Raw genomic sequence first — 57671 nt, 5'->3', positions numbered from 1 at the left:
GATGCGCCCCGTCAACCTTGCCGCCAACGAGGCGAAGGCCTCCCTGCCGGAGCTGAATACCTTGATGCTGCAGATGGACTGCCTGCGAAAGAGCAAATGCTCGAGCCTGTACGAGCTGGCTACAGCCTCAGCATCAAGGCCTTAGCAGACACTGATTTTTCAGCGTCGGCGGCTTCCAGCCTCCTAGGCTCTCTTGCAAGAGACGGCTTCAGCGTATTTCCCTACTGATTGATTGTTGAGTGCTGATGGTGCCTGGTGCCTGGTGCCGGAGACAGGGGCAGAGGGGCAGAGGGGCAGGGGGGCAGAGGATTATGCTAGGAATTGGCAGTTAATTTAGTTGCAGCGGTTGGCCGGCACTGGCTTTCTGCGCGTCGAGCTTATGGATAGGGGGCGCTTCGATCCTTTTTAGTCCATAACTACAGGCTTGGAGCGGTTTTTAGGGCACAGATTTGTGTGGGCCTAGATCAAACGGATTGGTGAGGTTGCCAGCCGTTCATAGATGAATTGTTTCTCCTACTTTTCTGTCGTGAAATTTTTTAGGCGTTCTTGCATGTGCTTTTCTTCGGGCTATTGAGTGGCTTATAGAGGACTGTTCATCAAGGGTGGCTTGCTGGAGGTTGGCTTTTTAGTTATCGTGTCTGCACTGTCCGCTTGGGTCAAGGAAACTAAAATGTCTAAACTCGCTGAGTTTCGTGCTGCAGAAAAGGCACTTCAAGAACAGCTTGCCTATCTCGAATCCTTCAAGAACGATGCCGGTCTTAAGCGGGAGATCAAGTTCGAGGAGGAGTTAAAGTCCTTGATGAAGGAGTACGGCAAGGGTCTGCGCGATATTGTTTCCATCTTGGATCCAAGCGCTAATGCTGGTGCTGAAAAGCTACTGGTCCGAGGAGCTAGGTCTCCACGCAAAGCTCGTGCTGTCAAAATCTACAAAAATCCACAAAGTGGCGAAATTGTAGAAACTAAAGGCGGAAACCACAAAGTTCTAAAGGCGTGGAAGGCCGAATTCGGCAATGACCTTGTTGAGTCTTGGTTGCAGAGTTAAGAAAAAGGCCGCTATAGCGGCCTTTTTATTTTCCGGATTACGGGGCGGCGCCTTCTAGTAGCGTAGCCATACCCACTGAGTGTCGAGAGAAATACTCTGTAAAATCCAGAAATCGTATTTTTCTTGACTTGAATCTCGGCTGGCGCTATTAGCTTCAAGTACTCCAAGATGCTCAAGGGATTCGAATGAAGACGAGGATTTCGGCATTTTTTTTTGCGCTCAATAATCCCTCCCTCAGAGAGAAAGAGCTGCTAGTTTATCTAGCAGTCACGCTGTTCGTTGCCACGGCTCTTTCCACCCCGCAGATTGTGAAGTTATCAGAAATAACTGGAGCTCCCCTGATTTCCATAATTGGCTTTGGTACAGCAATGCTCGCCTTTTCTTTTAAGCGTGTGGACTCCATTCAAAAGCTAATTGTGGGGCGGGTTCTATATGGGGCGGAGGAGTGCGCTGTCCTGAAGAGAGCTGGTCAGAATGTATTGTCAGTAAAGAGGTGGATGTCGCTCCTTATCAAGCTTCCGACCCTCATCCTCATGGCATTGCTAACCGGAGCCCTCGCGCTTCTACTTTTCAAGAGAGGATGAGGTTTTTAAACACAGACCTTGTGTGTGCAAGCTGCTTCTTCGCGCGGTATGGAGTCCGCCAAGCCTTAAAGGGGCGGCGTTGTCGATTCCGAATTGGGGCGGTTCGGCATCCATCCCCCGAAAATAGAGCCGCACCACGGGGGGAGGGCGGGCCTTGGTCCAGCCCCCCTCACGGCCTCGATAAATTTCATGGCGGGCGAGGTCGAATGACCATTACATTAGATGGAGCTATGCCTGATACTGCAGGCAGTAGCGTGGCCATTTTCAAGGACTCCCTTCATGGAAGATTTTTTGCAAACAGTAGCCTTGCTTCGCGCAAGGTACTACCGCCCAGCGGGTTTTAATCTCTTCTCTGTGCTCCGCAGTTCAAGCGATGAAGTTCGACTTCACTCACGTTTCATTGCCTTCCTGCTCGATCCTAAGGCTAGCCATAATCAGGGGGCAGCACTGCTAAATGCCCTATTGGAGAGGCTGGACATCCAGGGCTTCGATACCGATAGCGCGACGGTTGATGTCGAGTACCAGAATATCGACATCCTGATTCGCAACCAATCCAAGCAGGCTGTGATCATCGAGAACAAGATCTACGCCAGCGATCAAGACGAGCAGCTTTGGCGCTACCACCAACGAATGCACGCTGCGGGATACAATGAAATTTGGACCACGTACCTTACTTTGGATGGGGCAGATCCCAGTGAGCAGAGCCGAAAGTCTCTGCCTGTAACTCCTCTCAGCTACGAGGCCGACATCATCCCTTGGCTGAAGGATTGCATCGCACTCGTTGCCCGAGAGCCTGGCGTGCGGGAAAGCGTATTCCAGTACATCGAGCTACTCCAAAAGCTAACTTCCAGTGATCAAAGCGATACCTACATGAGCAAGCTAAAAGAGCAGATTCTGCAGGGCGAAAACTTGTTCGTGATTGCAGATATCAACCATGCATTCAAGTCCATTCTGGCCGACTTGCAGACCGACATTTGGGAGCGCATGGCGGCATACCAAGCGAGCAATTTCCCCAACCTCGGGAAGCCGGAAGTAACGGCTACGAAAGAAGCTGTTCGCGCCTACTACCAGAAGGCCAAAAACAGCAAGTTCATTGGTATGTACTTCCCCTTCAACTTCATGGAGGGTGGTGTGTACATTGAGCTCAACCACCGTCTTTACTGTGGTTTCTACTGTGACGAAGAGGCGTTTCCCGAGGACCGAGAGCGCCTAATGGCCCTGAGCCGAGAAATCTCACCAGGTAATCGTAATTCGAGTTATCTGTTCTGGAACTACCCGACAGTCAATCTGAACTTCCATGCACCATCCAATGAAGATCTTGCTCTCCTCAGGGACCCTGAGACCCGAGAGTCAATCGCGACAAGCATGATCCACGATGTTCAGGAACTGTGGCAGCGCGCTAGCCAGCGGTTCGCCTGAGCGTACGTTATCGGACGGGATCGTTCTTGGCGTTCACCGCGGAGTTTCCGGTGCGCGCCAGGTCGGTTGGTAGCACTCCTATGCCATGTGCCGCGCCATCGCCATGCTATGGCCTTAGCCGGCGTCGGATCGATCTAGTCAGCACTTGTGCTGATCTCGCCGAAGGCCGCCAAACGTGCTGGGCCAACTCGCTTGTATGGGCGATGCAAGCACGAAGCAAAAAATGGGTTCTCCCGTCGGGCTTTGCGTTTATCCCCGCGCCAGCTCGGCAGACGCGGCCTCGAATTTGGTTGTGAGAAAGTCCACAAACGTACGTACGCGAGCGGGCACGAAGCGACCGCTAGGTAGTAAAGCGTGCAGTGGATAGCTTTCGGTCTCCCACTCCGTTAGGAGGCGCACCAGCCGCCCGTCCGCCAACTCCTCGCGCTGCTCGATAGGTGTCTTAAGGAGAATGCCAGCACCCGCAATTGCCCATTGCCTGGCGAGTGATGCGTCGTCCACGATACGGTCGCCGTTAACGCGCACCTCCGTCCATTGACCATCGCGGGCAAAGCGCCAGGTACGGTAGGGTTTGCCACCGCGGTCATAGACTAGGCAGTTGTGCTCGGTCAGCTCCTGCGGCGTCCGCGGCGTGGCGTGCTTTGCCAAGTAGCTAGGCGCTGCCACGAGTACAGGCAAGGCATGCATCAAACGACGGGCCACCACTCGTGAATCGAGCAACTTGCCATAACGAAGGGCCAGATCCACCTCGTCTCGAACCACATCTAGGGTGCGATCGCCGACCGACAAGGCTAGCTCCACCCCTGGATGCAGCTGCATGAACTCATCCATCCAAGGTAACAAGGTCGTGCGCGCGAGATCCGATGGAGCTGCCAACCGAACTAGGCCCACTAGGCCCATACGGTCGGCCGTAGCCTGAGCCTCGCCTTCCGCGACCAGGTCGAACGCCCGGCTCGCATACTCCAGAAGAGTCTGCCCTGGGCCGGTAAGCCTCATTGCTCGAGTGGAGCGTTCAAAGAGTCGCACACCGAGCTGTGTCTCCAGACGTTTCAGCGTTGCACTGGCTGCCGCGGGTGTAATGCCCAGCACTGCGGCTGCCCCTGTGAGGCTGCCTGTGCGTGCTGTCTGTACGAGTACCCGTAAATCACCAATATTTTCAATCATGATTTGAAAATGAATCAATTTGTCTGATCTTATCAATTATAGATTGAATCTCTAAAATTGAGCCATCACCTATTCGCTGCGATCGATAAGGTGCAAAGGAAGCCACGCCGACGGCTTCAAGTCAGTACGGAAGGTCTCCTGATTTTCATTGAGCTTCGAAGTGCTGGCGACACGGTATCACCCATTCAACTAACAAACTTTCTTTAAGGAATTCATGATGACAGTCCCTGTCAGCGAGATTACTCGTGCATTCAATTCGCGTTTTGCAACAAAACAATATGACCCGCAGCGTAAGATTTCCGAGGAAGACTTCGATCTAATTATTGAGTCCGCTCGGCTGTCGCCGTCGTCTTTCGGCTTTGAGCCCTGGAATATTATCGTAGTGCAAGAAAAAGCGCTTCGTGATGAGCTTTTACCCAATACATGGGGAGCTCAGGGGACGCTTCCGACGGCTAGTCATTACGTTATTATAACTGTGAAAACTGGCGATAACTTGGGGGCGGATAGCGAACATATCAAGCATATTCTGACTGATGTGAAGAACATGCCGGAAGAACGCCAGAAAGGCATGCTGAAGGTTTTCCAGAATTTCCTTGAGAACGAATTCGAGCTTCAGACTCCGGAGCTTCGTCATCAGTGGGGAGCCCGCCAGGCATACATTGCACTGGGTAACATGATGACTGTGGCTGCGCTGCGCGGTATCGATTCACAGCCGATCGAAGGTTTTCATGTTGGCAAAGTCGCTGAGACACTGGCAAAGCGCAAGCTGTTGGATCCCAATATTGACCTGCCTGTCGTTATGGCCAGCTTTGGTTATCGTGATATGGATATCACTCCAAAGACGCGTCGCCCGACTCGAGAGATTGTTTCCTGGGCTTAAGTGATGAGTCTCACCACTGCGGCCGCCGACTAGGTCGATTGAACTCTCGGTATGGGGACAATACATCGCTATGAATTTAGACGTAAGCCGTATTGGCCCTAGAAGGCATGGATCACCGCGAGTGACCCATGGCGAACCATGGCTCGACTTGGGTACCAGTTGCATAATCGTTGTTCACAATCTGCTCGTGGCCTTAAGCAACTCAGTACATAGGCATCGACACCTAGGTAGGCAATGCGCAAAGCCTGGGTAGCTGCGTCTGGCCTATGAGGCAATAGATTGAGGATTTGAATTCCCATTCGCCTTAGGACCTGTTGGGCTAGCGAAGGATTCAAGGAGCGTTTCCTCTATCACCCCAGGCTGGAGTGGAAATCCCTTCTGACGACTGAAGTGCGAAAACAACTGCATCAAGTACTGCAAGATTCTCAATATCGTTACGATATTTCTGAGTCTCTATGAGGGCGTTGCGAATCAAATCTTCTATCGCAAGGTACCAGCGTGGGAGATTGATTTTATTTGGAACGATATCTGCAAGGTAGTTTAGCCAGCGAGAGTCGAGAGGGATTACATTATGGGCGAGTCCGCTATTTACCAATATGTTTCTTAGCTGCTTAAGACCGATCCCTGGGAGTTCTGAGTGCTTAAGTGTGGCGCTAAACTCCCTGGATTTTTTTATGTCTTTATCATTCGCGGAGCCGCGAGCTAGGTCGCAGAAAATTTTAAGTGGTCCATTTTTAATGCATGCTTCAGATAACGGAGTGTCCGCATCTCCGGCTAGCGAAAAGTGCGCATAGTTACCGCTCACCAGACTGATTTTTTTTTGAGGAAAACGGAGCCCTTTTTCATTTATATGGGAGGTGACCCAGTCGCTATTGCAGTTGTTTTCTTGCAGTGCGCGAAGGGAGAGTATGGGGCTGTTCCCCTTTATGAAGAGGGAAAGCTTTGCGCCATCATTAGAGTTCTCCTGGCTAGAGAAGCCGCACATAATGAACTGAGTCCAAAGATCGCCAAGTGTTTTGATTGGCGATCTTTGCATTTCGCGGCGCTTAACTCCATTCTGTACTCCTGCCACGTCTGGCAAGTTTCTGAATAGAGTGGCCACTCTGTCGACAGCATCTTCAGGCAGACGAAAAGGCTCATCGGTGCGATTATTTATTCTCTTGCGGGAATTGTTTTGAAATGCAGCCAGTACCTCATCGCATCGAGCGGCTACAGAAAGATCGCGGTCTAAGGCGTTCTGCCTGAGTATGCGTATTTTTTCGACCGGCAGGGCCCTGATCCGATCCAGGTCCCACGTCACTTTCATTTTGCTCTCGCTCATATCCTTCCCTAGCCTTTAGTGAGTTACCGGCTTCGCATCGTCACCTATTTTCACCGACAACGGAATACGTGACACCTTCTCGCCTGTGATATTAGCCCGGAGAGCCGTGGTTCGGTGCTAGGTGCTTAGAGACCTGCCGAAAAGCATCCTGCTACGAGAAGACCAATGGCATCAAGCTTTAGATAGGGGCTAATAGATCAATGCCCATCTGGTATCTTCGATCGAAGCTCGAAACTATCTCGATGCATCTCTTGTCTAGGAGCGCATGTAGGCTGCAGTTATTAGGGCGGGCGCCTGTGGGACCTAAGTCAGCTCAGACGTCCCCATAGACAGAAAAATCAATATCCGCTGCTTGATGCAGCCGCTTAAATACTTGCTCGAAAAATCTGTATCCTGGTACTGGAGGGTATGGTTTAAGTCTTTTCTCGAAATTCTGTTGTGCGCGTTGGGTGGATGAATTGCAGATCGAGGCCTTCGTAGGTGAGTATTTAGCCCACCTCCATAGGAGGCGGGCTACGTAGCCGGCCGTAAAGATAATTAGAATGCGAAAGCAGGTTGATCAGGTTTACTCGTCCAAGAAGTCTAGCATTACTTTATTGAAGGCGTACGGTGCCTGAATGAATGCGAAGTGACTAGTATTAGGAATGAAGTAAAGAGTGGATTTTTTAATGGAAGAAGCAATGAGCTTGGTGTGCTCGGGGCGAATTACCTCATCGTGATCTCCATCTATGACCAGAACTGGAGCCTCAATTGTACTTAGCTGTTTAGGTGTCCAGTCCGGCTGAGTTGCATACATTTTGGCCAATTTGTCGTTGAGTTTTTCGAAGCCATCAGGAGTAGGGGATAGCCGCTGGTACTCATTGGCTGCCCTGGTCAGGAATTTCGAAAATGCTGGTTTTTTGTCAGCGTCTGAGAAAACTCCATTGGTATCAACGTTGGCTCCAAATGCAACTACCTTTTTGACCTTTTCTGGATATCTCATCGCAACGTCGAGGCTGGTAATTCCACCGTCACTCCAACCTACGAAATCCGCCTTGTCGATGCCAAGTTTTGACATTAATGAGACTACATCATCGGCAAAGAGGTCATAACTTAGTGGCTTCTCGTCTAAGGTGCTTCTCCCGTGCCCTCTCGTATCGATCGATATAACGCGATGCTTCACCTCCAAAGCCCGAACCTGATTTTGTAGATAGCTTGAATTTGCTGGGCCGCCGTGAAGCATTATGACAGGAGCTCCTTTGCCCACATCGCTGAACGAAATTTTTACACCGTTAATGTCTGCTGATTGATAGGTCGCAGTATCTCGATTCAGTTCGGGGAGATTCTCCCAGGGCGCGGAAGCTGCGTTCGCGTAAATTGTACTAGTAAGAGCTAGGCCGAAGGTGATTGTGATGAGGTGCGGGGTTTTAAAAAAGAATTTCATTGCAGACCTCTGAACTGTGATGAGAGCTACAAGATACTCGTAGCGTATAGAGAGAAGAATAACATCGCGTATTGTTCCATCGTGCAGATCTATTAGTGTCACGTAAATCTTCGGGATAAACTATTTTCAGCGTTTCTCGGTTCAGGTAAGTTGGAGATGTGAGGAATTTTCTTGAATTTTACTGGTGGTAGAGTTGGCTCTCAAAAGAATCCGGAAAATCAGCGTTAACCTTAGCGGAATGAGTAGTTGGAAGCCTGTGCGAAGCGCTTTTTAATGTGATTAGCTTTCCGTTCTTGACGAGCTTGGCTGACAGCACTCCGGAGTCTGTATAAGCAACAGCTCGGTAATCATTGCCATGAATGACCGGCACGGGAATCATAATTCCCTCCAGCTATTGGAAGTGTAAAAAATCGGGTTTGCTTTGTAAAAAAATATAAGATTTTGATGTTTATTCTGAAATAGAGGTTAAGCCAGTTGCTAAGTTATCTAGGGGATGGATTATTAAGTTTGACTGATTGGTTTTTGTGGTTATTAAAGAAGAGTCCTTTCACGGGAGATTCAGTACTTGTAGTTTGGGGGGGGGCTAGCGCCGGCATTCTAATGGTGATGAAGGCGTAGTGACTTCATTCGGCTGTGGTTCTTGTAAAGGGGCGGCGCCATTGGGGATGCGCGGAACTGGCACACAAGACCATGCTTGAGGAGACGGCCCAAGGGAGCTCAAGAAAGTCGGGGGATTTCTTCCTAAAGAATCGTGCCTGTCACCTGCGCGGAGCTCTTCTATAAGGGGAAGGGGGAGAAAGCTACGGCGATCGAAAAACCAAGACAACTGTAATTGCAAGCCGTGCGGTTCTTGACTATTGCGCGGGTGAGCTGAGCATTTCGACCTCGCCCAGGTCATGAGGGGGCTGCAGGCCTTTGGTCGAGCGCCTTTAAGTTACCGCAATAGAAAAGCCGATGATCCTGCCTTGTGCTGTGGCAAGCCGGCCATGGCTCCGTGTCCGTATTGAAACGCTCCAGATGATGGCGATAGGCTATTGCGCGGCAGTAGCCCTTCGAGTATTCGAGTCGCACTGCTATTCATTTGCGCATGATGCGCATGTCGTTGGAGAACGGAATTGAACAGTCAAGACGCTTCCCCTGAAGTGGAGAAGCGAATTCAATCGCAGCTCTGGGATCTTCTGGGGAAGACTCACCAGCCAAAAATCGCAGTGTCTGGCCTCGACTCTCAGACCATGTCTATTCACGGGCTGGTCTACCCTGCGTTTTCAATAGAATCGCAAAGTCAGTTGCTGCCGCCCGGCACAAGGGCGACGGCTCCTGTTGCACTGTCCGATGTTGCGTCGACACTTTCGCGTCAGGCTGGTCGGATGCTCGAAGGTGCGTTCGAGAAGTATCGCGGCGCAGTCTCCAATCTGCTGCTCGCCAATAACGGCGCCCACTTGCTGCGGCCCTTGCACAACGCGGTGGTCGGGAGTGGCGACGGCGGTGCTGTCTACACCCAGAGTACCTGCGTTTCCTGTTCTGGCGCTGGCGATCGTAAGTGCAGTGTCTGTAATGGTACGGCGGCCATGGGCTGTACGAATTGCCAAGGTTCGGGCTGGTTCGGTTGTGTGTATTGCAGTGGGCAAGGTTATCAGATGGTCCAGGGCTCCAGGCCCAACCCTGAAATGGTGCGCTGCACACACTGCAGCAGCGGCCGAGTGAATTGCCCACGCTGCAGCGGCGGAAAGGTGCGATGCACCTTTTGCGTGTCAGGCAGAACAACCTGCGGATCGTGTTCGGGGACTCGCTACCAATGCACCAAGCACTGGGTTGATGTTGTCGTCAGCACCAGGGTCGAAAACGAGATCACCGGCCCCTGTGAATGGGCAGTTGCCCCGATCAATCGCTGCATCGAGAAAATGAAGGCTGGCGATTTCTCAAGCTCCGGAGGGATCGCAAAACACCAGCCGACCGATGTAAATGCCTATGCGACGGTAGCGTTCGTTCCCGCAATAAAAGCAAGGCTCTCCTATCGAGGTGACAGTTTCGACTGCAGTGTTTTGGGCAATCAGTATCAGGTTGTCGACTACAACGGACTACTCCACGGAGATGTTGAGTCCCTCATCGGCAAGCTGAGGTCGACCCGCAAGCTCGGCGACCTGAAAACAACTCTGAAGACTCCTCTGGTTCAGGACTTCGAGAAGGAATCGGCGGCGGCCGGGCGCGCCGTTTCTGACAGTTTCGCGGTCAGAACTGGCGCGATGAAGACCGCTCAGGCAGAACAGCTTCGCGAGGCGCTGGATCGGATAAAGGATGATCTGGCGAATCCGAGCAACGTATCTGGCATGGTCGCCGTGCTGGTCAAGTCACTGGCGAGTTTCCCGTTGCTGCTGGTGGCCTTCTCTTTGGCCTGGGCTGGCAGCAACCCGTCCCGTTTCAATGCTATCTCGGATGCTCTTGGCTGGGTCACCCCGCTTTACAGTTTCGGTGCCTATGCCGATTCCATCACCGGGTACTTCGCCGTCATGCAGTTCAACGAATCCCTGATCGGTGGGCTGATTTATTGGGTGCTTGCCTATGTCATTGGCACTCGCCTGCTGCTGCCGGTATTCCGCCGGAAGGGGCGGCTCAAGGACCAGGTCCAGGCGCGCGTGCTCCTCACACCTCTGACTGCGCTCCTGCTGCCGCTGGCTCTCTCTTTGTTCCCCGGCTGGGAGTTCGACTTTGCAACCGCTGGTATCAGGCCGCTAGCCGACAAGTTGTTGCATGGCAGAGGCGTCGGCGAGCAGATAGCGACGATGATAATCACCCCCCTCACACTTTGGCCGATTGGGCTGGGTTATGCGGTCATCAACCTTAAAAGCACGAAGACGTGGTGGGGGCTTCGTAAGCTCAAGCGATTCGGTCTTTCTCCTGCCCAGTTCTCCTGAGCTGGCCCGGCCAGCTCACTGACGGGATGGACGCCAACAAGACCAGCTAGCCACGAGGCCAGCAAGAGGAATAAACCAAATACTTCCAACTCAGCATCAATCGCTCGAGCTCACGGGAAAATGAGCTGGCTCGGCTTCTGCCTGGCCTGGCGAAGAGCCCGGGATTCACATTGGCGCGGGTCGGCTATTCAATAACAGTTGGGCAGCAACGAAGGCATGCTCAATCCGATCGTAAGGGAAAGAATGAAACGAGTATTCGCGGTATTGCTAGGTACCGCACTGCTTCAAGGCTGCGCCACCGAGCACACCGGCATTCAATGCAGGGACAACTTCACCAGTGAAGGAAACGTACTGGTTGGGCAGCGCTTCTCCACCATCTCGGACCTGCCGATGCAGCCGGCCAGCTTGAGCTTCAAGAAGGCTCAGCAGGTCCTCGTCAAGAACGGATACCACCTGGAAGCCATGGATGAGAAAAACGGCGTCATTTCGGCCTACCAGAATGTCCACTACAGCACTAAGACGGCGCCGGTGAGCGTCATCATCGAGCCGCTCGGGCAGGGCTCGCGAATGACCATAACCTGCGTAACCACCGCCGGTCTCTACACGCCGAGCTCTGGTGCTGAAACTGAGTTCTGCCACCTGGTGGATGAAACCCTCAAGTGATTTGACGTCGGCGGCTGGTGTTTATGGTCGCCGTCCCTGCTGCCTCATCCTCGCAAAATGCCGCTCATCGTTCTCCCATCGGTAGTGCTTTGAGAACTGCAATAGGGAGCGCGAGCGGCAAGCTGCGTTCAGGGAGAAGTGTCCTGCCGTTACCGCCGTAGCGGCAGGCGAAACCTTGCTTCATCTCTGCTAGATGCAATTCTGATCTGCCGGCGACTCTGTCGGTGCAGTCACCCGCCTGCTTCGCGCCAAGCCGACACTGAAGCATGGGGCTACATCTTGAGCCCGTGCCAATTCATTTCGGTAGTCCGGCTTTTCCCATCAGGATGTGATCGCTTTATAGCTCCAAAATCTGCAGGTCGACGCTGAGCAACGCTCTCGAAGTGCTCCTGCAAGCCTCATGCAATTGGCTAGGTTCAGCCTCTCTCGTATAATTCCAAATCGCCATCATGCGTGAGCCACGCATAGTGAGTTTGGGTACGGGGATCGTATCCAACGTGCAAACAGCCATTTCGAGCTTAAAGGATTGTGATGCCCGCTTGTCTTGCCAAATCGATGTGTCTGCCAGTGCTTGTGCTGGCAATGCTTTCCCCGGCATACGCCACCTCAATGCTCCCTGCCGATGCAAACACCAGCCGCGAACCTGAGCAGCTTGAGCTAATGAAACGGGGTTACTACATCGAGCAGGGGGGCGCGCTCAAACGCCTGGGCGCCCCGCAGCAGATCGGTTGCCGTGGCTTTGAAATCCAGGCTCATAGGGGCGACCCTCGCTTTGGAGAGAACGGCGCTAGGGCCGTTCTGAGCGCTATCGCCAGCAAGTACAACGGCGCTGAAGTCGATGCTCGCCAGCTGCGCGATGGCACCTGGGTGTTCAACCACGATGCGTCTACCGGGCGGACACTGAACCTCCCTCAAGGTGACGTGGCACTCACGAACCTTGATCTGGAGACCTGGCTTACGGCTAAGGGGCGTGATCGGTTCGGTGCCCCCACCAACGATAACGTCTATTCGGCCTCCCAGATTTTGTTCGCTACCAGCAAGACCGTGGTGCCGGGGCAGACCATCAATATCGAGATCAAGGGAAATAGAGGCCTGACCTGCGGCACCCTCGGCACGCTAAACGCCATGGCTATTAAGGAGATGGGGCAGTCCTACATTTCCTACTCCAGCTTGGATGGGCTGCCGCCGCTGCAGTGCATGCGCAGCCACAACCCCACCGCCTACTTGGGCCTGATTCAAGGGCCAAGCCAGGCAGCACTGGAAAAATGGGCGGCGGCGAACCATGCGGAGGAGCTGGGCAACCTCAGGGGACGCGCGCGGCTGATGGCCGGGGCGCGCCTCGCGAACAAGGCCTTCGGAACGTACAAGTTCCCTCGTTGGACCAGCAACAGCAAACTTTCCGAGTTGCGATCCTCCATCGGCGGGGATGTTGGGCTGCATGTCGAGATCACCGATCTGTTGGCTGACCCAGGCATCACTGCCCGGGCCCACCGCGCCGGCATCAGGAAAGTCCTGACCTACACACTGACGGACAACCGATCTCACATCGATGGGCTCAAGGCGCTCAAGAAAATGGGCCAGCTGCCAGATGGCGCGATTGTCGATTCAACCCCCATCAAGACCTGCAAGATGCTTGGGCTGGAATAGTGATGATGAAGACGTACGCAATACCAGGCCTGCTCGCAGCGACTTTGCTGGCCGGCTGCGCTCCCCAGCGCCCCATTGCAGACGCGGGAACGAATGAGGCGGCGCTCGCTGAGCAGGACGCCAGGATGGCCTACATGAGCGCGAAGCTTGCCGAGACGATCAAGGTACTGCCGCCTGACGCTGACCTGGAGAGCATCACCGAGCAGGTTTCGCTGGTCAGTCAGGGAATGTACCTCACCTGGGACGGGGAGCGCCGTTATCTCAACCCGGCAGACGAGCCGAAAACTGTCTCCACTGCGAAGGTAGCGACGCCCAAGGCTGTTCGGATCAAGCCAGCCCCAATCAAGAGAGAGTCGATCAGGCTGGAGGATGTTCCGGCCCCCATCAACATCGATTAACCAGACAAGGAATCTGAGTCGTGGAAGTCAAAGGGCGTACATTCTGGCCACTTCTGTTCGGGGCCATCAGCCTGATTTACGTGTTGCTCGAGTTCGGTTTCAACGCGAACCTGGTGGATCTTGCCTCCTCCGCCACGCTGAGCAGCGAAGAGCTCGAGCACATGGCTCGCAAGGGTGAAACGCTGTCCGGCATTGGACTGGCCATCGCACTGATGACTCTGCTCAAGCGCTTCACTCCGCTGAAAGATCGTGGGACGTTTCTTTCGCTGGCGCTGCTGATCGCAATGATCGCCTTTGTCACCGTTCCCTTTATGAAATGGGCTCAGCCGGCCTTTGTGGACTACCTGGTGGACAGGACCAGTGCTGAGGACCGGAGTAAGGCGCTCGGCCTAAATTTGTTCAAGTTCGGGGTTGCAAACGGGGCTGTGCAGATCAAGGGGCAAGCGCTGCAGGACTCTCCCCAGGACAAGACTCTTCTAGCTCTGATTGGCCCTATGGCCAGTGGCAACACGCGAATCGAGAGCATCATTTCATCGAATCGTAAGCAGATATTCGAACGCGTGCTGCTTAGTGCCGGAAACGATACGACCCTGCGCCGCTGGAACGATTACCAGAATGTCCGGGAGGACGTGGCCGCCAAATACAGTAGCTACGTCGATAGCGCGAACAAGTATCAGTCTTCGCTGCTGAAGGCATCGGGCAAGACCGGCGAAACACTGGACGCTATCCGCAAGGGGGTCGAGGCCGACTATAGGAAGCACCTGGAGGACGTTCGGCGTTTTGACGCGGCGCTGTTGGCCGAGGAGCAGGAAATTAACAATCAGGTGCGATGGAGTTTGAACAACCCCACCATCCCCGCCTACAGGGCCAACTACGAAAAGGCCACGAAGCGCATTTACGGTTTCGTTCCTAACGTAGAGGAGTACATCGTGACTCGCACCGCGACCGCCAGCGACGCAACCACACGCAATGGCAACACGCTGAGCATCAACCCGGTCGCGCTTCTGATGAACTCGGTCACGGATCGCAAGATCAGGGTGATCAGCGACGAATCGATCCACCAGGGCCATCTGCGTATGATCGATCGGGCGTATGCCCAGCAGTCGAGCGGGATACCCCGGAATCTCACGCTGAGCCAGTACATGCGCCAACCCCAGGTTTGCTCACGGGCGCGGGCCAAGGTCGTATCCAACGGGATCAATCTGCCCGGCAACTGGTGTCCGGACAACGAACGTGCGGTCATGGATTCGGTACAGAACGAAGCGCAGCAGCGCGTGCAGCGCGAGTGGGACAAGGGCACTCAGTCTCGCTTCGGACAGGTCGTTGGGGCAGATCTTTCGGAAAACCAGTTCCGCAATCTGCCTGCGATTCGCAACGGTATCGCCAAGGCGCTTGCCGGTGCCCCGTGCACCCGGGGCAATGCTTATCTGAGCGCCGCCCAGTTCAAGAGCCAGTGTATCGCCCCCGAATTGAACAAGCGCCGGGACGAGCTCAGCGCAGCCTTCTCCGCGCCGGTAGATCAGTTGGCTGATGGCGGCACTCAAGCTCAAAAGGGACGCCAGGCAGTAAAAGCCCTGATCATCCCGCCAGTGGCAATGGCCCTGAGCCTGTTCTTCTCCCTGCTGGCTGCCATCAACTTGCTATTGAAACTGCTGCCGGGCAATCCGCTTTTCCGCGGCAAAGTGGTCCGCTACGGTGGCGTTGCTGTACTGCTGCTACTGCCGGCGTTTGGCTCGGCGGGCAAGCACGATGCGATGGCTCAGTTGATTTTGGGTGAGAGCAAGAGCTTCGGCATTCTGTACAGCTGGGTACTCAATGCCGAGCCCGCTGTGTACCGGTTCGGCCAAGCCTTAATCAAGCCCAGCAAAAGCTGATTACTTGATGCATTAGAGCTCCTTAGGGGGCTCTTTTCATTTCGAGAATCGTAAAAAAAGCTGCGGTTAATCGTGCAGCCCAAATGGGGCCGCTCCTCCCGGCCGACAAGCCTGAGCCGAGAATGAGTCAGCGACGAAAGCAGTGGCAGGAGTTTTAAGAGCGCCTGGCTGAGCAGACCTCGTTGACCGAAACCCCTGCATCCTTCTATGCGCGAGGTGTTTAAGCCACCACACCAAGTCCGGAAGGCAAGGCAAAGCACCTGGCCGCGGCGTCAACCATACCTAAGGTAGTATGCACGTGGTGCAGAGTTTCGAGCGGAACCCTGACGTAGTGACCGAGGTACTGTACCGCGCCCAGAGCAGCTGAGGACTGCGGAAGCACTGCACAGACGGTAAGCCCTACCCCGAGGTCCGCCACGTGGTGCGCCTGGCTGATGGGGGCGAGGACACCGTCGAAAACGCGATAGCGATCTGTCCGAATTGCCACCGGTTGCGACACTTCGGGTTGGTAAGGGATGTACATCCCTCGGCGGAAAAGTAGGCTGATCCCTTCGGGTTTTCCCCAAGCTTTGACGTCAAGGATGGATACACGATGAACGATAAAACGCCGTGGAAGATCAGGGCTCGTGTGAGGTGGGAGGGAGATACGTCGACGTTGAACCATCTACGCATGTCAACAGACCTAGGGGATTTTTTCTACACTGAATCGACGCGGATCTACTTTGACCTGAGCGGCACGTCGGTAACTACTGATTACTCAGCAGCTACCCAGCAGGCAATGGATGTAGTGACAGGAGTGAACGGTCGGATCCAGGGGAGGAGCATTCCAGGGCGTTTCCAGTTCGTGGTGATTGAGCGTTACGAAACCGGCCGCGCACCAACTCAGGTGCTCACAATCAAAGGCATTGAGGGAACTGCCTTTGGGGTTGCAACTATCAGCACCCTCGATGCCCATGGAAACTCCGTTCCTCCGCATCGTAAACCAGAGTTTTCTATCATCTTGTCGAGCCCGGATCTGGCCTATGCAAATCGTTTGCTTGCCGATATCTGCGATAACGATTGGGGAGCGGTATACAAGATTGGAGAACTGCTCACCAAGAACATGCATGCCCAACTGAATAATTGGGGATTGAAGGGCGGATTAAAGAAGCTCAATGCGGCTGCTAATAACCCCGGGATCACTGGAGATCACTGCCGACATGCTGTGGCTGATGGTAACCAGGCCAAAGCAGGGATCACGTTTGCGGAGGCCAAAGATCTGGTCACCAGCGGAGTGGAACACTGGATCAATCATCTGCTGGAGCTGCAGAGCTCTTGAGTCCACCTGGGACCAAGGCGTGGCATGTAACGAGCTGGCTGTGAACTCTGATGATCATTCGCTGGCCGACATCTACTCCGCTGAGACCATCGACGCATGGCGTCTGACCGCAACTCTCGACATGGAAAGCCTTACGGCTGATGAGCCTTAATCCAGATAGGTACTAATCGCAAAGGACCTTTGAGCGCTGCCTGGCCTTGGATGGATTGGTTGTGTCGTGGAATGAGGGCGAATGTGGGGCAGGTTCGTCACCATGGCTATGAGGGAGGCGGGGCTTGTAGATCTACCCGCTGGCGATGATCAGGTTCATCGGGGTGGTTTTGCGAGAAGCCAAGGCCATTTGGATCAGGCCATCGATGCGCCTATCAGACGTGGCTGGGCTGCGGCCAACGCCTAGATCAGAACGCTCATGGAGAGTCTCTTTCTCGAAATTGCGGGGAACGTCGTGCCTGACGATCTCGCGGCCAGCCAAGGCATTAGCGAAACGCGAGCTCCTGTCCGAATCCTGTTCTGAGTGGAGTCCGGACGGTAAAGGCATGCTCAACGGGCTGCTCAAGTTGCTGCATTCGGACAGATCACAAATTGAAGCGCACTCAATTTTCCGACTCCACGTGGCGCTGGTGACTGCCAGGATGATGTTGAACCGACTTGCAGAAGGCCAGTTGTGAGGCGCCCCGGTGTACTGAGGCGCCTGCCTTACCGCACATGCGTAGCTGAGCAGATCTGCTGCAGGGGCAACCTACGCTAACGCAATCAGCCGTGCGACCGTGAAAGCCAAGCACAGGGCCAGCATCAGCGTAGCGGGGCTGCTGAACCCACGCCGGCGCCAGCACCAAATGAACAGCGCCGAGCAGACGATCAGCAAGATGACGTGAAGTTGAATATCCATGAAAAGCTCCTTAATGTTGGGAGCTTCTGATTCTTCACATAACGCAGGACGGCTGGTGGTCAATTGCGTACCGTTTTAGGGTCACAACTCAGCGTAGTGACTCCCGCTAGAGGAAACGGCGCTTGTCGCGTCGGTAGCACTTGAACGCGACAAACCAGAAAGAAATCAGCGCAATGAGCGCGACTTTGTCGTAGCGTTTCATCAGCTTCGGAATGACGGCTTGCTCCAGTCCTGCGAGCGAACCCGAGAAGTGGAGCCGCGACACGTAGAACTCCCCTAGCAAACTGATACCCACAAAAAAAACGACACCCAGAATGAGGGCTGTCTGGGTTCGCTTCGACAGTGCGAGTACATACAAAACGTCAGTGAAGTAGTCCCTCACAGCACCCTCCTTGGTGAGCCAGTTATTGCTGCTGACGTGCACGTGCCTGGTGTGATAACCCTTCCAGAAGCCCATAAATCTGGTTATCTGTGAGGGCGAATTTGGGAGCAAATTCCATCCCAGGTGGCAGCTGATTTGGATAGCACATGAAAGCACCTTTTCCGGCGCCGAAGTACTTCAGGATGTAGTCGCTGAGCCGATTCGGCTGCGCGAGCTCGTAGGCAGTGCGGAAGATCGACAGATCGCAGATGCTTTCTCCGATCATCACCCAGGCGTGCCCATCCCAGGTTGCGTCGACAATCTCATCATCATGCGTTGGTCGGGGCAGATTATCGAAGCAACGGAAAACGTGCTTTCCGTTGATCAGGAGGTCACCCAGGACGACGACTGCAGGAACATCACTGGCCCGCAGAGCTGCAACAAAGCCGGCACTGATCATCACGCAGTGGCCCGCCGCACGGGGTATCGAGGCGAGGGTTCGCGTTGCCGTTTCAGCAATCAGCTTCAGGTCATTCGCCTGGTAGCTGGCGTAGTCCGCGTAGGCCTCTTGGCCTCGGTCGCGAATGATGATGTCGCGAAGCAGCGTAGTGGTCATGGCACTTCCTTGGTGAGTTGGCGCACCGGCTTGGGGAGCGTCTAGAGGACGTCTGCTGACGCTCGCCCATTCCAGAGCCATTTCAACCCACCTCCATCATAAAGGCAATGCTTCGCGCATAAAGTCGTTGATTTGTGCGAAAACTTGAAGAATCATGATTGAGACCAACTAAGAGCAATGGGGTGAGCAATGGCATTCCGAGCGGACGAATCAGCAGAACGCAATTACGAAGAGGCTGAGCGCTACCTAGTGCCTCCGTCCATGTATGCGGATGACGTAGAGAGAAGACACGCCAAGGAGACGCTTTGGGATCTCGCCCATGAGCTTGGGCCGGTGGTGGATGCCTACCCCACTTGGCACCCCCTGGTCAGTAACAACCGTAACCGCTTCCCAGTCACGAGGCCAAGCCGTGAATGCGGCTATGAAGGCCTAGACCATACGAAGTTCTTCGCCCACGGGTTTATCACGTGCCCCTATAACGACGGCCAGGCAGTGATCGACTCCGTCAAGAAACTCCCTCGAACCGGTGTCGCCCATATCTCAGCCGAACGGCTCGATGTGAAGTTTTACCACCCTGGCACCACAGCCATTCTTGTGAGATGTGACTGGCGGCGAGATCTGCCCAACAACATGATTCCGATATCGCTGGCGATGCCGCTGTTGCTGGAGCGGGAGCTTCAGTTCTGGAAGGGGGCGGAAGTTGGCGAGACGTGGGAAACCATGCGCGGATATTTCCTCGGTCAACCGAATGGCAGTCGCTCATCGCTGTTCGTGAATCAAGACACCGGCCAGAAGATGAAGAAGATCTGGGAGGCCCTGATCAACACCGGAATGTTCGGCCCAATCATGGTGGACGGCTGAGGGAGCCAGTGTCGGAGATGCGGCGAAAGCCGCAGCCTCCCGCACTACGGTTTGTCATCCTGATGGAGCGATGGCCATGAGTCGAATAACACCCTTCAGCTCCCAGCACTTGGAGGCTATTTGCCGAGTGCTGGGACACACTGACCACGGCTTGAGTAGCACCCAAATTGGGCGGCTCCTCCAAGAGATCAGCATCCCCGATTTAGACCCTGGCATTACCAAGTGGAAGCGTCTGTTCAACGCGCTGGCCGCTGCTCAGAACCAGCACGGGGTGGGTAACCACCTCATCCGATTCATCAATGCCGCGATGAATCCGGTGAGCTATGTCCGAGATCACTCCGCATTCAAGAAGCGTCGAGAAGAACTGAACATTGTTCTGGCCTTCGCAGGCTTCTATGTCCGAGAGGATGGAAGGGTCGGTCACACCGATCGAGCGGCTACCCTCGACGCTGCGAGAGCTCGAGCGGGTCGACTCAAGAAGGCTCTCGAGGATCGCGCCGTACACGAGGATGTTCTGAAGTACTGCCGCTCCGAGCTGATGGACGACAATTGTTTTCATGCGGTCTTCGAGGCAACGAAGGGGGTCGCACAGAGAATCCGTGAGCTAACCGGCCTTGGGGGCGATGGAGGTGAGTTGGTGACCAAGGCCTTCTTGGGAGAACGTCCTTTGCTGGCGTTGGGGCCCTTGAATACCGATTCGGAGAAGAGCGAGCAGAAAGGCTTTGCCAACTTACTAATCGGCCTGTTCGGCGCCGTCCGCAACCCTCTTGCACACGCGACCAAGACGAACTGGCCGATGTCTGAACAGGATGCCTTGGACATTTTCTCCATGGTGTCGCTCATGCACCGCAAACTTGATGGTGTGCGCAGGACGACACCCTGAAGGGAGGGTCTTTCTGAGGTGTGAGCCTGGGCTCAAACTCCGAATCGGCTTGTACGTTAAACCTCAGTATCGGGCGTGGGGCGAGGTCTGCGGGGCGGTCGGGTAGGATGGAAAGTGTCAGCCCGCCGTGAGGGAACCGCAGCACGCGGAAATGCTGTTGGAGCAGTGACCTTAGCTCACCGAGTAGCCCCGGCCGTTGTAGATGCTTCCAGCCCTCAAAAGGAGTCTTCGGAAACGTCCCCTAATGGGCGATTGCAGCCCAAGTTTGGGGCAACTACCGACCCATAGGGGGCATTTTAACGAGACGGGACAATCCAACTTGCATGAGACGCTTTTTCCGGTTCACTCAGGCTTTTAGCTAACCTCTCACAACCCCGGTTGGGGGATTGAGTTAATGGCTAAGTGCATCTATATCGTAGCTATGGCATGAAGCCAGACGTCAAGTTGCTGCTCTACGTAGTCTTGAGACAACCGCTCCTGTTCTAGTCGACCAACTCCGTGTCGACCAGAGCGCAGCTCCTCAAAAAGGGACCGCTCAGTAAGAGTCAGGCCATAGTCCGGTAGCTCGGCTGGTCGCTCTTCGCACACCCCGCGCTCAGCATGGGCGATCAGCGTGTCGCGATCCATCATCACGGCCTCAACATGGGGCTGCCTCAACCGTGCATCGGCGAGGAATTTCAGCCCCCATGTATCGAGATCCCCCCAGTAACCTACCCTTCGGTCCTTCAGCCACTCGGCTTGTAGCCAGGCGGTATTTGCGCCTCCTCCGAACACTGCAATGGTGCCTGGTAGCTCAGGAAGTCCGTAGCCAGCCTGGAGGTTCTCGATCACCAGCACACTCCGAGCGGGCAACGGATAGGTCATCAGTTGCTCAAAGGACAGCCGAACGAGATCAAGCCCAGCGAGGCGACTTTTCACGTCAGGGCAAAGTGGTTTCACGTGAAGCCAGTTGGATGGTGTGGCGCGGCAGCCTAACCAAGCCTCTAACCCGCCATGAGCGGAAACCTCTTGGTCGTGCATCGAATCCAATAGAGCGGAAATTAGGCTCTGGTTCAGCTCCACGAACTTCGTATCCACCCTCTGTAGTGGCAGGGCCCGCAAGTATCTCCGCTGGCCCATTCCACACTGGAGTTGCGGCAGCAGGCACGCCAGCAAATGGATGTCAGTCATGGAGAGCTTCTCCAGCTCTCCAAGCTGATTGATGAGGGTAGTGAACAGAGCCTTATCCAACGAGAGCAACGGCTCCATTCGCTCCGCCCAGCCTCTGCTTCGTTCAACAGCCTCAGCCCCCAGCGCAGCGATGAGGGCTTGCGTTGATTCGATCTCCAACCTTATCGGGACTTCGCATTCACCCAGTTGCCGAAATCGCTTCGTCACCCATGCCACTTGATGTGGCCACGGCCATTTCCGCCAGGCCGCGATATAGCCATGGAAATGGTCAAGATCCTCAAGCGCCTGGCTACCGGTTGGCGGCTTCAGCAAGCAAGGAATGGGGAAAGGTCGCGCACCCAAGAGTCGCTCCCGCAGCCGGCCTGTATGGTCCCACTCCAGTCGACGCAGCTCCTCAACAACGTCATCTGGAAGCCGTCCCCAATCCCTCACAGAGCTGGCTCCACTTCGATCCCCAGTGAACTGGCTGCCTTTTGCAGCCCCTGCTGTTCATGACGCGCCAGCTGATCGTCAATTTCCTCCCAGGTGACCTCACAGAGCCGACTCTCATGCTTGTCCTGGTCACGCTCTGCGATCAACAGCGAGCGCGCCGATTCACGTGCAAGGTTGAGGTTCTTGTATGGAGTGATCAGATTCACGTGGATCTTCAATTCCCGGAAGACTTTGAGCACCCTGCGACTCACCGCCTCGGCGGTATTGGAGAACGCCTCATCCAGGAACACGGTACAGTAGAGCGGACGGTCGCTGCCGTCAGGCGTCAGCACGTAAGCCAAGCTGGCGGCTACTATCGTGCCGGCAAACGACTCCTTTTCCCCGCCTGACTTACCGCTGGAAGACTCCAGCACATCGCGTACCTTTTTGCTGCCTTTCTCTACTTCCTCGGCGAAGAAGGACAGCTGGTAGCGCGAGTCCAACAGTCGCAGACTTTCCAGATTGCCCGAGGTCGCGGGATTGGTGGCCTTCTCCAGTTTCTCAATAAGGTCCTTCAGCTCGACAAAGCGAGCCTCATGATCGTCACTTCCAGCACGCGCGAGCACGCGCATCAACTGTGCATTGAATGCTTTCACGTGTTCGAAGATTTCTGGCCGACTTCCCAGACGAAGGTAGGTTCCCTGCCGAAACTCCGTGCGCTCCAGAACATCGTTGATCGTTTCGATTCGGTCCTGGATGTCCTCACGTTCGGCCTGGATGGTTTGGCTGATTCGAGCAAGCGACTGTGTTGCGTTGCGGTTCAAGCGCTCTCTGAAACGCTCAACCAGGTCTGGCAATCCTTCCTGCTCCAAATGGGCCAGGTGATCGACGTACTCTTCTAGGGCATCCACGCCGGCGAGCCAATCATTGGCGATGAGCGGCCATTTTGTTTTGAACTCGGAGACAATCCCGCTAGCCTTGTTCGATGCTCGAAACTCTCGGTTGTGGGCGCCCTTACGGGCCTCTTCCAGCGCTGATCGATGGCGATTTTCGAGTTCTGAAACCATCTCCAAATCGTCAAGGTCTAGCTGTCCCACACGCTTAGAAAGCAACTCCCTGACCTCATCCACCAAAGCGGTCCGGGCGGCATCTAACGCCAGCTCCAGTTGTTGGTTCGCCTTGAGCTTGTCGCTCTCCAGCCCACCGACTTTTTTGCTGACCAGTTCTTTCTTGCCTTGTACTTCCTTCAGCTCAGCACCTGCCTGCTCCCACCGAGCCTTCGCCACTCCCAATTCACTATCAGGCCGTTCAAGCGCCTCTAGATCCGCCCTCAGCGACTGCATCCGATCTTGCGCTGACTGGACATCAATTGCCGCCCAGGTGAGCTGGGCGATGCGCTCCCACACCCGAGTGTGCTTCTCGAGGTCGTCCATGGCCGTGCGCGCATCTGCTGTAAGCTGGGCCAACTTCTTGACCTCTGCCTCCAGCTCGACACGATCCTTCCTTAACGCCGCGAGACGCCCCCTTGTTACTGAATCCCAAACACCAGAAACGTGGGTTATCAATGCGCTGCTGGTCCTTCTTCTCAAATCGCCCTTTATCCAGGTGCACCAGGCCCTGGATGGTCATCGAAAAGTCGGTCTGGTCCAGTATTTCAGTCGATGCCACACAGTGCAGGTCGAAGCGTGAGAGATGCTTTTTCAGCCAATCACGATAGGGGTGCGGCTTCCAATCCAGCATTTTTAGAAAGCCATCCGGTAGGAACTCAGCAACCTGCGGATGCTGGTTCAGCCGAACAACCTGCACCCTGACATGGAGACCCGTGTGGCGAGTGTTCAGCCACTTGGTCACCAGGCGATATCGCTCATCAGGCACCAGCAGTGTGGTGCGATGCCCTCCCAGCGCCCGCTCAATGGCGCCTTGCCAAGGTCGATGCGCCTCCAGGACATCAATCAGCTCGCCAACGAAAACAACCTCCGCAGGATCTAGCGACAAGCTCTCTACCAGTTGGTCGCGGAGCTTCTGATAGGAAGGTTCAATGTTGGAGTCCGGTCGCGACTCCATGTCTTCGATTTCACTTACCAGCTCCTTGAGCTGTGTTTGCTCACGGGAGAGGTTCGCTGCCGACGAAGCGAACTGATCCTGGCGCGCTTGACGTAACGCTGGCACATCCGCCAGTTCCGTTTGCGCTCTCACCTGGTTTTGCTTGAATACGTCGAGCGACAGCGTGTCGGGCAGACTAAGGTCGCGTACATCCATCTGATACAGGCGCGCATCGCGCACGCTGTCGTGATGCACCTGCGTTGCCGCTTTCAAGTCCTTCCGCAGCCCCTCCAGTCGCTCACCACCTTGCGACTGGTAGGCATGGAATAATGCCTGTACCCGGTCCGTTGCTTGCTCCTCCAAAGCTCCAAGGCGGGTCATTTCCTGTGCCAACTGAAGCAGTTCCGCCTCGTATTGCTTCAGGCGCATCTGCCACAGTCGAGAGCACTGTTCGCCAAAGTAGACCGGCAGGCCGGCTAGCTCAGATGAGATCCGCCGCATCTCCTCCCTGGCCTGATTCAGCGCTTGGCTGGTCTCTGGCAACTCAATCAGGGCATCCCGCTGTCGCCGAGCATCATCGAGTTCGCTATGGACGCTCACCAAGTCATCGAATTCACTGACCGCAAGCCGGGCATGCTCCTTGACCTGACTGGGCTCCAGGACCAGATCTCGAATCAAGCTGGTGAGGTCATCAATCTTCTTCAAACCCAGCGCCCGGGAGAGCAGGGCAGGAGCGTTACGGTTCTCCATGCGCAGGAGCCGCACATAGGTCTCTTGATACTCGGTAAACGAATCGAATGCCTCGACCAGCGGGTCCTCTTTGAGGTGCTGTTTCAGCACACGGGCATTGCCCTCACCGAAGAGATGCAACAGTTCATCCAAGCCCACATCGCGCTTACCCACTACAAAAAGGCGTTTGAGGTCGTTGAGCGAGTTGCTGGCCTGGGTAATCCAGAACAGGGCCGCCAAGGTGATCTTCGAACCATCGTCCGCTTGGTACAGCGCCCGAAGCCCCGTTGCGGTCGCCCCTGAGCGTTTCAGCAGGGTAGCCGTCTCGCTGCCATCATGGGCCTTGCCATAGTTTCCTCGCACATAGGACATTAAGGTGCGATCCGTACGGTCCCCTTGAGCAGCCGCGATGTTGAACGACGCCTTGCTTGAGGGCAGCAGCAGCGCCATTAACCCATCAATGAGTGTCGACTTACCTGCACCGTTGTCACCGGTAATGAGGGTGCCCTCGGGGTCAATCTTCGCGGAGTGCAGGCCATGGAAGGAGCCCCAGTTGTATACCGACAGCTCGGCTAGACGGATCTGACCGGTGCTGAACAACTCACTCAGACTTACCTCGCTTGCCTCAAGCATCTTGCACCTCTTCGCCCGTTTTGACGTCCGCATCACCGGCTAGGCGTTCGTACTCTTTCAACAGACGTTCAAGAAAATCGGCATTGACGACATAGCGGATCACCGAGGTGATCTCAAACCGCTCGTCATCCCCTCGGACTGCACTGATGAGACGCTTATCTTTCAACAAGGCAAGCGATCCGTTGAGCGTCCTCCGCTCGGAGCGGGAGCTGTAGGTCAGCGGCAAAAAGGGTGTCATCAATGCCTCGATCCGCTCGATATCAATGATGATTTTCTGTTCGCCCGCTGTTTCTCGCTCCTGGTAGTACTTGCGCAGCACCAGCAACAGCAGCGTGTCATAGAGGCTGAGCGTGCGCTTGTTGATCAGGCGTGACGCTTCTTCGTCGGCCTCCTCGTCCTGCTCTGCCACCTCCTGCTGGAGCAGGATGGCAATACCGGCCTTCATGTCCAGCAACATGCGCATGAACATGTTGCCCAAGTGCTCTGCGATCAGGCCCTCGTGCCGGCACAGCGCTTCGAACGCCAGACGTTTGCTATCGGCCATCACCACCCCTTGGCGGAGTAACAGCACCAGGGCGCGCCTGGCCTCCAGTGGCATGCCGACCTCAGAATCCCCAACGACGGGCGGCTCAACGGGAGCATCCCCAAACGTCTCCACCTCACCGCTGACTGACGACGTGTCAGACCGATTCGTTCGATACTGGTCGAACAGGGCAGGGGCCTCCTGGGAATGCTGCTCTTCCTCGTTCATAAGGCGAGTTCCTCCAAATCCGTTGGAAACTGCTCGGCGGACATCAGCAAAGAGGGAATGTTGGCCCGAATCCAATTGCCGGTCCTATCCACTACCACCAGACTTTCAGGGTGTTCCAACACCACAGCACTGACTGCTTTGGCGATCCGCACGTGCGCCACCAGCTCTTCCAATCCTCCGGTGATGGGGCGGTGACTAACGATGCTCGCCACCGTCATCGGGCCGTGCTCAGTGAGCAACAGCTTCACATCCTGGGCCACTTCTAGCACCTTGACCGTGTTGAGGTGATCCAGCATGCCGAGGCTGGCGACGTGACTATTGGTATTTGCGGCCACCTGCCGGGTATCCAGGCGTTCTTCAGGTAGTCGTAGGTGAATACTGGAGGGAGAACGCACGCGCAGACTGCCCGTGGGGAGGTCCACAACCACCGGCTCGCGCAGGCTCACGTCCTGGTCTTTGAAATTCACCGCCAGCCGCTCTAGTTGGCGAAGCAGTCGCTCGACTGCACGGCGCTCTTGCTGAACGCCGCTTTCCACAAAAGCCCGCAGGCTCTCCTCGGTCCGGCGACGGACCTGGAATACCCGCTCACTTTCTTTGCCCAATTCGCGGACCAGATGGGATAGGTAACGCAATTCGTCTGATTTCAGATACTGGGACGCCGGACGTGCCAGGATCGAGCGGATTTGCTCACGGAATTCAGTGATTCGATTCTGATCACAGAGCAACTGATAGAAGCCGTCGAAAGCCTGTCCGGCATCGGTCTGGAGCAGTTCACCTTCATGCTCTATTAGCGCCTTCACCACCTCACCGCGCCCAGACTCCGACTCGATCATGCGGATCCGCATACGCTGATCGAGTTGGCGAATTTCGTCCTCAAGCCGGCGAAAGTCGCCCGTGAGCACTGACGTCAACTGATACAGTCCCCGGATGCGTTCACGCTGCTCCGGCGCGCTCAGCTCTGGCACCTCGCCCAACCGCAAGCGCTCAATCTCCAGATCGAGTTCCTGCCGGCGGGCCGTCAGCAGAGTGATTCGCTCTTCCGGATTTGGGCTCAGGGCGACAGCCAAATCTCGAACGGCGTCTTGCACAATGCGCAGGTGAGAGGCCGTGGCATTACTGTCTCGCTGATCCAAGCTCTGGGCAAAGCGCAGTGCCAATTCGAAGGCATCGGTTCGGGTGAGCTTGTCATCAAGCTCACGCAACCAGCCCGCCTGGATCCATTGGCGTAGATAGGTGCCCGCGTTGTCGTGCAGGCCATAGACCTCCTGCCAGATCGGCAGCTCGGCCTCCAGCGCGACACGTGCTTTCCCAAACGGCACTTCGCTGTCTTGAGCGAATAGGTCATTGATGAAGGCAAGAACGATGGACGCATTCTCAGCGCGTAGCAGACGCCAAGCTGCATGCTCGGAGAGCAATCGCCTAAAACGCGCCTGCTGCTCGTGCAAGCTCATCGACACCTCCTTGTGTATCGAATTACGTCAGGTGCTGGTCTTTGAGACGTCCCGGCTCTTTTACACCATATCTCGAAACATGCTGGGTTTCAGCAGATCAGATAGCCACACCATGGCCTATCCTACCGACCAGATCCAGCACCATCCGTACCATAAGTTCGGCCAGCAGCTAGTCGACCAGGGACCTCCGCCCGAACGGTGAGAGGCGCACCGCGACAATTCGGGAACCTGTGCCATCTTCATGACGCTCCTGTTCATTGACTCGTCGATGGTACCGACAGCGAAGCTGTAGTTTCGTAGCTGTTCAGTAGAGATGTCCGCTTGGCCGGTAGCTGCTTGTCACCAGCGTCTACTTCTGGCTATGGATTCAACCTGGGTCAGTAGTGACCTCTCGCAAGAGGCAGCTACCGGCCAAGCGGACATCTGTGATTGGCAGCTATTGGCCTCATGGACAGCCGCGTCCGTCGTGCAGGCCTCGGCTTTGAATAACGATGATCTGCTCCCTCCTAGTCATGCTTGGTCACTGTTGACGCCGCCAAAAGTGGTCTTGCCTAGTATCATCTGAGAAAAGCATATGCTCATGTATTGAGATGCAGCCATGGAACATCGTCATGCGGCCTGACATTGATTTTGCGTTAATTCGTCTCCACCGAAATAGCAAGGCAAGTGCCTTTGAGGAGCTTTGCTGCCAGCTTGCCGGCGAAGAGCAATTGCAGCCTGTATGCACAAGTTTTAATCGTAAAGGGCTAGGGGCGGATGGAGGCCTTGAGTGTTTCGCCGTCCTGTCCGACGGGACTGAGACGGGGTGGCAGGTCAAATATTATTGGGAGATGGGCAGTGCGCTCAGTTCACTCAATGAGTCCTTGAGCACAGCACTCGCCAAGCACCCTAAGATGACGCGATTCATAGCGTGCCTCCCGTTTGATCTCTCCGATTCTCGTAAACCTGACGTCACAACTGCCCTGGAGCGATGGGATACATGGAGGGGCAATCGCATCACTCAGGCAGAAGCTTCTGGTCGTAAGCTTGAGATTGAACGCTGGGATGCCTATGAGCTTAGAAGGCGCCTAACTGCATCAGTGATGGCTGCCGGGCGAATAGCTTATTGGTTCGACCAGACCCTGCTCACCAAGGAATGGTTTCGAAATAACTTTGAGAGAACTCGCCTAGCGTTGGGGAAGCGCTACAGCCCGGAGAGCCACATCGACCTACCTATTCGGCGGGTGATAGAGGCCACCGTCCTGGAGCCCCGTCTTTTCTCAGAGCTGGCTGCATTTAGTGAGACCATTGAAAAAAAGCTGGCATATACCGATCTGGGCGATCCGGTTGCGGTCTCAGCCTGCAATGATGCAATTGCGGAATTGGCTCAGGCGGCTCAGCGAGGAAACCAACCATTCTCGGCAGTCGCACTACGTCAGGTTGTTGAGTCGGCTCGGGATAAAGTCGTCAGCTGGTATTCCACCCAGAGAGACTCGGTTGTTCCAGGGAGCACCAATAGCCCCGCGAACGCCATTTCAAATCTGCTATCCGTCATTACTACTGTCGTGCGCTCACTCAGGGCACAGCATTGGGACTATGTGAGTGCTCGCGCGTTACTGGTGACTGGAGAAGCTGGATCCGGGAAGTCACACCTGCTAGCGGACATTTGCGATTACGCAATAAATGAAGACCGGCCGGCTGTGATGGTGCTCGGCGGCAAGCTGCCGGATGCTGAGCCTTGGGGCGAGATTTTGAGGGATCTGGGACTGCCTCGAGACCTTCAGGTGGACGACTTCCTGGGAGCGCTCAATACTGCCGCTCAAGCAGCTGGGGTTCGTGCCCTGCTCGTGATCGATGCGCTCAATGAAAAGAATGGCAAGGCAATCTGGCCTGAGCGCCTGGCGGGAGTCCTGCACGATGTTGATCGATTCGAATGGATTAGTTTGGTTCTATCTTGTCGCTCGACTTATGAGCCTTTGATCATCCCATCGAGCCTCGATGAGCAGTGTCTGCCACGCATTGAGCATGGAGGGTTCTCGGACCGTGAGGCTCGCCAGTATTTAAAGAAGCGCGAGATTCACCTGACGGAGGAGCCCAACTCGATTGATGAGTTCAGAACGCCTCTGTTTCTACGGATTTGCTGCGATGCACTTCAGCTCGAAGACCAAGCATTACTGGCGAGTAACCTCGGCGGGGTCACTGCAATTTTCGAGCTGTATACCGGTGCTGTCATTAAGGCGGTGAACAGTCGGATTGAGGCTAACCCTCAGCGTCGACTTGTAGAGAAGACCATTGGTGCTCTTGCTCAGGAAATGGCGGATACGGGACACGAGGTGATTGCCGCAGGCCGTGCTTACGACATTACTTCACCTATCTCCCTCGATACCTCGATTGAAAAGGACATCCTCTTTCAATTGCAGAGCGAGGGTTTGCTGACCGCGGAGATATCTGGCGACGATGACGAGGAGGAGTATCGCTTCACTTTTCAGCGCATGAGTGACCATGCGATCACAAGCAGCCTGCTCGAACGCAGTGTTGGGGATGTAGCTAATGCGTTCACCAGCGATACGCCGCTTCGTAGGGCTCTCCTCGATTCGCACTCATCTACTGTGCCCGGTGTACTCGAAGCTCTTGCCGTCCAACTGCCCGAAAAGTTTGGAGTTGAGCTGATTGATATGCAGCTCCAGGCAGTGTCTTGGGACGTGCGTAGGGCTTTTGAAGGAAGTCTACTGACCCGAAGCAAAGAGAGTTTTAGTCAGCGTACTTGGGCATGGATTGAGGAGCACGGTGGGGCTGCGATGCGATTCGGAGTTCTCATTGCTCTGTCGACCGATCCTACAGGGGATCACAATGCAGAGTTTCTGGATGTAGAACTGCGCGCTCTATCCATGCCTGAACGCGACGCGCGCTGGTCGAAGTACTTGGCTGAGAGCAGCGATTCAGCTGTGCGTCTTATCGATTGGGTGCTCTTCGCTGATCAGGGCGCGATCCGTCCTGAGCGAGCTGTGCTGACTGGTGTCCTGCTCTGTTGGTTCCTGACCACTTCAAATCGACTTGTGCGTGATACGGCTACCAAGGCCTTGGTTGTTCTTCTTGCTTCTCGGCCAGGCTTGGCCCGAACGCTTTGGTCTCGGTTCAAAAGTCTTGACGATGCATATGTCACCGAGCGTCTGGTCTGTTCCATCTATGGCGCTGCCATGCAGGGGCGCTGGGATCCTGAAAATCTCCATGCGGTAGTGCTGGATCTGCATGCGGATCTTTTCGTGAGCGCCGACTTCCCCCCCAATATCCTGACGCGCGACCACGCACTCGGGCTCGTCCAATATGCTGAGAGCCAGCATGCCTTACCCACCGACTTCGAGGTACATCTAGCCAGGCCGCCGTACGGAGGAGCCTGGCCAATCGAGTATGTAACTGAGGCACAGATTGAGTCCTATACGCGGGTAAATCGCCAAGGTGGGGTGTACCGCGATGAGATAACAGGCTCGACCGTCCTTGATGGCGATTTTGCCCGCTATCAGGTCGATTATGTGGTGGGAGACTGGAGCGCGGCGACTAAGGGTTCCGGGCCGATTCCTACTGCAGAGCAACTCAGCCAGCGCTGGTTGGAGAGCTTCAACAGTACAGCATCGCCGAAAATGTTAGAGGCTTACGCGGCATTTATAGGTGCGATGGAGATAGCTGTCGCTGCCGGCGCCGGCAAAAAGCATACAGCGATTCAGCAGGCGAAACGGACCTTGCGATCCGACATTGGTGAAGAGGCATATGCCCAATGGAGTGCTGAAGCGTCCGCCTGGCATCAAGAGGGTATGTACCAGAGGCTGGCCAATCGAAGAGGTGGGCCGGCGCAGTTCAATCTTGCGTGGGGACGCCGGTGGGTATGCAAGCGTGCCCATGATCTTGGATGGTCAGAAGCTCTGCATGGTGAATTCGATGCGACCATCAGTAATGATCGTCACACTCATGAGTGCGAGCGCATCGGTAAGAAGTATCAATGGATAGCGCTCTATGAACTCTGCGCGAGGATGGCAGACAACCTGCAGCCCATGCCCGGCACCCAGTCTGGAGATTTTTCGCGTCTTCGAAACATTGACCCGTCTTTACTGATCACGAGAACCCACGATGACGGATGGCGACATTTTGAAGAGCCGGTTTTTTGGATTCAGCCCCGTCCAGATTTGGGTATGGCGACAGTCGACCAAGCTTTGGATTGGCTAAACGCCAATGAGGATGTGTTCGATGAGGTGGAAAATATCGAGGTGACGGACCCCGCCGATGAGAAGCGGTGGCTAATACTCAACGGGTTTGAGACTTGGCGCGGTGGTGGGAGAGCTCTAGAGCGAGAAACCTGGCGTCGAATCTCGTCCTTCGTTGTTCGAAAGGTCGATCTCGATAGAGCCTTGGCGTTGTTGGAGCTAAATCACTTCCAAGGCGATGACGATATACCACTCGCCCGCAGCGGAGGTTTTCGTTCATATTTAGGTTCTCATCCATGGGAATTGCAGATTGATGAAGAGCAGGCAAGCGATGAATGGATAAGAGCTTGGAGGCCTTATGGTGTCGCAAAAAGGGCAGTCAGTATCCGCCCGACTACTGCCCGATACAGAGCCGAGGCTTCAGGCTACGACGCCTCAATTGACCAGAATATTGAGATCAGTCTCCCCGCCGGCTGGCTGATGAATTGCCTCAATCTGCGTCTGACCGATGGCGATACGATCAAGTTTGTCGATGGGGCAGGAGTCGTCCGCTTTCTGGATCCATCGGTGAGTATGGAGGGACGGAGCGCAGCACTAATTGATCGCGAGACTTTCTTTTCTTTCCTAGAAAAAGAGAAATGTGTGGTGGTTTGGGCTTTGTCTGGTGAGAAAAACGTATACAGCAGGGGGTTTGGAAACGGCTTTGGGGGGCGATGGACGTTTACTCGAGTATTTCACTCTCAAGGTAAAGAGATTGTGGCTTTAGAACGTTACCAGACCTTCGAGGCTCCAAGCACGGATCAACTTGACGAGCTGAGAGCTGCAGAGGCAGAAGTCGCAGTGGAGCTTAATGATTAACATTGTTGGGTCTAGCAATTCCGCCGGGTCTGTCCCTGTTCTGGCGGACGGTTGGTAAGAGCTACTGCTCTCGGAGCTCCGCTCACACTCCATAGGGGGAGTGGCAGATCAGCGTCGAGTCAATAGGATTACCTTGGATGTCCGTATATGGACTCCCCCTCATTGCAAGCTCCCGTCACTTTGGCGCCCGTGCCGACTGCACACGTATATCCGGCCTCTGATTTCGGCATCGTCTTCTGATGCTGGGCCATGATGGGCTATTCGCGCGCGGGCTCCCAATCGCTTCTACGTGCTCTGCGCACATGGACATTTGAGGGGTTTGCTCGCGCCGGTTCGACCGGTTTGCCATCGTTCAGGTTGCTTCGCAATCGTGGGTGACGGTCACTCTGTTATGCAGTGGTTGGTTCGTGGGTCAGGCCGCAGCCAGTTCCGGCTGGTAGGCAGTGCCATTGCGCAGCATCGCCCAGGCCATACGCGCGGTCTTGTTGGCCAGCGCGATGGCGGCCACGTTGGTGTGCGATCGTTCAGCCAGGCGGACGGCCCATTGGCTCAGCCGGTCATCCTTGGATGGAGCTGTGCGCAGCACGGATCGAGCGCCATGAATCATCAGTGTTCTCAGGTAGGCATCGCCGCGTTTGCTGATGCCCAGCAGTCGATCTTTGCCACCGGAGCTGTGCTGCCTCGGCGTCAATCCCAGCGAGGCAGCAAACTGTCGACCATTGGCAAACTGGCGGGCGTCACCGATGGCCGCGACGAGGGCGGTGGCGATCATCGGGCCGACGCCGCGCAGTTGCTGCAAGCTCTGAGCGCTCGGCTCATTGGCCGCAATCCCGGATATCTCGCGATCCAGCTCCTTGACCCGTTCATCCAGCATGCGCAAGTCGCGCCATAACCCATCCAGCAAATGCCGAAAGCGCAGCGTTAAACCGTTGTCTGCATCCTCCAGCCAGCAGGGAATGGCGCGTCGCAGTGCACACAGTTCTTTCGGTGCAATCAGGCCGTACTCTGCGACCAGGCCACGAACCTGGTTGGCCTTGGCGGTGCGTTGCTCAATCAACCCTGCTCGAATGCGATGTGCCGCCTGAATGTCCTGCTGTTCAACCGTCTTGATCGCCACGAAACGCATGCTGGGCCGGCTCATTGCCTCACAGATTGCTTCCGCGTCATTGGCGTCGTTCTTGTTGCTCTTTACGTAGGGCTTCACGAACTGGGGCGCGATCAACTTGACCCGAAATCCACGCGCCTCAAGTTGCCGAGCCCAATGATGGGCTCCACCGCAACTCTCCAAGCCAATCTCACAATCGGGCTCGGCCTTCTCCAGGATCGCTTGAAGCCAGCGTTCGCGAGATAACCGCTGCCGCCAGACAGGCCTCTCCTGGCAGTCGACGCCATGGATCTGGAACACGCTCTTGGCCAGGTCGACCCCAATGCGCATAAGCTTCATGTCTGGACTCCTTCTCATCAGTGACTGCGGTTCGCAACTTCAGTCTGGCACTCGAAGTGCCGAGGTGAGGGGGAGTCCATCCCATTGCTTCTGGCCGGTTGCTGCCGCTGGGGAGAGGCCGCTACCGACCCATAACGGACGTTCCGGAGTGGATGATTACTTCCTGAGGATCACGCCGGGAGACGGGGACTGCAATCTCCGACTTTCGGTGGCCACTTAAGGAGCGGTCACGCTGCTCGGAGAGCTCCAGGCAAATTAGCAGTCAATTGCGCTGCGTACAGCGAGCTCTGAGACATTTACATAGCGGACAATCGTGGCTCAGCCGTGCCTTGATGTTGTACGATGACTGCTTCCCCTCATCTTTCCAGCGACTCCCATGCCGACCAGCCCGCTTCCCCGAAAACGTTCCCGCAGTCTTGCTCACGACGTGGTCGCGGAGCTTTCCGCGCGAATCCGTGACGGCCGCATCAAGCCCGGTGACAAGCTGCCCACCGAGTCGGCGATCATGACCGAGCAGGGCGTCAGCCGCACCGTGGTCCGCGAGGCGATCTCCCGGCTGCAGGCCGCGGGGCTGGTGGAGACCCGCCACGGCATCGGCACCTTCGTGCTAGACACGCCCAAGGACGGCCCGTTCCGTATCGATCCGGCGACCATCGTTACCCTGCGCGACGTGCTGGCCGTGCTGGAGCTGCGCATCAGCCTGGAGGTGGAGTCCGCCGGGCTCGCCGCCCAGCGCCGCAGCCCCGAGCAACTGCAGGGCCTGCGCGACGCCCTGGATGCCTTGGAGGAGAGCCAGGCCAACGGCCGCGACGCGGTGGCCTCGGACTTCCAGTTCCACCTGCGCATCGCCGAAGCCACGGGCAACCGCTACTTCACCGACATCATGAGTCACCTGGGGGCGAGCATCATCCCGCGCACCCGGCTCAACTCTGCGCGCCTGGCCCATGACGACCAGAGCCACTACCTGGCGCGGGTCAACCGCGAGCACGAAGACATCTTCGATGCCATCGCCCGCGGCGACACCGACGCCGCCCGCGCGGCCATGCGCCTGCACCTCACCAACTCCCGCGAACGCCTGCGCCGCGCCCACGAATTGGCCGAAGAAAAACTCGGCTGACGAGCGGACGACAGAAAAGGTTGTCTGACGACTTGTCGGCTTTTGTTTGTAGTTGTACGATGACAGACAACATGACGCCATAAGCCGATTGTCGTTGCACCTCTTCCTATAAAAATTCGCTTTGCAGGGTGATCGCCAATGAATCCACAAGAACTGAAGTCCACCCTTTCGTCCGGTCTGCTGTCGTTCCCCGTGACGGACTTCGATATCCAGGGCAACTTCCGCGCGGACACCTACGCTCGCCGCCTGGAGTGGCTGGCCCCCTATGGCGCCAGTGCACTCTTCGCGGCCGGCGGCACCGGCGAGTTCTTCTCGCTGGAACCCAACGAGTTCTCCTCGATCATCAAGACCGCGGTGGATACCTGCCGTGGCCAGGTACCGATCCTCGCCGGCGCCGGCGGCCCGACCCGCCAGGCCATCGCCTACGCCCAGGAAGCCGAGAAGCAGGGCGCCGCCGGCATCCTGCTGCTGCCGCACTACCTGACCGAAGCCAGCCAGGAAGGCCTGGTGGCCCACGTCGAGCAGGTCTGCCGCTCGGTGGACTTCGGTGTGGTGGTCTATAACCGCAACGTCTGCCGCCTCAACGCCGACAGCCTGGAAAAACTCGCCGACCGCTGTCCGAACCTGATCGGCTTCAAGGACGGCATCGGCGAGATCGAGCCGATGGTCGCCATTCGCCGCCGCCTGGGCGAGCGCCTGACCTACCTCGGCGGCCTGCCGACCGCGGAAGTTTACGCAGCGGCCTACAAGGCACTGGGCGTACCGGTGTATTCCTCGGCTGTCTTCAACTTCATCCCGAAGACCGCCATCGACTTCTACAACGCCATCGCCAGCGACGACCACGCCACGGTCAACCGCCTAATCGACGACTTCTTCCTTCCGTACCTGGCCATCCGCAACCGCTGCGAAGGCTACGGCGTGAGCATCATCAAGGCCGGCGCCAAGCTGGTTGGCCATGACGCGGGCCCGGTGCGCGCACCGCTGACCGACCTCACCGGCGAAGAAGTCGAGATGCTCGACGCGCTGATCAAGAAACTCGGCCCGCAGTAAGCCGGAGGTCCCTGTGGCACATCAGTATTCGCACTACGTCGACGGCCAGTGGCTGGCCGTCACCGACGCAACCCCGAACCGCAACCCGTCGGACCTCTCCGATGTGGTCGGCGACTACGCACTGGGCGACGCCGCGCTGGTCAACCTGGCAGTGGAGGCGGCCCGCGCCGCTTTCCCGGCCTGGTCCAACAGCAACGTGCAGGCCCGCGCCGACGCGCTGGACAAGGTCGGCAGCGAGATCATCGCCCGCCGCGCCGAGCTGGGCGCGCTGCTGGCGCGGGAGGAGGGCAAGACCCTTCCCGAAGCCATCGGCGAAGTCGGCCGCGCGGGGAACATCTTCAAGTTCTTCGCCGGTGAATGCCTGCGCCTGGCCGGCGACCTGCTGCCCTCGGTGCGCCCCGGCGTCAGCGTCGAGGTGACCCGCGAAGCCGTGGGCGTGGTCGGTCTGATCACCCCGTGGAACTTCCCCATCGCCATCCCTGCGTGGAAGATCGCCCCGGCCCTGGCCTACGGCAACTGCGTGGTGCTCAAGCCCGCCGACCTGGTGCCCGGCAGTGCCTGGGCGCTGGCGGAAATCATCTCCCGCGCCGGTTTCCCCAACGGCGTGTTCAACCTGGTGATGGGGCGCGGCAGCGTGATCGGCGAAGCCCTGGTCAACCACCCGCAGGTGGACGCCGTGAGCTTCACCGGCTCGGTCGGCGTCGGCCGCCGCATCGCCGCGCAGTGCGTGGCCCGTGGCGCCAAGGTGCAGCTGGAAATGGGTGGCAAGAACCCGCAGATCGTCCTCGACGACGCGGACCTCGCCACCGCCGTGGAGCTGTCGGTGCAGAGCGCCTATTACTCCACCGGCCAGCGCTGCACCGCGTCCAGCCGGCTGATTGTCACCGAAGGCATCTACCCGCGCTTCGTCGAAGCCATGGTCGAGCGCATGCGCAAGATCAAGGTGGGCAACGCGCTGCAGGACGGCATCGACATCGGCCCGGTGGTTTCCGAAGCGCAGCTGCGCCAGGACCTGGACTACGTCGAGATCGGCCGCAACGAAGGCGCGCGCCTGCTGTTCGGCGGCGAGCGCCTGTCGCTGGCCACCGAGGGCTATTACATGGCCCCGGCACTGTTCGACGAGACCACCCCGGAGATGCGCATCAACCGAGACGAAATCTTCGGCCCCGTTGCCAGCATCCTCAAGGTGAAGGACTACGACGAGGCGCTGGCCCAGGCCAATGCCACCGAGTTCGGCCTGTCCGCCGGCATCGCCACCACCTCGCTCAAGCATGCCGCGCACTTCAAGCGGCACGCCCAGGCCGGGATGGTGATGGTCAACCTGCCCACCGCCGGCGTGGATTACCACGTGCCGTTCGGCGGTCGCAAAGGCTCGTCGTACGGGCCGCGCGAGCAGGGCCGCTACGCCCAGGAGTTCTACACCTTGGTGAAGACCGCCTACATCGGCGCCTGACCGACAGCAGTACCAGCGGGTGGCGCCTGCCATCGCCATCCGCTGCACAAGACATGACCAGAACCCCGACACAAGAACAAAGCAGGGGAAACACCATGACCATCGTCTGCCCGCAGCCGACACGTACCCGCGAACCCAGGCACTGAACGCGCCCCGAGCACTCCCACTCCGCTCAACTTCGCAGGTAGGTCGTAATGCTGAACCGCCCGATCTCACATCGCCGCGCCGCCGTGCGCCGGCTTTCCCCGCGCCAGTTCCCTGGCCGCGCGGTGTCGTCTCGCCTGCTCGCCAGGCGTCCGGCGGGGCCCTTTTCTTCGCTCCACGCTCTCTCGCTGTACGCCATCCGGCTGCCTGCCGGCCGTGGCGCGCTATCTGCTGTGTCGCTCGCCGCTGTGCCCAGCGCGCGAGTCGGAACGGACGTACCGGCCGCGCCCGCCGTACGTCGGCAAGGAGGCGGTAACGGCTCGCTGCGACGGGCCGGCTGATAATCTGGCCGGCCTGCGCCGGTCGCTTCCATAACAACAAGACACGAGACGCAATCGATGAGCCAAGCAACCGCCAAACCGACGCATGTGCGTTACCTGATCCTGCTGATGCTGTTCCTGGTAACCACCATCAACTACGCCGACCGCGCCACCATCTCCATCGCCGGCTCCAGCCTGCAAAAGGACCTGGGCATCGACGCGGTCACCCTGGGCTACATCTTCTCCGCCTTCGGCTGGGCCTACGTGGCCGGGCAGATTCCCGGCGGCTGGCTGCTCGACCGCTTCGGCTCGAAGAAGGTCTACGCCGCGGGCATCTTCATCTGGTCGCTGTTCACCTTCCTGCAGGGCTTCGTCGGTTACCTCCCCGTGGCCAGCGCGGTGATCGCATTGTTCCTGCTGCGCTTCATGGTGGGCTTCGCCGAGGCGCCGTCCTTCCCGGGCAATGCGCGCATCGTCGCCGCCTGGTTCCCCACCGCCGAACGCGGCACGGCCTCGGCCATCTTCAACTCCGCGCAGTACTTCGCCACTGCGCTGTTCGCGCCGATCATGGGCTGGATCGTCTTCCACTTCGGCTGGGAGCACGTGTTCGTGGTGATGGGCGTGCTGGGCATGGTCTTCGCCGGTATCTGGATGAAGACCATCTACAACCCCAAGGAGCACCCGCGCACCAACGCCGCTGAAGTCGCCGCGATCGAAGCCGGCGGCGGCATGGTCGACATGGACCAGAAACGCGCCAGCGACGGCCCGAAATGGCACTATGTAAGCCAACTGCTGCGCAGCCGCATGCTGCTGGGCGTGTACCTGGGCCAGTACTGCATCAACGCCATCACCTACTTCTTCCTCACCTGGTTCCCGGTGTACCTGGTGCAGGAGCGCGGCATGTCGATCCTCAAGGCCGGCTTCATCGCCTCGCTGCCGGCGCTGATGGGCTTCCTCGGTGGCGTGCTGGGCGGGATCATCTCCGACTACCTGCTGCGTCGCGGCCATTCGCTGACCTTCGCCCGCAAGCTGCCGATCGTCTGTGGCCTGCTGCTGTCCACCACCATGGTGTTCTGCAACTACGTCGAAGCCGAGTGGATGGTGGTCGGGTTCATGACCCTGGCGTTCTTCGGCAAGGGCCTGGGTGCGCTGGGCTGGGCGGTGGTGGCGGACACCTCGCCCAAGCAGATCGCCGGACTTTCCGGTGGCCTGTTCAACACCTTCGGCAACCTCGCCTCGATCACCACGCCGATCGTCATCGGCTACCTGATCAGCGCCACCGGCTCGTTCAAGTGGGCCCTGGTATTCGTCGGCGCCAACGCGCTGGTGGCCGTGCTGAGCTACCTGTTCATCGTCGGCCGCATCGAGCGTGTGGAGCTGCGCGAAGAAGACCCAAAGGGTCGCCAGGTGCCTGAAAAACGTCTGGCCCCGGCCAATTCCTGAGCAGTTCCCGGGGTATTTCGGAGATGAGTGTCATGCAGTTGATCCCGCACCAGGACTCGCCGCGCTACGTGAAATTGCACGCGGACGATAACGTCGCCATCGTCGTCAACGACCAGGGCGTCGCCGCTGGCGGTCGCTTCCCGGATGAGCTGGTGGCCGCCGAGTCGATCCCGCAGAGCCACAAGGTGGCGCTGGTGGATATCGCCGAAGGCGCGCCGGTGCTGCGCTATGGCACGGTGATCGGCTATGCCCTGGCGCCCATCGCCAGGGGGCGCTGGGTCACCGAGCAACTGCTCAGTCTGCCGGAGCCGCCGGAGCTGGATGCGCTGCCGCTGGCCACCGAAGTGCCGCCCACTGCCGAGCCACTCACCGGCTACAGCTTCGAGGGTTACCGCAATGCCGACGGCAGCGTCGGCACGCGCAACCTGCTGGGCGTCAGCACCACGGTGCAGTGCGTGACCGGTGTGCTGGACCACTGCGTGGAGCGCGCCCGTCGCGAACTGCTGCCCAAGTACCCGCACGTCGATGACGTGGTGGCGCTGACCCACAGCTACGGCTGCGGCGTGGCGATCAACGCGCCGGACGCGATCATCCCGATCCGCACGCTGTACAACCTGGCGCGCAACCCCAACCTCGGCGGCCAGGCGCTGGTCATCGGCCTGGGCTGCGAGAAGTTGCAGCCGGTGCAGCTGATGGACGGCGACGCACTCACCGCCGGGCAGGACGAGGCGCAGTGGCTGTACCGCCTGCAGGAATCCGGCAACGGCTTCCAGGGCATGGTCACGCAGATACTGGAGCTGATCGAGGAGCGTCTGGTGGTCCTCGACCAACGCCGCCGCGAGACGGTGCCGGCCTCGGAACTGGTGGTGGGCATGCAGTGCGGGGGCAGTGACGCCTTCTCCGGCGTCACCGCCAACCCCGCGCTGGGCGTGGCTGCCGACCTGCTGGTGCGGGCCGGCGCCACGGTGATGTTCTCCGAGAACACCGAGGTGCGCGACGGTATCCACCTGCTCACCGCCCGCGCCGCCAACCGCGAGGTGGCCGAGCAACTGGTCGCCGAGATGGATTGGTACGACCGCTACCTCGCCCGCGGCATGGCCGACCGCAGCGCCAACACCACGCCCGGCAACAAGAAGGGCGGGCTGAACAACATCGTCGAGAAGGCCATGGGTTCCATCGCCAAGTCTGGCAGCAGCGCCATCGTCGGCGTGATCCCGCCGGGCGCGCGGGTGAAGGGCAGGGGGCTGCAGTACTGCGCCACCCCGGCCAGCGACTTCATCTGCGGCACCCTGCAACTGGCCGCCGGGATGAACCTGCACATCTTCACCACCGGACGCGGCACGCCCTACGGGCTGGCCATGGCGCCGGTGATCAAGGTGGCGACCCGCACCGAGCTGGCCGAGCGCTGGCCCGACCTGATCGACGTCGATGCCGGGCGCGTCACGTCCGGGCGCATGACCCTGGACGAGCTGGGCTGGGAAATCTTCCAGCTCTACCTCGACGTGGCCAGCGGCAAGGTCCACACCTGGGCCGAGCGGCACCACCTGCACAACGACCTGGTGCTGTTCAACCCGGCCCCCGTGACCTGATGGAACCATTGATCTGATCCACCCCTGATCGGCGGCGCCTCCCGGCGTCGTCGGCCTCCCTTTGCCTGAAATCCAGCGCCTGCCCGCACGACTGGGACGGGTGGCGCTCACCCTGACATCCACGACCCCGGAGACAACAATGAAAAACTCCACCCTGGGCGCTGCCATCGCCTGCGCCGCCCTCGGCTTTCTCGTGCCCGCCGCCCAGGCTGCCGGCTTCCTCGAGGACAGCAAGGCCAGCCTGACGCTGCGCAATTTCTACATCAACAGCGACAACCGCAACGGCACCGCCGAACCGAGCCGCCAGGAAGAGTGGGGCCAGGGCTTCATCCTCAACTACGCCTCGGGCTACACCCAGGGCACGGTTGGGCTGGGCGTCGACGCCATCGGCCTGCTCGGCATTCGTCTCGACAGCGGCGGTGGCACCCATTACGAATCGGCCAGCCAGCAGGCCGGTACGGTGTTTCCGTCGAAGAGCAACGGCGAGGCGGTGAACGACTTCAGCAGCTTCGGCCCGACGCTGAAGGCGAAGATTTCCGGCACCGAACTGCGCTACGGCACGCTGATGCCCAAGCTACCGGTGGTGACCTACAACGACGGTCGACTGCTGCCCGGCACCTTCGAGGGCGGGCAGGTGAGCAGCGCCGATATCGACAACCTCAGCCTGGTGGCCGGCAAGCTGGAGCACACCCGTGGCCGCAACTCCAGCGACTGGCGCGGCATGTCGATCCAGGGCGCCAACAGCGGCGCCACGGCCCGCGACAGCAACGAGTTCTACTACGCCGGCGGCGACTACAAGCTGAGCAAGGACCTGACGCTGCAGTACTACTACGGCCAGCTCAGCGAGTTCTACCAGCAGCACTTCCTCGGCCTGCAGCACAGCCTGAACCTCGGCCCCGGCGTGCTGAAGACCGACCTGCGCGCCTTCGACAGCGACTCCGACGGCAAGAACGGCAGCGCCTCCGGCCGCGCCGATGGCTACCTCTCCAGCGGCTACTACGGCAATCGCGTGAGCAAGGGCGAAGTGGACAACCGCGCCTACAGCGGGATGTTCACCTACAGCCTGTCCGGGCACAGCCTTGGCGCCGGCTACCAGGTCATGAACGGCGACAGCGACTTCCCCTACCTGAACCGTGGAGATGGTGCCAGCGGCAGCGCCTACCTGATCACCGACGTGCAGATCGGCAAGTTCCTGCACGCAGGCGAACGCACCTGGGTGGCGCGCTACGGCTACGACTTCGCCCAGGACGGCTTGCCGGGCCTGACCTTTGCGGCGATCTACCTCAAGGGCGACGACATCAGGAGCGCCAGTGGCGACCAGGGTGAATGGGAGCGCGACCTGACGTTGTCCTACGTTATCCCCGAAGGCACCCTCAAGGGCCTGGGCTTCTCCTGGCGCAACGCCATGCTGCGCAGCGGCCTGCCCGCCAGCGGCTCCGGCACCCCGACCCAGCGCGACCAGGACGAGAACCGACTGATCGTCAGTTATACCTTGCCGCTGCTTTAAGCCCCTAAGGATCGACTTTGCACGTCCGGGGTGGCCCGCTCGAACGCAGTAAATCAGTAGCAGGAGCGCGACCAATGTCGGGAACTACGAGCACCCACTGATGACCATGTCAATGGCGTCAGGGGGGCTTTCCGTCTGTGACGACAGGCAGGGAACGACCAATTTGCTGCAGTCGGAGAGAGGCCGCTACCGACCCTAAGCTGCCCTTCACGGAGGGTGGCTAACGGCAAGGAGCAGCTCTTGTGGGCTCTCATAAGTTCTCTGCTCTGAGGCATTTGAATGTGCCTCAGACTTGGGCTTGTCAGAGCGGAGCCATAGAAACTGAGATTACCCCTTAAGCAGCTTGGCCTCTTGGATCATCACGTAGGCGGGTACCTTGTCCTTCAGAGCTATCCACCAATCCCCGTCGTTGTCGAGTTGGCGCAGTTCCCCGCCGACGAAAACGAACTCCGGTGGCTTGGTCCACAAGATCTCACGGATTGACGCATCTGGATCCTTGACCCGGCACATGACCAAGTAGCATGCCGCACCTTCCCGAATCCGCTCTACATGCGCTAAGCGCTCGTTGTACCCCAAGTCGCTCGGATCTCCGCCATATTTCTGCATGTGGGTGAGCATGACGTAGCGTATTCCCTCATGCATCCGACAACGGTCCTGCCAGACGCGCAGGACAACTGAATTCTCCCCCTTAGGGCCTCGTATACGCTCGGGGCCCCACGACCACCGGGTGTTAAGAAGGTCGGCGCCAAGAGCACTGAAGAACTGGCTGATTGATAGTGCGCTCATTGTTGCTCTCCTACCTCGTAACGCACCCGCGCTACGCGGCTTCTGGTCATTGCTGAGGATGGTAAACCCGTAGAAAACATCCTCTGCAGAGACGGCTGGCGATGTCGGTGAAGCGGGTTCATTGCATAGAGTTGGGGCAAGGCTAGCGGCTGCGGTAGAGCCATAATTATAGAACTCTCCGCGCCTATCATCAGAGCGCAAGCCTGCTCCTCCAGCTCTGATCTAGTCAGAGGCATCATCGCCCCAACGGAGACATCTGCTGAGTTCAGAAAGTGGAAGAAGGGACAGCACTCATCCGGGCTTTTTTGACGGTTAGCTTGATGGCCATTTTGGCAATAGACTACGCAAAATGCCCTAGGAATTGCATTCAATGGACATTGGACTCTCAATTGCTGAAGGCCTCACTGCCGTGATCGCCCTGCTTAGCTTGTGGCTCTCTGTCATCGCGCTGCACCGGACCAAAGGCAATGACCTTTTTCAGCTTCGACAGCGTGTGCGGATGGAGGCCGAGAAGGCCCGTTCGGCATGGTACGAACTCGGTCACGAATGCAATACACTGATCCATAGAGTTCGGATCGACCCGACGCTCGTTCCTAGCCACAGAACAAGACTGTTCGAATTCCTGACGGATCATCGGGAGCACCTAGATCAATGCATCCTAGACGCAATCGCGCTAGCCGAAGACGTTCATGCAAAAGCGGACGAACTCAGTGAAGAGAAGTGCCGACACTACCTCCGAATGATCGAGCCTAGTATTGAAAAACTGAGTAGGAATCACGGAGTAGCTGAGCGAAAGCTTGCCGAGTTGATGGCACAGTTGGCTGCCAGCTCTCAATCAAAAGCCTAGCCAGACGCAGGCCGAACCCGTTCTTCCCAGAAGTCCTGATAGTTACGCCGTGTTCGTTGGACGAAGGGGCGTCGCTGCTCAATCAACTGATCCGGTGTTAGTCCGGAGAGCCGTAGGCCACGCTTCTCGGCCTGACAGAAGTAACGATTGTCGGCTGTGTTGCAGAACATGCAAGCGGTGACGATGAAGTCTGGATTGTCCCTATTCGCATCACCTTTCGGTAGCAAATGGTCCCAAGACAGGGCCAGCCAGTTCGCGAATGACTGAGTACCGTCGAGGCCGCAGTACCGGCAGACGAACCGATCACGCTCATGGATGACAAAGGCGTATCCCCGTAGAGAGTCGGTAAATCTCGCCATCCCTTCACCTCCCTTAAAGGCCGGCTCCTGGGCCGCTCGGCTCGATACCGGATTAATCGTTATAAAGATACTCCCCGTCTTGCATTCCAACCAACGGAATAACCGCTCCCCTCCAGCTGCCGCTGTCCTGCGTTTGACGGCTAAGCTTAGGTCACTGTCCGCATCTGGCCGGTAGCTGCCTCTGGTGAGAGGCAGCTACCGACCCATAGCGGACTCTCGTTTACAGGTCTCCTGCAGACTTGCTTATGGGGTTGTGGCGGCAACAACTTGTCTCTGTTCGAGACGCAATCTGGCGCCGCACCAAGGCTCCACGGAAAATTGTGATCTGCGCGGGCGCATCAATGCTTACTCGAAGAGGGTTGGAGTTCGAGGTGGTATTGGTTTGGACGGTGACGCCAATGCGTAGGAGCTCCTGCAACAGGATCCCGATATTGATGCCAGGCTCAATGAGCAATCGGACTTGCTCGCCATCACGCGATTGACGCACAGGTACCCCTTGCGGAAATCCTTCTTGATTGAAGGGAAGCCCATATTGCTGCTGTCAGCTTCGCACATGAAAGCGCTGAAATGGGCTTTGCACCGCAGGGCCGACGCGGGATGCCTGCCACGAGCAACGGCTCAGGATACCGATTGACAGGGGCTGTTTTCTTCCCAAACGGACTATCGGCAGCATTGACTTGTGGAGTACCTGACGCGATCTAGACTCCGTATTCCATGGAGCCCGGAATGTTGAGCGTGTGCGTCATCCGAACGCCACCGCAGTTCACAGGTTCGCCTCCTTAGCGCATTCACAAAGCAAGGAAGTCGACGATGCCACACCCGCTGAAACTGCTGTCCATAGCCGTCCTGAGCCTTTCCATCGGCGTACCGGTGCTTCATGCCGCCGAGCAATCACCCGTCGCAGAGATTACCCAGCCCGCCACGGGTGTGATGATGCATCCCGAGTACGCCAAGACCATTGCACGCATGGCGTACCTCTGGGGCTGGCCGATGGTGAACATGCTCAATCGTAATGACACGATCACCAAGGCTCCGCACCCGGGTCTGCTGGGCGGCATTCTGCCGGTAGCTCCCCGTGGTCAACTGGGCATGCTGCACGACTACATCACCCCGGCGGAAACGTTCGTCACCTGCCCGAACCAGGATGTGGTCTACGGGCTGGGATTCTTCTCCCTCGACGATGAGCCGGTCATCATCCAGGTGCCGGATTTCGGCGACCGGTTCTGGGTCTACTCGATCTATGACCAGCGCACCGACCAGGTGGGCGAACTGGGCAAGCCCTATGGCAGCAAGCCGGGCTTCTACCTGCTGGTGGGGCCGAACTGGAAGGGCGACAAGCCCGATGGCGTCGAGGCAATCATCCGCAGCCCCACGGCGCTGACCAATGCCATCCCGCGCATCTTCATGGACGACACCGCCGAGGACCGCGCGGCGATCCAGGAAAAACTCAACCAGATCGCCTTCTACCCGTTGAAAGACTTCGACGGGAAGATGAAGAGCATCGACTGGAAGAACACCCCGGATATCCCCAACCCCAACGCGGCCAAGGCGAGTGGCGGGGAAACCAAGTGGGTAATCCCGGAGAAGTTCTTCGATCAGTTCCCCAGGGTGCTGGAAATGGTGCCACCGCTGCCGGGCGAAGAGGCGCTCTATGGCCAGTTCCGCTTGCTGATGGACGCCGCCGCCAAGGACCCGGAGCTGAAGAAGGTACTGGTGCAGACGGCGGTAGAGAGCGAGAAGGAAATCATCAAGCCGTTCTTCGAGTGGAAACACAACGGACGCCCGGCGGGGAACGGATGGAACCGCTCGACCAACAACGCGAAATTCGGCATCGATTACTTCAACCGCACCGGCACGGCGAAGTCGAACATGTTCGACAACCGCCCGACCGAGACCCAGTACTTCTATACCGACTTCGACAAGACCGGCGCTCAGCTTAACGGTGCACACAGCTACGAAGTGACCTTCGCCGCCGGCCAGGAACCCCCGGTGAACGGCTTCTGGTCGCTGACCCTGTACAACGAGAAGCACTTGTTCAGCACCAACAAGCTCAACCGCTACTCCCTGGGCACCAAGAACAAGGACCTCAAGCGCAATGCGGATGGTTCACTGACGATTCATATCGGCCCGACATCGCCCGGCAAGGATCAGGAGAGCAATTGGCTGCCTTCGCCCAAGGAGCCGATCTCGCTGTACATCCGCTCGTACTGGGGCAAGGAACCGATCCTCGATGGCAGCTGGAAACCGCCGGTGATCAAGAAGATCAAGTAAGCGTTGAGCTGCATTTCTCTCGGCGGTGCGATATGCGCCGCCCTTTACTTTCAGGAGATTGAGCATGGGTTCCATGCATCGAGTATTCGCGCTGTCGGCATTGGCCGCTTCACTGATGTGTTTGCCAGCGGTACAGGCGGCGGATCAGGCACCCGCTTCACCGCTGATCAAACAGATCAATAACGGCAACTGGCTCGACCCCAAGGAAGCAGAAAGCCTGCGCGATGAGCTGTACTACCAGCGTGCGGTGTACGCCTACATGACCATGCTCCCGGCACTCAACACCATCGGCATGAAGGACGGCTCGGAGAAGGCCTTCGGCGCCGGCTACAACGTGCTGCCGATCTGGAAGCAGCGAATGGACGCGCGAACCATGGTGCCCACGCCCAATGCCGACGTGATCTATTCAATGAGCTATCTGGACCTGAAGCAGACCGGACCGTTGGTGGTGAAGGCGCCGGCGAACGTCATCGGCATGTTCACCGACTTCTTCCAGCGCACGCTCACCGACGTGGGCGCCGTAGGGCCGGACCGCGCCCGTGGCGGCCTTTACCTGCTGTTGCCGCCGGACTACAACGGGCCCGTGCCGGGCGGGTACTTCGCGGTCAAGTCGCGTACCTACAACGTCTTCCTGTTCTTCCGCACCGTGATGGCCAAGGGCGAGGGCAAGCCCGATCCGGCGCCAGCGGTGAAGAATGCCGAGCTGACCCGCGTCTATCCGTTGTTCACGGTGGAGAAGGACGTCAAACCCATGGAGTTCCCGGATGCCAGCGGCAAGGCGCTGAACATGATGTACCCGGTGGACAACACCTACTGGAGCAAGCTCAAGGCCTTCGTTGACTACGAGCCGGTCGAGGCCATCGACCCCGAGCTGCGCGGCGTGCTGGCCTCCATCGGCATCATCAAGGGCGAGCCGTTCAAGCCCTCGGCGAAGCAGGAGGAATTGCTGAAGAAGGCCGTGGAGACTGCGCCGAAAATGATCCTCGCCAACCGTCAGCTGGGCCGCGAGGATAAGCGCAACCTCTACTACAAGGACCGCCAGTACGAGAACACCTGGGCCGGCGGCACCAACGACTGGATGCAGGACAGCTACCTGGATGTGAGCCAGCGCGCCAACTTCTTCCAGTTCGCCTACTCCTCAGCGCCGGCCATGGTGATGCACACCACGGGTGCCGGTTCGAAGTATCCCTTCACCGGCCGCGACAAGGACGGCAAGTTCCTCGAAGGCGGCAGCACCTACAAGCTGCGCCTGCCGCCCAACCCGCCTGCCGCGCTGTTCTGGGCCGTGACGGCCTACAACATCACCGACGGCACGATGCCCGAAACCAAGCAACTGCTGCCGTCCACCAATGGCTACTACGACATTCCGAAACAGCAGGATGGCTCCATAGAAATCTGGTTCGGCCCGGAGAAACCCGCCGATGTGGCCGACGCTGCATTCATCGAGACTATCCCTGGGCGCAACTTCCTCGTCGCGCTGCGCCTGTACGGCAGTGAGGACGCCTTCTACGACCAGACGTGGAAGCCGGATGATGTGGTGAAGGTAAAGTAAGAGAGGCCGGCCACGCTGGCGGGCTTATCCGTCAGCGTGCGCTATTGGCAGGCTGGCCCCATTGGCTTGGCACTGCCTGCAGTCGAAGGTTGGGCGCACTTGTCGTGTTTACCTATGCTGATCGCACGGAGATTGTCAGATAAGGAAAGAGAACAATGGCCACGGCACTTCTCGTGGATCCGACACCGATCGTGCGCAGCGCCTTGCGGGATTTGCTGGAAAGCATGGGGCACGGCAGCATCGACGAGGCGATCGACGTTCCGACGGCATTGACGCTGGCCCGTGAGAAGCGACCGGAGCTGGTCATTCTCGAGATGGCGCTGCCCGGTGCGGGAGGCCTCGACCTGCTGCGCCGGCTACGTGCGCGTGACCCTGCTCAAAAGCTGCTGGTCTATAGCCGGCAGAATCCCGCCCATTTTGCACCCTTGTGCTTTCAGGCCGGCGCCAGTGGCTTTGTCAGCAAGGATGAGGACATCACAGGGTTGCACAAGGCAATTGTCGATGTGCTGGCCGGCCGCGCGCACTTCGCCAGGGAATACATGCAGCCGGGCAGTGGGGGCGAGCTCGGGAATCTGACGCCTCGCGAATTGGCGGTGCTGCAACTGATCGCCGAAGGGCATTCCAATCTACGCATTGCCGAGCAACTGCGGATCAGCTTCAAGACGGTCAGCACCTACAAGGGGCATCTTCTCGAGAAGCTGCACGTCGGCTCCAACGTGGAGCTGGCCGAAATCGCGCGACGCAACGGCCTGCTGGCCGGGCAGGAAAGCAGTGCCGGCGCCCTGACGGCCGAGGCGTTGCCGCTGGAACTGAACATGTTGCGCGACCTGGTCGACGCTGCGCCCAATCCCATGTTCGTGCGCACCATCGAAGGCAGGTTGTTGTTCTGCAACCAGGGTTTTCTCGACTACTACCACATCACCGCGGAAGAGGCGTTGAACTCGGGGCTCGCCGATGCGCGCTGGTTTTCGGCGGCGGTGCGCGAGAGGATTTCCGAATCGTTCAAGCGACTGGTCAATGATGGCGTTCCCATTTCCATGACCAACCGCGTCGAGATATTCGGCGTGCCGCGCGTGCTGCACTACTGGATGGTGCCATACCGCGAGTCAAGCGGGGCGCCCGCGGGAATGCTCGGCAGCTTGCAGGACATCACGTCCAGCGAGGAACACCTGATCGATCTGCGCGACCAGGCGCTTGTTGCGCAGACGCAGTTGAGGCAGCGCACCGAATTCTACATGTCATCCTTGAGTGAGCTGGCCGAACGCCTGGCGAACATGGGGTTGCACCCGTCGACTCCTGGCCTCGCCGATCTGACCGGGCGCCTGGCGCGGCTGCAGCGCATCTGTGATCTGGAGGACGGGCAGGTGCCATCGCAGCCGGTGGCTTGCGAACTGCGCGCCTTGATCGGGCGCAGCCTGGCCGGGCATCCCGCCAGCCTTTTCGGCGTCGCGAACAACGACATCAACCGCGTCTGGGTGGACGCACGGCTCTTCTCCGAATGGATGGCGAGCGCCCTGGCTTTGTTCCGAGCCGACAACGACGCTCCGCTCATTTTGCGCCTGGATATCTCCACTCGCGAGTACGGGCGCCTTGGCGCGCGTCTGGAAATCCGCGGGCGGATGGCGCCGCTGAGCATCATTGATCGCAGTCACACGGCGCGGCTGGCCGAGCACCTCAAGGGGCACTACAGCCATGAGAGCGAAGGTGATGAAGCCACCGTCACCCTCGAGCTCGAACTACTCCTGGCCAGCCGGGAGTGACTATCGAAGAAGTCTGATGGCGCTGCCTGAAGGACTCTGAGTTCGCTGCGAGACCTCCCTCCCTAGCATGTGGGCAACCCGATCACTTCCGGACTTGCCACCATGACTTCCCTCTCTGAATCGACATTCCCGCGCCGTCTGGGCGCACTCTCCATGCTCGCCGTCGCCCTGCTCATGGCTGGCGGATCTGCCCTGGCCGCGCCTGCTGCGGTGCAGCAGAAGCCCGCACAACCGCTGGTGATGCTCGCCCATCAGCAGTTTCTCGAAGGCGACCTCGCCTCTGCACAGGCCTTGCTCCGCGAAGCCGGCGCCAAAGGGCAGGGCGGTACTCGCGCACTGGCCGAGCAGGCGTTCCTGGAAGACGCCACCGGTCGTCACATGCGCGCCCGGCAGCTCTACGACGCTCTGAAGGGCAGCGACCAGGAAGCCGTCATCGCGGTTCCCTCGGCGGTGAACCTGACTGCCCTGGCCCGTTTCGACCAGGCACGGAGCTCGTTCGCCGCTCTGCAGAAGCGCTCTCCCAGCCCTCAGGTGAAAGCCTACGCCGGGCTGTGGAGCCTCTGGCTTGGTGCGCGCCGCGCCAGCGACGCCGGACTCAAGCCGGACGCGGCCAGGGCGCGGGTGCAGAAGATTGCCCGCGGCATCAAGCCGGTCACCGCTCAGCAGCGCGCGTTGGTAGCCCTCTACCAGGGCAAGACCGATAGCTCGGCGGTGTTCGCCGAGATCGATGCCCTGCAGGTCCCCGAGGCGATCAAGCGCGACTTGCGCACCGAGGCCGGATTGTTCGCAGGCGCCTACCTCGACTACGTACGCCAGGACCACCAGGGCGCACTGCGCATCTACCAGCTCGCCCTGGGGCAATCGCGCCCCGCGGCCATGGAGCGCCCGCTGCTGATCCAGTCCAGCCGCGCCCTGCAACTGTCTTCTCGCTGATTTCCCTTACCCATGCCGGGGCATGCCCCTGGAAGGAGTTCCTTCGTGAACAGAATCTATCGTCTCGTCTGGTCGAAAACCCAGCAGTGCTGGAGCGTGGCCTGTGAGTACGCCCGCAAGTCGGGCAAGGGCGGCCGCGCGCTGGCGGTCCTCGGCCTGGGGGGCCTCAGCGGTCTCTTCCTCGGTGACGCCTTTGCCGCCGGCGGCTCGACCTATGAAAAAGGAATCGCCGGAAACGCCGGCATCTACGTCAATGACAGCACCGATTCAGGCTGCATATTCGTTCACGATACCGGCGTGAGCGGTGACCAGGGCTGGAAGTACGACGGCAACAACAGCAACTGCAAGGCCGGTGACAAGTCGAGTCAGACCGGCCGAGTGCTCTTCTACGGCACCGGCACCCAGAGCGATGGCACCAACTCGCTGACTCTGGGCAACGAGCTGTACGTGAACGGCGGCCGCATTGGCCTGAACAACAAGATCAACGGGACCAATTCCCTGGCCATCGGCAATGTTGGTACTGATGCCGCGGGTGCCGCCACCGGCACTCAAGCCGTCGCCGTCGATTCGGTGGCGATCGGCAACAATGCCGTAGCCAGCAAGCAGAACGCAGTCGCCCTGGGGACCGCTGCCCAGGCGTTGGCCCAGGACGGCGTTGCCCTCGGCTCGGGTTCGGTCGCGGGAACCTCGGCCGGCGCGCCTGGTTATGTCCCCGATGGTGCCAGCCAGGTACAGGCCAATGCGATTGGCGCCACCACCAGCACGCTGGGCGCGATAGCCGTCGGCGACGCTGCCACGGGCAAGTTCCGCCAGATCACCAGCCTGGCAGCCGGCACCCAGGACAGCGATGCGGTCAACGTGGCGCAACTCAAGGGTGTGGTCGGCAGTGCAACCGCCGATGCAGTGATGTACGACAACGGCACCCATAACCACATCACCCTCGGTGGCGACACCTACGACAACAGCACGCACACCGGTGGCACGACCATAACCAACGTGGCCAACGGGGTGAACAACAGCGATGCGGTCAACGTCTCGCAACTGAGTGAGCTGGCCAATACCCCGATCACCTTCGTCGGCAACTCCGGCGCGGTCGGAAAGAAGCTGGGTGACAGCTTCATTATCGAAGGCGCGGCCACGACCGCAGGTTCCTACTCAGGCGCCAACCTGAAGACCGAAGTGGATGGCAGCGGCAACCTGCAAGTGCAGATCGCCGACAACGCCGTGTTCGACTCGGTGACCGCTGGCAATACCACGATCAACAACAATGGTCTGAGCATCATCGGCGGCCCGAGCGTGACCATCGCCGGTATCGACGCCGGCAACCAGAAGATCATCAACGTGGCACCCGGCGACATCAGTTCCGGCTCCACCGAGGCGGTCAACGGTTCGCAGTTGAATGCCACCAACCAGCAGGTGGACCAGAACACTACGAACATCAGCAACGTGACCAACAACGTCAACGACCTTAACAACGGGGCGGCCGGTCCGGTGCAACGCACCGGAAGCGATGTGCTGTCACTGATCGCCGCCGGCGGCGATGCTTACGCGCCGGGTGTGGCCCAGACACTGAACAATGTGGCGAACGGGGCGATCAACACCAGCTCTACGGATGCGGTCAATGGCTCGCAGCTCTACGGCCTGGCCAACTCCACCGCCAATGCCTTGGGTGGCGGCTCGACGGTCAACTCGGACGGTTCACTGTCGGCGCCGACCTACTTCGTCGATGGTTCGACGGTGAACAACGTCGGCGATGCCATCACCAACATCGATGGCCGGGTCACGAACAACACCGCCAATATCACCACCCTGCAGCAGGATGCACTGCAGTGGAACGACAGCCTGGGCGCCTATGACGCCAGCCACGGTACGGGCGATGCGCAGAAGATCACCAACGTGGCGCCCGGCGACATCAGCGCTGGGTCCACCGATGCGGTCAACGGCTCGCAGCTCAATGCGACCAACCAGCAGGTGGACCAGAACACCACCGCTATCAGCAACGTCACCACCAATATCAGTAACGGCACGATCGGCCCGGTGCAGCGCACGGGAGCGAATCAGTTGTCGTTGATTGCCGCGGGTGGCGATGCCGCCACGCCGGGGGCCGCCCAGGTGCTGAACAACGTAGCAGCGGGTGCAATCAACCCCACTTCGACGGACGCGATCAATGGCTCGCAACTGCACGACACCAATCAGCAGGTCGACGCCAACACCACCCAGATCACCAACCTCGATGGCCGGGTGACCAACGTAGAAGGCGACGTCACCACGCTGCAAGGCGATGTGACCAACCTGGGCGACCACGTCGACAACATCTACAACACCGGCACCAAGTACTTCCACGCCAACTCCACCGGCACTGATTCCTCCGCCACCGGTGTGGACTCGGTGGCCATCGGCATGGGCGCGGTTTCCAGTCATGACGGCAGCATCGCCCTGGGCGCCGGTTCCATTGCGGACGGCAGTACCCTGGGCCACCAGGCCTACCTGGTAGGCGGCAGCGCCAAGGGCGAGGTCAATATCGGCGAGCGCCGCATCACGGGCCTGTCGGCCGGCGCGGACGACACCGACGCGGTAAACGTCGCCCAGCTCAAGCAGGTATCGGGCGCGGCTACCGAAGGCTCGGTCAAGTACGACCTCAATGGCGACGGCAGCATCAACTACAACAGCGTGACCATGGGTGGCAGCACCTATAACAGTGTTACCAGGACCGGCGGCACGAAGATCACCAACGTCGCTCGCGGCGAAAGCGACAGCGATGCGGTGAACATGTCCCAGCTCAACGAGACCAACGCCCAGGTCACCAACATCGACGGCCGCGTCACCACCGTCGAGGGCAGCATCACCACCATCAACAACGGCGGCGGCATCAAGTACTTCCACGCCAACTCGAGCAAGGCCGACTCGGTCGCCAGCGGTACCGACTCGGTCGCCGTCGGCCCCAATGCCCAGGCCAGCGGCAAGGGTGCTGTCGCCATGGGTGACGGTGCCAGCGCCGCGGCCGATGGCAGCGTGGCCCTGGGGCAGGGCGCCAGCGACAACGGCCGTGGTGCCGAAAGCTACACCGGCAAGTACTCCAACGCGGCCAACGCGAGCGTCGGTACCGTCTCGGTGGGCAACGCCGCTACCGGCGAAACGCGCACCCTGAGCAACGTCGCCGATGGCAAGGAGGCCATGGATGCGGTCAACCTGCGTCAACTCGATGGAGCTGTGACGCAGTCCAAGCAATACACCGACGACTCCATCAGCAACGTCAACACCCAGGTTGCCAACGTCACCACCAACGTCAGCAACCTCGACAACCGCGTGACTCATGTAGAGGGCGATGTGAGCAACGTGCAGAACGGCACCGACGGCATGTTCCAGGTGAACAACAGCAGCCATCTGCCCAAGCCGAAGGCGACCGGCAATGACACGGTAGCCGGCGGCGCCGGGGCCCAAGCGATGGGCGACAGCAGCACCGCGATTGGCTCCAACGCCAAGGCCAAAGGGCGCAACTCGGTCGCCATCGGTGCCAACTCGGTGGCCGAGCGCGACAACAGTGTCTCGGTCGGCAGCGCCGGAGGCGAACGGCAGATCACCAACGTCGCCGCCGGCACCGCCGATACCGATGCAGTGAACGTCGGCCAACTGAACAAGAGCATGGGCGACATCTCCAACCAGTTCTACGACTACACCGACTCCCGCTACAACGCGCTGCGCCACGACCTGAAGAAACAGGACGACATCCTCAGCTCGGGCATCGCCGGCGCAATGGCCATGGCCACGCTTCCGCAGCCGTACTCGCCCGGAGCCAGTATGGCCACCGTCGGGCTCGGCAACTTCCGAGGCCAAGGAGCGCTGGCTGTGGGTGTGTCGAAGATTTCCGACAACGGCAAGTGGGTCACCAAGCTGCAGGGCAGCACAACCAGCCAGGGTGAGACCGGCGTTGCCGTCGGCGTCGGTTACCAGTGGTGAGTCTTTCCATCCTGGCCCGGCTTCGGCCGGGCCAGTCCCAGGAGATCAACATGAATACGTTCAAATCCGTCACTACCCGCACTCTGCTCATCACTTGCGCCGGTCTGCTGCTGGCCGCCTGCGGCACCCTCAGCCAGGTGGACGACCAGGGGCACAGCACTGCGCCCAAATTCCCCGCAGCAAGCGAGTCCTATCGTCCGCAAGGCAGCTACGCGAATCTTGAAAACCTGGCGAAGATCCAGCCGGGCATGAGCAAGGCGCAGCTGTACGAGCTGATCGGGCCACCGCACTTCCACGAAGGCCTGTTCGCCATACGCGAGTGGGACTACGTCCTGCGCTTCCGTCGTGCCGGCCAGGCCGATCTGGTCTGTCAGTACAAGGTGCTGTTCGACAAGGACATGCAAGCGCAGAGCTTCCTGTATTCGCCGGCTGATTGCCTCGATCGGCTCAAGCCGGCAGCCAGCCCCGTCGTCCAGCCTGTTTCGTCGAAACAACGGGTGACTCTGTCCGCTGACGCCAGCTTCGCCTTCGACCGGGCGGACCTGAGCGCCGACGGCCGCAATAGCCTGGATCGCCTGGCCATGCGGATTCGCAACGAACACCCGCAACACATTGTCGTGACCGGGCACTCCGACCGTCTCGGTTCGCGCGCCCACAACCTCGACCTCTCGCTGCGCCGGGCCGAAGCGGTCCGTGACTACCTGGCCGCCGCGGGCGTGCCGGCGGGGTCGATGCAGGTTCGCGGTGTCGGCGCGGCCGAGCCGCTGGTGAGTTGCCCGGATGCACCGCGCGAGCAATTGATCCTGTGCCTGGCAAGCAATCGCCGGGTCGTCGTCGAGTTCACCGCCAGCGTGGCCCAGTCCATCCAGAGTGAGGAATGAATCATGAATATTTCCAGCAAATGGCTGACCGCCACCCTGTTGCCGCTGTGCCTGTTGGCCGGCTGCAATGACACCGCTCGCAACGCCAGCAGTGCCCAGGTAAAGACCGAAGCCCTCGGAACCCTCGAGTACCCAGCTCTGCCGGTGATTCGCAACGCGGTCTTCAGCATGTCGCCGCTGGTGGATGGCAAGCGCAACCCGGCGGTCATGCAGCATATCTGCGGCCTGGCACGGGGCGAGATGAAGCAGGAGGATGTCGACAGGTTTGTCAGCGCCAGTGGCGAAACCGGCGAGGCGCTGAAGAAGAAAGGCGGGGTGACCGCGCTGCTGGTCAGCGGCAATGTTCAGGGCCAGCAGATCGCCTGTGCTTCCTTCCTGGCCACGACGCCGCTCGTCCAGCTCGACAGCCATGACTTCGTCGCTGCGCAGAAATCCGCCGACGGCAGGCTTCAGGTCAATCCGGCTCGTCTGGGAGAGGTCATGGCGGTTCGCATGGCCCTGGCTCGCACCGATGCCGAGTATTTCTCGCTGATCGCCGAAAAACTGCAGCAGACGCCGGGCCTGAGCTCCGCGCAGTACCAGAGCAGGGCCCGGGAGCTGTTCTCCGAACTGGCCCCGGCCTACCTTGAGCGCGTCAAGCAGCAGATGCCGCTGCCCGGCACCCAGTACTCCATCAAGCGACTGGACAATGAACGCTTTGCCTTCAGTACGTCCAACGGCGGCGAATACGAATACGGGAACGATGGAATGACCCTGCATCAGGACAACATCACCTGGTACGGCGATGGGATGCTGATGGGGCAGCGACATACGCTCAAAATCGCCTATTACCCCGATGCAGTAGTGAATCGCATCAACTAGGTGTCAAAGGCGCCGATTCCCGTGCTCGGGATGGCTCACTGACTCGGTCCGCATCACGTCATCACGGGGTGCGGATTTTGTCATTCGGCCAGACAGTCGACCGGCGCTTCTGGGAGCCTTTGCTGCAGTGCCCCGGGTACGGGCATCTTCTTCCACGCCCTGGGGAGAGCATGCCGTGCCGACACCTGAGGTTGCTCAATGCACGGTGGGGAAACGCTCCTTCACCAGTTCCTGGGCCTGCCAGGTCATCTGGTCGAGCAGGCGGTCGCGTTTCTTCTCGGCGTCGCGCATGGCCTTGCTGCCGTTCTGCTTCACCAGGTAGGTGTGGATCTGCCGCACCTCCTTGGACTGGTAGATCGGCGCGAGGTCCTGCACCGCGACCAGGCCATCGGAACGGTGGTCACGGGTGTTCAGCAGGACGTGCGGCCCTTGCGCCGCCAGTACACGAAAGCCCAGCGCCTCGAAGACCGGCACCTTGCCGGCGGCGCAGGCCAGTTCGGCGTGGGGGCGGTGGTCGATCATCTTCTGCAGCATGGCGCGGGCGATACCGCGACGGCGATGGCTGGCCTGGACGACGAGGTAGGCGAGGGTGCAGGCCTCTTCGTCGTCCTGGCTCGGCAGGTAGAGGGCGAAGCCCAGCACGTGCGACGGGTCTTCATCGTCCAGGGCGAGGATCAGGCGCGCGCCGCTTGGGGAGGAGGCATCCATGGCCTGCAGGTACAGGTGCACCTCGAAGCCGATCACGTACTGGTACAGCTGGAACAGCGGATTGCTCGGTGTCAGCGGAACCGGGCTGATGTCGCTGAAGTGGTCCACCACCATCTGCAGCACCTGGCTCTTCAGGGATTCGGGAGGAGAGGTGTCGAGGCTGACAAGGGTGAACATCTGAATCGGGCTCCGGGGGAATCGGTGTGATCGCCA

42 protein-coding genes are annotated in these 57671 nt (G+C 58.7%); 28 read left to right on the top strand and 14 right to left on the bottom strand.

All coding sequences use genetic code 11. The features are described 5' to 3' along the window. The first annotated feature begins 670 nt into the window (after positions 1-670). From ACNFH5_RS22690 to ACNFH5_RS22680, 3 genes are all read left to right on the top strand, one after another. Positions 671-1042 carry a histone-like nucleoid-structuring protein, MvaT/MvaU family gene (locus ACNFH5_RS22690; RefSeq protein WP_416749898.1) on the top strand — a complete coding sequence of 124 codons (372 nt, stop codon included), beginning with the start codon at positions 671-673 and terminating at the stop codon, positions 1040-1042. Between the two features lie 185 nt (positions 1043-1227). Next, positions 1228-1626: a hypothetical protein gene (locus ACNFH5_RS22685; protein WP_416749896.1), complete on the top strand. Its 399-nt coding sequence runs from the start codon at positions 1228-1230 to the stop codon at positions 1624-1626. Between the two features lie 279 nt (positions 1627-1905). Next, complete coding sequence (locus ACNFH5_RS22680) at positions 1906-3045, top strand: PD-(D/E)XK nuclease family protein (RefSeq protein WP_416749894.1); 1140 nt, start codon at positions 1906-1908, stop codon at positions 3043-3045. A gap of 249 nt (positions 3046-3294) precedes the next feature. On the opposite strand, the gene ACNFH5_RS22675 is transcribed toward ACNFH5_RS22680, so the two are convergent. After that, the gene (locus ACNFH5_RS22675; protein ID WP_416749892.1) at positions 3295-4227 is read right to left on the bottom strand and encodes a LysR family transcriptional regulator; all 933 of its coding nucleotides are present in this window, start codon (positions 4225-4227) and stop codon (positions 3295-3297) included. A 196-nt stretch (positions 4228-4423) separates the two neighbouring features. On the opposite strand from ACNFH5_RS22675, the gene ACNFH5_RS22670 reads away from it, so the two are divergent. Next, positions 4424-5089, top strand: a complete 666-nt coding sequence (locus ACNFH5_RS22670; RefSeq protein WP_416749890.1) for an NAD(P)H-dependent oxidoreductase — start codon at positions 4424-4426, stop codon at positions 5087-5089. A 331-nt stretch (positions 5090-5420) separates the two neighbouring features. Here the strand turns inward: ACNFH5_RS22670 and ACNFH5_RS22665 are convergent, their stop codons facing one another. Continuing rightward, positions 5421-6410, bottom strand: coding sequence for a hypothetical protein (locus ACNFH5_RS22665; protein WP_416749888.1), 990 nt, complete (start codon positions 6408-6410; stop codon positions 5421-5423). A gap of 565 nt (positions 6411-6975) precedes the next feature. Then, the gene (locus ACNFH5_RS22660) at positions 6976-7935 is read right to left on the bottom strand and encodes an alpha/beta fold hydrolase (RefSeq protein WP_416749886.1); all 960 of its coding nucleotides are present in this window, start codon (positions 7933-7935) and stop codon (positions 6976-6978) included. Positions 7936-8948: 1013 nt separating this feature from the next. Here ACNFH5_RS22660 and ACNFH5_RS22655 point away from each other — a divergent pair. The 7 genes from ACNFH5_RS22655 (at position 8949) to ACNFH5_RS22625 (ending at position 16645) form a co-directional block, all read left to right on the top strand. Continuing rightward, positions 8949-10745 (top strand): hypothetical protein, encoded by a 1797-nt coding sequence (locus ACNFH5_RS22655; protein ID WP_416749884.1) that lies wholly within the window; start codon positions 8949-8951, stop codon positions 10743-10745. Positions 10746-10988: 243 nt separating this feature from the next. Next, entirely contained in the window at positions 10989-11408 is a 420-nt protein-coding gene (locus ACNFH5_RS22650) for a hypothetical protein (RefSeq protein ID WP_416749883.1), read from the top strand. Between the two features lie 531 nt (positions 11409-11939). Further along, the gene (locus ACNFH5_RS22645; RefSeq protein ID WP_416749881.1) at positions 11940-13055 is read left to right on the top strand and encodes a glycerophosphodiester phosphodiesterase family protein; all 1116 of its coding nucleotides are present in this window, start codon (positions 11940-11942) and stop codon (positions 13053-13055) included. 2 nt (positions 13056-13057) lie between these two features. After that, positions 13058-13453: a hypothetical protein gene (locus ACNFH5_RS22640; protein ID WP_416749879.1), complete on the top strand. Its 396-nt coding sequence runs from the start codon at positions 13058-13060 to the stop codon at positions 13451-13453. 20 nt (positions 13454-13473) lie between these two features. Further along, entirely contained in the window at positions 13474-15327 is a 1854-nt protein-coding gene (locus tag ACNFH5_RS22635; RefSeq protein WP_416749877.1) for a hypothetical protein, read from the top strand. 370 nt (positions 15328-15697) lie between these two features. Continuing rightward, positions 15698-15868, top strand: a complete 171-nt coding sequence (locus ACNFH5_RS22630; RefSeq protein WP_416750005.1) for an HNH endonuclease — start codon at positions 15698-15700, stop codon at positions 15866-15868. A gap of 51 nt (positions 15869-15919) precedes the next feature. Continuing rightward, positions 15920-16645, top strand: a complete 726-nt coding sequence (locus ACNFH5_RS22625; protein ID WP_416749875.1) for a hypothetical protein — start codon at positions 15920-15922, stop codon at positions 16643-16645. 739 nt (positions 16646-17384) lie between these two features. On the opposite strand, the gene ACNFH5_RS22620 is transcribed toward ACNFH5_RS22625, so the two are convergent. The 3 genes from ACNFH5_RS22620 to ACNFH5_RS22610 all read right to left on the bottom strand — a co-directional run bounded on the left by ACNFH5_RS22620 (position 17385) and on the right by ACNFH5_RS22610 (position 18511). Further along, on the bottom strand, positions 17385-17534 hold the full coding sequence (locus tag ACNFH5_RS22620; protein ID WP_416749873.1) for a hypothetical protein: 150 nt from the start codon (positions 17532-17534) through the stop codon (positions 17385-17387). A 106-nt stretch (positions 17535-17640) separates the two neighbouring features. After that, positions 17641-17916, bottom strand: coding sequence for a hypothetical protein (locus tag ACNFH5_RS22615; RefSeq protein ID WP_416749871.1), 276 nt, complete (start codon positions 17914-17916; stop codon positions 17641-17643). A 22-nt stretch (positions 17917-17938) separates the two neighbouring features. Further along, positions 17939-18511 carry a transglutaminase domain-containing protein gene (locus ACNFH5_RS22610; RefSeq protein ID WP_416749869.1) on the bottom strand — a complete coding sequence of 191 codons (573 nt, stop codon included), beginning with the start codon at positions 18509-18511 and terminating at the stop codon, positions 17939-17941. 189 nt (positions 18512-18700) lie between these two features. Between ACNFH5_RS22610 and ACNFH5_RS22605 the strand changes: the two genes are divergently transcribed. Together ACNFH5_RS22605 and ACNFH5_RS22600 are read left to right on the top strand one after the other, a co-directional pair. Beyond that, complete coding sequence (locus ACNFH5_RS22605) at positions 18701-19372, top strand: hypothetical protein (protein WP_416749867.1); 672 nt, start codon at positions 18701-18703, stop codon at positions 19370-19372. A 151-nt stretch (positions 19373-19523) separates the two neighbouring features. Further along, complete coding sequence (locus ACNFH5_RS22600) at positions 19524-20255, top strand: TIGR02391 family protein (RefSeq protein WP_416749866.1); 732 nt, start codon at positions 19524-19526, stop codon at positions 20253-20255. Between the two features lie 408 nt (positions 20256-20663). Here the strand turns inward: ACNFH5_RS22600 and ACNFH5_RS22595 are convergent, their stop codons facing one another. The 5 genes from ACNFH5_RS22595 to ACNFH5_RS22575 are packed head-to-tail and all read right to left on the bottom strand — an operon-like array spanning position 20664 to position 27443. Further along, positions 20664-21857 (bottom strand): DUF3322 domain-containing protein, encoded by a 1194-nt coding sequence (locus tag ACNFH5_RS22595; protein ID WP_416749864.1) that lies wholly within the window; start codon positions 21855-21857, stop codon positions 20664-20666. After that, complete coding sequence (locus tag ACNFH5_RS22590; RefSeq protein WP_416749861.1) at positions 21854-23269, bottom strand: SbcC/MukB-like Walker B domain-containing protein; 1416 nt, start codon at positions 23267-23269, stop codon at positions 21854-21856. Before ACNFH5_RS22590 ends, ACNFH5_RS22595 begins: the two co-directional genes overlap by 4 nt. Beyond that, positions 23202-25241, bottom strand: coding sequence for an ATP-binding protein (locus ACNFH5_RS22585; RefSeq protein ID WP_416749859.1), 2040 nt, complete (start codon positions 25239-25241; stop codon positions 23202-23204). The genes ACNFH5_RS22590 and ACNFH5_RS22585 overlap by 68 nt, the downstream gene beginning before the upstream one ends. Beyond that, positions 25234-25992: a DUF4194 domain-containing protein gene (locus ACNFH5_RS22580; RefSeq protein ID WP_416749857.1), complete on the bottom strand. Its 759-nt coding sequence runs from the start codon at positions 25990-25992 to the stop codon at positions 25234-25236. Before ACNFH5_RS22580 ends, ACNFH5_RS22585 begins: the two co-directional genes overlap by 8 nt. Continuing rightward, positions 25989-27443: a DUF3375 domain-containing protein gene (locus ACNFH5_RS22575; RefSeq protein WP_416749856.1), complete on the bottom strand. Its 1455-nt coding sequence runs from the start codon at positions 27441-27443 to the stop codon at positions 25989-25991. Before ACNFH5_RS22575 ends, ACNFH5_RS22580 begins: the two co-directional genes overlap by 4 nt. Positions 27444-28054: 611 nt before the next feature. Here ACNFH5_RS22575 and ACNFH5_RS22570 point away from each other — a divergent pair. Beyond that, positions 28055-32476, top strand: a complete 4422-nt coding sequence (locus ACNFH5_RS22570) for a hypothetical protein (RefSeq protein WP_416749854.1) — start codon at positions 28055-28057, stop codon at positions 32474-32476. Positions 32477-32888: 412 nt separating this feature from the next. Here the strand turns inward: ACNFH5_RS22570 and ACNFH5_RS22565 are convergent, their stop codons facing one another. Beyond that, positions 32889-33920: an IS110 family transposase gene (locus ACNFH5_RS22565; protein WP_416749852.1), complete on the bottom strand. Its 1032-nt coding sequence runs from the start codon at positions 33918-33920 to the stop codon at positions 32889-32891. A 376-nt stretch (positions 33921-34296) separates the two neighbouring features. Between ACNFH5_RS22565 and ACNFH5_RS22560 the strand changes: the two genes are divergently transcribed. The 6 genes from ACNFH5_RS22560 to ACNFH5_RS22535 all read left to right on the top strand — a co-directional run bounded on the left by ACNFH5_RS22560 (position 34297) and on the right by ACNFH5_RS22535 (position 42543). Next, on the top strand, positions 34297-35037 hold the full coding sequence (locus ACNFH5_RS22560; protein ID WP_416749850.1) for a FadR/GntR family transcriptional regulator: 741 nt from the start codon (positions 34297-34299) through the stop codon (positions 35035-35037). A 138-nt stretch (positions 35038-35175) separates the two neighbouring features. Further along, complete coding sequence (kdgD, locus tag ACNFH5_RS22555) at positions 35176-36087, top strand: 5-dehydro-4-deoxyglucarate dehydratase (protein WP_416749848.1); 912 nt, start codon at positions 35176-35178, stop codon at positions 36085-36087. Positions 36088-36100: 13 nt separating this feature from the next. Continuing rightward, positions 36101-37540 carry an aldehyde dehydrogenase family protein gene (locus ACNFH5_RS22550; RefSeq protein WP_416749846.1) on the top strand — a complete coding sequence of 480 codons (1440 nt, stop codon included), beginning with the start codon at positions 36101-36103 and terminating at the stop codon, positions 37538-37540. A 542-nt stretch (positions 37541-38082) separates the two neighbouring features. Continuing rightward, complete coding sequence (locus ACNFH5_RS22545; protein ID WP_416749844.1) at positions 38083-39447, top strand: MFS transporter; 1365 nt, start codon at positions 38083-38085, stop codon at positions 39445-39447. Positions 39448-39479: 32 nt separating this feature from the next. Beyond that, positions 39480-41036: a galactarate dehydratase gene (gene garD / locus ACNFH5_RS22540; protein WP_088416872.1), complete on the top strand. Its 1557-nt coding sequence runs from the start codon at positions 39480-39482 to the stop codon at positions 41034-41036. A gap of 139 nt (positions 41037-41175) precedes the next feature. Beyond that, the gene (locus ACNFH5_RS22535) at positions 41176-42543 is read left to right on the top strand and encodes an OprD family porin (protein ID WP_416749842.1); all 1368 of its coding nucleotides are present in this window, start codon (positions 41176-41178) and stop codon (positions 42541-42543) included. Between the two features lie 327 nt (positions 42544-42870). Here the strand turns inward: ACNFH5_RS22535 and ACNFH5_RS22530 are convergent, their stop codons facing one another. Continuing rightward, positions 42871-43329, bottom strand: coding sequence for a hypothetical protein (locus ACNFH5_RS22530; RefSeq protein WP_416749840.1), 459 nt, complete (start codon positions 43327-43329; stop codon positions 42871-42873). Positions 43330-43699: 370 nt separating this feature from the next. Between ACNFH5_RS22530 and ACNFH5_RS22525 the strand changes: the two genes are divergently transcribed. The 8 genes from ACNFH5_RS22525 (at position 43700) to ACNFH5_RS22490 (ending at position 56750) form a co-directional block, all read left to right on the top strand. Beyond that, positions 43700-44176 (top strand): hypothetical protein, encoded by a 477-nt coding sequence (locus ACNFH5_RS22525; RefSeq protein WP_416749838.1) that lies wholly within the window; start codon positions 43700-43702, stop codon positions 44174-44176. A gap of 1169 nt (positions 44177-45345) precedes the next feature. Further along, positions 45346-46806: a DUF1254 domain-containing protein gene (locus ACNFH5_RS22520; protein WP_416749836.1), complete on the top strand. Its 1461-nt coding sequence runs from the start codon at positions 45346-45348 to the stop codon at positions 46804-46806. 64 nt (positions 46807-46870) lie between these two features. Further along, positions 46871-48358, top strand: a complete 1488-nt coding sequence (locus tag ACNFH5_RS22515; RefSeq protein WP_416749834.1) for a DUF1254 domain-containing protein — start codon at positions 46871-46873, stop codon at positions 48356-48358. Positions 48359-48513: 155 nt separating this feature from the next. Beyond that, complete coding sequence (locus tag ACNFH5_RS22510; protein ID WP_416749832.1) at positions 48514-50118, top strand: response regulator; 1605 nt, start codon at positions 48514-48516, stop codon at positions 50116-50118. 102 nt (positions 50119-50220) lie between these two features. Continuing rightward, positions 50221-51051, top strand: coding sequence for a hypothetical protein (locus tag ACNFH5_RS22505; protein ID WP_416749830.1), 831 nt, complete (start codon positions 50221-50223; stop codon positions 51049-51051). Between the two features lie 45 nt (positions 51052-51096). Next, positions 51097-55008, top strand: coding sequence for a YadA-like family protein (locus tag ACNFH5_RS22500; RefSeq protein ID WP_416749828.1), 3912 nt, complete (start codon positions 51097-51099; stop codon positions 55006-55008). 50 nt (positions 55009-55058) lie between these two features. Further along, entirely contained in the window at positions 55059-55889 is an 831-nt protein-coding gene (locus ACNFH5_RS22495) for an OmpA family protein (RefSeq protein ID WP_416749826.1), read from the top strand. Positions 55890-55892: 3 nt separating this feature from the next. Continuing rightward, positions 55893-56750, top strand: coding sequence for a hypothetical protein (locus tag ACNFH5_RS22490; RefSeq protein WP_416749824.1), 858 nt, complete (start codon positions 55893-55895; stop codon positions 56748-56750). A 195-nt stretch (positions 56751-56945) separates the two neighbouring features. On the opposite strand, the gene ACNFH5_RS22485 is transcribed toward ACNFH5_RS22490, so the two are convergent. Beyond that, entirely contained in the window at positions 56946-57635 is a 690-nt protein-coding gene (locus ACNFH5_RS22485) for a GNAT family N-acetyltransferase (RefSeq protein WP_416749822.1), read from the bottom strand. Between the last annotated feature and the right edge of the window lie 36 nt (positions 57636-57671).

The sequence above is a fragment of the Pseudomonas sp. NY15435 genome (assembly GCF_048068295.1).
Classification (GTDB): Bacteria; Pseudomonadota; Gammaproteobacteria; order Pseudomonadales; family Pseudomonadaceae; genus Pseudomonas.
This window is presented reverse-complemented; position numbering and strand designations above follow the sequence as displayed.

What these genes read in the sequence shown, in the direction of transcription:
- ACNFH5_RS22690 (WP_416749898.1), top strand. Translation starts at nt 671, where the DNA reads ATGTCTAAACTCGCTGAGTTTCGTGCTGCAGAAAAGGCACTTCAAGAA.
- ACNFH5_RS22685 (WP_416749896.1), top strand. Translation starts at nt 1,228, where the DNA reads ATGAAGACGAGGATTTCGGCATTTTTTTTTGCGCTCAATAATCCCTCC.
- ACNFH5_RS22680 (WP_416749894.1), top strand. Translation starts at nt 1,906, where the DNA reads ATGGAAGATTTTTTGCAAACAGTAGCCTTGCTTCGCGCAAGGTACTAC.
- ACNFH5_RS22670 (WP_416749890.1), top strand. Translation starts at nt 4,424, where the DNA reads ATGATGACAGTCCCTGTCAGCGAGATTACTCGTGCATTCAATTCGCGT.
- ACNFH5_RS22665 (WP_416749888.1), bottom strand. Translation starts at nt 6,410, where the DNA reads ATGAGCGAGAGCAAAATGAAAGTGACGTGGGACCTGGATCGGATCAGG.
- ACNFH5_RS22650 (WP_416749883.1), top strand. Translation starts at nt 10,989, where the DNA reads ATGAAACGAGTATTCGCGGTATTGCTAGGTACCGCACTGCTTCAAGGC.
- ACNFH5_RS22645 (WP_416749881.1), top strand. Translation starts at nt 11,940, where the DNA reads ATGCCCGCTTGTCTTGCCAAATCGATGTGTCTGCCAGTGCTTGTGCTG.
- ACNFH5_RS22640 (WP_416749879.1), top strand. Translation starts at nt 13,058, where the DNA reads ATGATGAAGACGTACGCAATACCAGGCCTGCTCGCAGCGACTTTGCTG.
- ACNFH5_RS22625 (WP_416749875.1), top strand. Translation starts at nt 15,920, where the DNA reads ATGAACGATAAAACGCCGTGGAAGATCAGGGCTCGTGTGAGGTGGGAG.
- ACNFH5_RS22620 (WP_416749873.1), bottom strand. Translation starts at nt 17,534, where the DNA reads ATGGATATTCAACTTCACGTCATCTTGCTGATCGTCTGCTCGGCGCTG.
- ACNFH5_RS22610 (WP_416749869.1), bottom strand. Translation starts at nt 18,511, where the DNA reads ATGACCACTACGCTGCTTCGCGACATCATCATTCGCGACCGAGGCCAA.
- ACNFH5_RS22605 (WP_416749867.1), top strand. Translation starts at nt 18,701, where the DNA reads ATGGCATTCCGAGCGGACGAATCAGCAGAACGCAATTACGAAGAGGCT.
- ACNFH5_RS22590 (WP_416749861.1), bottom strand. Translation starts at nt 23,269, where the DNA reads ATGGACGACCTCGAGAAGCACACTCGGGTGTGGGAGCGCATCGCCCAG.
- ACNFH5_RS22585 (WP_416749859.1), bottom strand. Translation starts at nt 25,241, where the DNA reads ATGCTTGAGGCAAGCGAGGTAAGTCTGAGTGAGTTGTTCAGCACCGGT.
- ACNFH5_RS22580 (WP_416749857.1), bottom strand. Translation starts at nt 25,992, where the DNA reads ATGAACGAGGAAGAGCAGCATTCCCAGGAGGCCCCTGCCCTGTTCGAC.
- ACNFH5_RS22575 (WP_416749856.1), bottom strand. Translation starts at nt 27,443, where the DNA reads ATGAGCTTGCACGAGCAGCAGGCGCGTTTTAGGCGATTGCTCTCCGAG.
- ACNFH5_RS22570 (WP_416749854.1), top strand. Translation starts at nt 28,055, where the DNA reads ATGCGGCCTGACATTGATTTTGCGTTAATTCGTCTCCACCGAAATAGC.
- ACNFH5_RS22565 (WP_416749852.1), bottom strand. Translation starts at nt 33,920, where the DNA reads ATGAAGCTTATGCGCATTGGGGTCGACCTGGCCAAGAGCGTGTTCCAG.
- ACNFH5_RS22560 (WP_416749850.1), top strand. Translation starts at nt 34,297, where the DNA reads ATGCCGACCAGCCCGCTTCCCCGAAAACGTTCCCGCAGTCTTGCTCAC.
- kdgD (WP_416749848.1), top strand. Translation starts at nt 35,176, where the DNA reads ATGAATCCACAAGAACTGAAGTCCACCCTTTCGTCCGGTCTGCTGTCG.
- ACNFH5_RS22545 (WP_416749844.1), top strand. Translation starts at nt 38,083, where the DNA reads ATGAGCCAAGCAACCGCCAAACCGACGCATGTGCGTTACCTGATCCTG.
- garD (WP_088416872.1), top strand. Translation starts at nt 39,480, where the DNA reads ATGCAGTTGATCCCGCACCAGGACTCGCCGCGCTACGTGAAATTGCAC.
- ACNFH5_RS22535 (WP_416749842.1), top strand. Translation starts at nt 41,176, where the DNA reads ATGAAAAACTCCACCCTGGGCGCTGCCATCGCCTGCGCCGCCCTCGGC.
- ACNFH5_RS22530 (WP_416749840.1), bottom strand. Translation starts at nt 43,329, where the DNA reads ATGAGCGCACTATCAATCAGCCAGTTCTTCAGTGCTCTTGGCGCCGAC.
- ACNFH5_RS22525 (WP_416749838.1), top strand. Translation starts at nt 43,700, where the DNA reads ATGGACATTGGACTCTCAATTGCTGAAGGCCTCACTGCCGTGATCGCC.
- ACNFH5_RS22520 (WP_416749836.1), top strand. Translation starts at nt 45,346, where the DNA reads ATGCCACACCCGCTGAAACTGCTGTCCATAGCCGTCCTGAGCCTTTCC.
- ACNFH5_RS22515 (WP_416749834.1), top strand. Translation starts at nt 46,871, where the DNA reads ATGGGTTCCATGCATCGAGTATTCGCGCTGTCGGCATTGGCCGCTTCA.
- ACNFH5_RS22510 (WP_416749832.1), top strand. Translation starts at nt 48,514, where the DNA reads ATGGCCACGGCACTTCTCGTGGATCCGACACCGATCGTGCGCAGCGCC.
- ACNFH5_RS22505 (WP_416749830.1), top strand. Translation starts at nt 50,221, where the DNA reads ATGACTTCCCTCTCTGAATCGACATTCCCGCGCCGTCTGGGCGCACTC.
- ACNFH5_RS22495 (WP_416749826.1), top strand. Translation starts at nt 55,059, where the DNA reads ATGAATACGTTCAAATCCGTCACTACCCGCACTCTGCTCATCACTTGC.
- ACNFH5_RS22490 (WP_416749824.1), top strand. Translation starts at nt 55,893, where the DNA reads ATGAATATTTCCAGCAAATGGCTGACCGCCACCCTGTTGCCGCTGTGC.
- ACNFH5_RS22485 (WP_416749822.1), bottom strand. Translation starts at nt 57,635, where the DNA reads ATGTTCACCCTTGTCAGCCTCGACACCTCTCCTCCCGAATCCCTGAAG.